We start from the raw sequence: 57,671 nt of genomic DNA on the forward strand, positions 1-57,671 counted from the left end.
ATGACTTCTTTGAACCCGTTTATGAAAGTCAGCGACCAACTGATGGAAGTTCTCATGCTGCACAAAGGCATGGGAAAAGCGGAAGCATTCGAAGAGTCTGTTCGCATGTTGGAAGCGGTGAAAATTCCTGAAGCGCGTAAGCGTATCACCATGTACCCGCATGAATTCTCAGGCGGTATGCGCCAGCGTGTCATGATTGCGATGGCGCTACTGTGCCGACCAAAACTGTTGATTGCTGATGAACCAACCACAGCCCTTGATGTGACCGTACAGGCACAGATCATGGAACTGTTGAACGAGCTGAAATCAGAATTCAATACTGCCATCATCATGATCACCCATGACCTTGGTGTGGTCGCTGGCTCTTGTGACAAAGTGCTGGTTATGTATGCGGGCCGTACCATGGAATACGGTAAAGTCGATGAGATTTTCTACAAGCCAAGCCATCCATACACAGAAGGTCTATTGAAGGCCATTCCACGTTTGGATACGGAAGGTGAAATTCTACCGACTATTCCTGGCAACCCGCCAAACCTTCTGAAACTGCCACCGGGCTGTCCGTATCAGGACCGCTGCCATCGCGTTGGTGATCGCTGTAAGAGCGAATCGCCTATCCTGACGCCTTTTGCTGATGGACGTCTGCGCGCATGTTTTTCTGATCAGGAGGCTTGGTAATGGGTGCGATGGATAAAAAACTGCTACTGGATATTGAAGACCTGAAAGTGCACTTCAATATTGCGTCCAAGTCAGTATGGCCTTGGGCAAAGCCAACGGCTCTGAAAGCTGTTGATGGCGTAGACATCAAGCTATATGAGGGTGAAACCTTAGGTGTCGTGGGCGAGTCAGGCTGTGGTAAATCCACCTTCGCCCGTGCTGTGATTGGTTTGGTGCAGGCGACGGAAGGTCAGGTTGTCTGGTTGGGTCAGGACTTGACCAAGCTGGAAGGGAACGACCTGCGTGAGAAGCGCAAAGAAATCCAGATGATTTTCCAGGACCCACTGGCATCCCTGAACCCACGTATGACTGTGGGTGACATCATCGCTGAGCCGCTGAAAACCTTCTATCCAGAACTGTCTAAGGATGAAGTGAAACAGCAGGTGCAGGCAATGATGACCCGTGTCGGCTTGCTGCCGAACGTGATTAACCGCTACCCGCACGAGTTCTCGGGCGGTCAGTGTCAGCGTATCGGTATTGCACGCGCGCTTATCCTTAAACCAAAGCTGGTGATCTGTGACGAGCCGGTTTCTGCACTGGACGTGTCGATTCAGGCGCAGGTGGTGAATTTGCTGAAAGAGCTGCAAAAAGAAATGGGCCTGAGCCTGATCTTTATCGCGCACGACCTTTCGGTAGTGAAGCATATTTCCGATCGCGTTCTGGTTATGTATCTGGGTAACGCTGTGGAACTGGCAGAAGGTAATGCGCTGTTCGATAACCCACAGCACCCGTATACTAAAGCCTTGATGTCTGCGGTTCCCGTGCCGGATCCTGTGAAAGAGCGGAACAAAGAAATTCAACTGTTGGAAGGTGAACTTCCTTCGCCGATGAACCCGCCTTCGGGTTGTGTATTCCGTACCCGTTGCCCTCAAGCGACAGATGCGTGCGCACAGACGAAACCAAGACTGTCAGGGACGGATTTGCATTCTGTTTCCTGTCTGCAGGTTCATCTTTAATACCAATCACAGTAGATACCTGATACGAAAAAGCCTTCCAAACGGAAGGCTTTTTTATTTTTATATTTCAGCGTATTAGGCTTGCGGGTACCACAATCCTTGATTGCAGAAATCAAGCAACAGTGCCAAAAGGGCAGGGTTGTTAGCGATTGCTCCCAAATCTTCGCCCGAGAAGTATTCCATATCACAGAAGACCTTCGCCGCCGCTTCACAACCTTCTGGTAGTTCAATGGTTTCGCCGTTGATGAAAACCAGTGAAGGGTTGTTTTCGTGGTAAAGCGCTTTAAGACCAGATACTTTTTCCAGATATAAACCGTCTTCCATAAACTGTTGAAGCTCATCAGATTGCCATGGTGGATCCGCTGGCATGATGTCCAGCTCGTGGCGAGACTGACTGAGTTGCTCACCCATCCATCGCGCTTTGGCATCTTCATCGTTGATCAGCTTCATCAGCATGTCGTTCAGCGCATTGTATTCCGCTGTTGGGATCATGCCGTGCTCGTCACGGGTTTGGATATTTGGATCGTAGAAGTGCTTGTCACCCAATTCATTGGTCAGCACAAAATCTGCAAAGCCGTTGAGAAGCTCTTGTTTCTTGGGCGAGCGATAACCTACTGAATAGCTGAGTGATACTTCAATAGTATTGCCTTCGTGCGGGAAGCCCGGCGGAATGTAAAGGATGTCACCTGGCTCGAGGATCTCGTCGATAATCGGGTCGAAGCCTTCAATTTGACGGAGGCCAGTATGGTGATTGGCATCTTTGTATTCGCCTTTATCCCCGACACGCCAGCGACGCTTACCCATGCCCTGACAGATAAACACATCATATTGGTCAATGTGTGGACCCACGCCGCCTTCTGGCATGGAGAGACAAACCATCACGTCATCGAACAGCCAGTTCGGGAGACCACGGAAAGGTTCGGATAACGCGCGCGGTCCCGGGTGCCAGTGGTTAGCAGCCTGAACAATCAGCTGGGAATGCGTGTCTGGGAAGCTTTCAAAGCTCTCAAATGGCCCGTGTTGAACTTCCCAGTTACCATCCAGATTGGACACAAAACGGGAATCGATTTCTTCTTCCATCGCCAGACCCGCCACTTCGTCCGGGCTGATAGGATCTTCAAAATCGATGAAACCGTTTTTAATCACAACAGGCTCTTTGTGCCAGAAGCGGGTAAGGAAATCGTTCAGATCAAAATTTAACTGATACATAGTGGGATTGCTGTTTCTTGGGATTGGGGGAGAGTATATACCCTTATATGGGTATAAACGAGGTGCATTAAAAAAGCCCGAACACTGGCGTATTCGGGCTTTCAGACTGAAATGCTAAATTACAGCGCGTCAGTCAGCTTGATTGCATCACCGATGTAGTTCGCTGGCGTCATCTCTTTCAGACGCTCTTTTTCATGCTCTGGCAGATCCAGACCATCGATGAATGCACGCATGCCTTCACCGTCTACACGTTTACCACGAGTCAGCTCTTTCAGCTTCTCGTAAGGCTTCTCAATGCCGTAGCGACGCATCACGGTTTGTACCGGTTCAGCCAGTACTTCCCAGTTCTTGTCCAGCTCAGCTTCAAGTGCTTCACGGTTCACTTCCAGCTTGCTGATACCTTTCAGGGTAGAGGTGTAAGCGATGATCGCGTAGCCTACGCCCACGCCCAGGTTACGCAGTACGGTAGAATCCGTCAGGTCACGCTGCCAGCGAGAGATTGGCAGTTTCTGTGCCAAGTGACCGAATACGGCGTTCGCCAGACCCAGGTTACCCTCTGAGTTTTCGAAGTCGATTGGGTTAACTTTGTGCGGCATGGTGGAAGAGCCGATTTCACCTGCAATGGTCTTCTGCTTGAAGTGACCCAGTGCGATGTAACCCCATACGTCGCGGTCGAAGTCGATCAGAATGGTGTTGAAGCGAGCAATCGCATCGAACAGCTCTGCGATGTAATCGTGCGGTTCGATTTGCGTGGTGTACGGGTTCCAGGTAACGCCCAGAGATTCAGTGATGAACTCTTCGCTGAACTGGTGCCAGTCAACTTCTGGGTATGCAGACAGGTGTGCGTTGTAGTTACCTACTGCACCGTTGATTTTGCCCAGAATCTCAACACTTTCGATTTGCTTGTATTGACGTTCCATACGGTACGCCACGTTGGCCATTTCTTTACCCATAGTCGATGGGGATGCTGGCTGGCCGTGGGTACGTGACAGAAGAGGAACATCACGGTATTCAACAGCCAGTGCTTTAATCGCGTCAATCACGTTGCGGATTTCTGGCAGGATTACTTGCTCACGTGCTTCTTTCAGCATCAGGGCGTGAGAGGTGTTATTGATGTCTTCTGAGGTACATGCAAAGTGAATGAACTCGTTAACCGCGTTCAGCTCTGCATTGTCCGCAACTTTTTCTTTCAGGAAATACTCAACCGCTTTTACGTCGTGGTTGGTGGTACGCTCAATCTCTTTGATGCGCTGTGCATCTTCTTCGCTGAATTCTGCAGCGATTTTGTCGAGTAGTGCGTTTGCGTCTGCGCTGAATGCCGGTACTTCCTTGATGGCATCTGTTGCAGCCAGCTTCTGCAGCCAACGGACTTCTACGATAGTACGGTACTTCAGCAGACCAAATTCACTGAAGATAGAACGTAACGCAATCGTTTTCGTCCCGTAGCGGCCATCAACCGGTGAAACAGCTGTCAATGCTGACAGTTCCATGGGCTTTCTCCTGAATTAAATATTACGAATTTCTGGCTAGGATGATTTTGGCTTGCTCGATCATTTGCTTGCGGCCAAAGATAAGATGGCGACGTTTGCCCCCTACCTGACGCCAAAGCACTGCGCCACGGATACCTGCAAGCAACAGGGCGCGTACTTTGTGTTGTACGCCGGTTTGTTGCAGTTGGGCAGGGTTACCGGTTACCTGAATACGTGGGCCCAGCGGACTGATGGTGTCGAGGTAAATACTGGCAAGGTTGCTGATCATTTGATCATCGAGCAGTTCAAAGTGTTGGACCTGACGCTGGACAGTTTCGATACGATCCGAAAGTTGCGCAAGGCTGTCACGGCGACCGGACAGCTTGCGTTCCAACGCGAGGAGGTTGATCAGATAACGGGTAAGCTCACTGCCACCTGGACTGTTATCTAATTCATTAATCAGTGTGTTCAAACCAATGGTGAGGTTTTCTTCATTGCCGAAAACCTCCAAAGTTGAAGACGGATTCGTGAGGATAATACTGTTCAAGCTGGCACTTAGAGCGTCGTAATCACAACTTCCCTTGCGTGCTATCTCCTGAACCAGTTTGACGGATTGACAGATACCTGCGAACGCGATGGTACGATCAAACAAAGTATTAGCCACAGATGAGTGCTCCTTAAATACGCTGTTCGATGATGCCGCCACCCAGGCAAACATCACCGCTATAGAATACCGCTGATTGACCAGGAGTCACCGCTGATTGCGGTTCATCAAAAATCACTTTGATCTGGTCACCATCAATGGGTTCGATGGTACATGATATGTCTTGCTGGCGGTATCGCGTTTTTACGGTGCACTTCAATGGTTCGGTAATCGTTTCACGATCTACCCAGTGTAGTTGGCCTGCCACCAAGCCTTTTGAGAACAGGCGAGGGTGGTCGTGACCTTGAGCAACAATAAGAACGTTGCGTTCAACATCTTTATCAACCACATACCAAGGCGCTTCGTTGCCGTTGCCACCTTTTTGGCCACCGATGTGAAGACCTTTGCGCTGACCCAGAGTGTGGTACATCAGGCCCTGGTGTTCACCAATTTCGTCGCCATCAACGGTTTCAATGATGCCTGGCTGCGCTGGGAGGTACTTCGACAGAAAGTCTGTGAACTTGCGCTCACCGATAAAGCAAATGCCAGTGGAATCCTTCTTCTTCGCGGTGATCAGATCTTGCTCTTCGGCAATGCGGCGAACTTCCGGCTTCTCCAAATCGCCAACCGGGAACAGGCTGCGTGAAACCTGATCGTGGCTCAGTGTATATAGGAAGTAGCTTTGGTCTTTGTTGCTATCAAGACCACGAAGCATTTGCGCTTTTTCACCTTCCTGAGTTGGAAAAGTGCGGCGCACGTAGTGACCCATTGCAATGTAGTCAGCTTCCAGCACTTCATCGGCGAACTCGAGGAAGGCTTTGAATTTGATTTCTTTGTTGCACAGGATATCTGGGTTCGGTGTACGACCTGCTTTGTATTCGGTCAGGAAGTGCTCGAACACATTGTCCCAGTACTCTGCAGCGAAGTTGATGGTGTGCAGGGTGATTCCCAGCTTGTCACACACGGCCTGCGCATCGGCCAGATCTTCCGCTGCCGAACAGTATTCGTCGTTATCATCTTCTTCCCAGTTTTTCATGAAAAGGCCTTCTACCTGATAGCCTTGTTGCTTCAGTAGGTAGGCGGACACTGAGGAGTCGACGCCGCCGGACATACCGACAATAACTTTTTTGCTGCTGTTATCTGACATGACGAAATTTCTAGCTCCAATAAAATCGGGGGCAGAGTTTAACAGAAACCTTTACGCGGTTACAGATGAGATGTGAGTCACAGTTTAATTGCGTGCAGGCGGTGGTACTTCACGCCATTCACCGGGTTGTAAGTCATCGACGGTCCAGTTGCCCATTTTGTATCTCACCAGACGCAAAGTGGGGTGACCTACTGCAGCGGTCATGCGACGAACCTGCCTATTACGGCCTTCTGTCAGTGTGATGGCTAGCCAGGTTGTCGGCACGGAAGGACGATGGCGAATAGGTGGATTGCGATCCCAATGGTAGGTTCAGCAATGACCTCCACGCCAGCAGGAAGTGTCCAGCCGTCGTTAAGCTCCACACCATCACGGAGCGCGTTCAAAGATTCTTCGGATGGTTCGCCTTCAACCTGCACCCAGTAGATTTTTGCTGACTTGGATTGTGGTTGGGTCAGGCGTGCCTGCAAAATGCCATCGTTGGTCAAAACCAGAAGTCCTTCACTATCTTTATCAAGGCGTCCAGCAGGGTAAACCTCTTTCACAGGAATGAAGTCTGCCAGGGTGGAATCGCCTGGCTCACCGGTGAACTGTGTCAGGGTGTTGAAAGGTTTATTGAATACAATGACTTTCGTCGGCCCTTTCGGACGCGCGGGTTTGTCGCTGCGTCGTCGTGAAGTGCGTCGGAAATTCGGCTTCGAAGATGGCGATTTTGCGCCTTTATTAGGGGGGGTTTTAAACGTCATTAAGTCGTGTCAATCAGGTCTAGTAACAAATGAGACCTTAGTATTATACATGGAATAATGTGATTGGCGTGTTGCGGGATTTACAGTATTCTTTTGCCCGCATGTTATACCAGATAGAACAATTAACTGACGTGCTACAAGGCGAAATGAACATGTCACTGTGCGACAGGAAATTGTTCTGTCTGGTCAGCGCAAAATAACAAATGGACGCTAGGAGAATTAAATGGAAAGTAAAGTAGTCGTACCAGCTGGTGAGAAAATTGCGGTAGAAAACGGCAAGCTGGTCGTTCCTAACAACCCAGTTATCCCTTACATCGAAGGTGATGGCATTGGTGTTGACGTTAGTCCTGCAATGCTCAAAGTTGTGGACGCGGCAGTAGAAAAAGCTTATGGCAGTGACCGTAAGATCTCCTGGATGGAAATCTACACTGGTGAGAAGTCGACGCAAATCTACGGTGAAGACCAATGGCTGCCGACTGAAACACTGGATTTTATTCGTGAATACAAAGTTGCTATTAAAGGCCCTCTGACTACCCCTGTTGGCGGTGGTATCCGTTCTTTGAACGTTGCACTGCGTCAGGAACTGGATCTGTACATCTGTGCACGTCCAGTACGTTACTTCGATGGCGTGCCAAGCCCTCTGAAACAACCTGAACTGACCGACATGGTTATCTACCGTGAAAACTCGGAAGATATCTATGCGGGTGTTGAGTTTAAAGCTGGCACTGCAGAAGCAGACAAAGTCATCAAATTCCTGAAAGAAGAAATGGGTGCAACCAAAATCCGTTTCGACGAGGAGTGTGGTATCGGTATCAAGCCAGTATCTGAAGAAGGTACTAAGCGTCTGGTTCGTGCAGCAATTCAATACACCATCGACAACGATCGCGCGTCGATGACTCTGGTGCACAAAGGTAACATCATGAAGTTTACCGAAGGTGCGTTCAAAGACTGGGGTTACGAAGTAGCGAAAGAAGAGTTCGGTGCTGAGCTGCTGGATGGCGGTCCTTGGATGACTATGAAAAACCCGAACACGGGTAAAGAGATCATCATCAAAGACGTTATCGCGGACGCATTCCTGCAGCAAATCCTGCTGCGCCCAGCGGAGTACGATGTGATTGCAACGATGAACCTGAACGGTGACTACGTATCAGATGCGCTTGCTGCGCAAGTTGGTGGTATTGGTATTGCCCCTGGTGCAAACATCGGCGACGGCATCGCACTGTTCGAAGCAACTCACGGTACTGCACCTAAGTACGCGGGTCAGGACAAAGTGAACCCAGGTTCTCTGATCCTGTCTGCAGAAATGATGCTGCGTCACATGGGTTGGACTGAAGCCGCTGACCTGATCATCAGCTCAATGGAAAAAGCGATCAGTAACAAGACTGTGACCTATGACTTTGAGCGTCTGATGGACGGCGCAACCCTGCGTAAGTGTTCTGAGTTCGCACAAGACATGATCGACCAAATGTAATTTGGCTTTCAATGCTGAAAAACCCGGCTTTGGCCGGGTTTTTTTGTTTTTACAGCGGGTTTAGGTTTTTGTCGACGGCATAGACACGTAATCCATCAGGGTCGATATCGTCGTCAACCAGCCAGGGTTCAAGGCAAGCCCGGTCTTGAGTGCAAGGGTCGGTGAGTGAACGCAGAAAAGCGGAAAGATCCTCGATATCTGTTTGCCGGTAGGAGTATGGAGATTGAAGCTTGCTCTGTCCGGTTGCTTGCTGGAAGAACATTGTCCATAGCGCTTCAAAGGTATTCGATCGTTGATCAGCTAACTGGATATTCGGCTGTGGGCCATCGTAGGTATAAAACGCACCGGAGTAAAAAGGGTCCATGTGATGCTTGATAATATCTTCCAGCGTGGTGAAGGCTCCACTGTGACCATAAGGCGATGTCATTTCAACATTGAGCAGAGAAGGGGTTCTGAAAGCATAGGCATCGCGTAATACAGAGGTTTCACGGTACCTGCCAAAATCATTGGTACCCGTTTCACCATCCCCCTTACCTCTGCCAATTTGAGGTACTGCAATGTTGTGAAACCCCTCATCTGTCATTAAATCTCCCTGGTGGCAGGACTGACAGTTGAAACCACCTTCAAAGCGGCCACCGAAGAACTTCAATGCCCCTCGTTTTTCTTGTAGGGATAAGGCGGCTTTGTCGCCTTTGATATATTGATACCATCTATTGTCGACAAAAGACTGGGAGCGCATGTATTCGCCCAGGACTTCACGAATCGTCGCGCTGTTTATCACCTCCTCTAATGGCCCATCTTGTTTGTTAAAAGTCTGCCGGAATAAGGTTGGCCATTGATTGATACTCAGTGGCTCAAGCTCTCCACGTAGCCTGGCAGCAATTAAGTCGCGGATTTCTTGATTAGTCTTATCCTGTGCGAATGAGAACCCCCTCATTTCTTCTTGTGGTGTGATAGGGAAACCTGCTTGAGCATGAGAAAGGTTGGCACCAGCATCACTGTCAGGGTTACCTATTCCTGAATCAGGCGTGCTGATAGGGCCAATTGCCCCATGCTGAAACGGCACAGGGAGAAGTGCTTCAACTCGCCCGTCATGAAATAGGTGGCGGTCCCAGAATCCCAGATTGAAAGAGGTGGGCACATTACGTGGCATAGTAGGTCCACCATCATAGTTCACAGCCGTTGAACGATGCTGTCTACCTGGCCCCAGCAAATCTGGGTTGACTGAGTCTACTCCTATAGCTATCGATAAGGCATCTGCACCCCCGAGCGTGGGATGATGACAGCTGACACAAGCTGTATCGAAGTTGCCGCTTTGGATTTTGCTAAAGAACAACAGTTTCCCAAGCTGCGCTTTTGGTGAGTTAATTGAAGGGATAGTGCGATGCTTTCCAGGGTCGCCAGTCAGTGAGTATTGGGAGATCTTATTCGTCAGGGCATTGTCTACCCATTGTTCGCTTTGAAAGTCGATAAAGGAAGCATGGGCAATAGATGAGAAGAGTAAGATAAGGGTTGGTACAGTTGAATAGATTTTTGTCTTCATAGGTCCTCCAACAAACATCATGTTGTGCTCTTACGGCACTGGAATGACGCTATCTCAATGTACTCGTATATCTGCACAGCAATGAGTTCCACAGTTGGGAATAGTTTTAATTTTTCAGGGATTTAACAGTCATGTTATCGACTCTGAGGCATGAGGGCAGTCGAACGGGTGAAACGAGGTAGTGAAAGAGTTGGAGTATTGTAATAAAGGGAAGTAGGTGAGGGTCTCAGGGTATGTTCAGCACAAATAAAAAAGAGCGAACGTAACGTTCGCTCTTTCAATTCTCGACCTTCCGGCAGCGAAAAAGTTTATAGCAACACTATTATTTTAAAGCTTCGTTCTCGACAGGAACGATTTGGCTGGCGTGGTAACCTTTCGGACCTTCCTGTACCTCGTAGTTCACAGTCTGCCCGCTTTTAGCGTGCGGTAGCCGTCCATTTGTATTGTGGAGTAGTGCGCGAAAATATCGCCATCACCTTCGTCAGGGCAAATGAACCCAAACCCTTTAGCGTTGTTAAACCATTTAACTGTACCAGTTGCCATGCGAAACATCCCTCTTGCATTCAAATTGCATAACTATGAGTAAAACCAACCCGTGCAATCACGTTACTCAGAAGTAATTGATGCAGTATGTTTTTACTTCAATTCCCACTCTAGTAGAAAGATTTAGACAGTCAAGCCTGCTTGCCCCCATATAACAACATTTTAATAAAAATGGCTATTGTTCTGACAGAAGGATGATGGGGGTATCATTTTTGTAAACTGAGTTGCATTAATGAAACGAAAGTTTATTCATTAAGAGGTTGATTGGTGGAGTTAATTTACAACTCCATCAACGATAACCCTTCTTGTGGCACAATGGGGTGGTCGTACCTACAGGAATATTGTTAGTAAAACTAGGGTGTTGCTAGTAGTAGCACTCTCTGTGAATTAATATGTTAATACACCTATTATTCGATATTTCTAAACGCAATATGAAATCCCGAAACATTCATTTAGCAAATTAAGTTTTGATACTTCGAGACACCTTGATAAAAATGAGACCAAATAATTTTGAATTTTTATGTATGGAAAAGCTGACATTGCGATTTTGCTAAACGCCAGATATTGAAGTGAAATTGAGTGACTATGATGGCGGTCTGATAGTAGATAGGGGAGTGAGCGTGATTTATGTGGTGATTTGCAGGCGAAAATCAGCGCGCCGTAGCAATGAAACGGTTGCTGGAATACAATCTGTGCATTACGTTTTAAATAGTGGTAGAGATTCTTGTGTTAAATGTCTCAATCTATGATTCTGACGTATAAATAGTTGTTTTATAAGAAACACTTGAGCTACCTTAAAGATTGTAATCCCTTATGAGTAAAAAGTACGAATGGATAGTTCCGGATTCCGATGTAAAGGAAGCGGAAGAAACCAAGGTAAAACCGCCATCATTATACAAAGTGGTATTGAATAATGATGATTACACCCCCATGGAGTTTGTAGTGGAGGTGTTGCAGCGGTTCTTTTCTATGGATATAGAGAAAGCAACACAGCTGATGCTTACGGTGCATTACGAAGGTAAAGCTGTTTGTGGCGTATTCACTGCGGAAGTTGCCGAGATGAAAGTCGCACAAGTAATGATGCATGCGAAAGAACATCAACACCCACTGTTGTGCACAATGGAGAAGGCCTAAGTCGCAAACCCGGTTTTTCTCCGGCACACCATAATGTGGTATTTGAGGGAGGTGCCTTATGCTAAACAAAGAACTCGAAGCAAGCCTTAATGGGGCATTTGCAAGAGCACGTGAAAAACGTCATGAGTTCATGACAGTTGAACATCTGCTACTGGCGCTTCTGGAAAACGTCGCGGCCCGAGAAGCTTTACTCGCCTGCCGCGCGGATCTCGATGCTCTGCGTAAAGAGCTGGAAGCATTCATTGAACAAACCACTCCACTTATCCCTGTCGACGATGATAACCGTGAAACACAGCCAACCCTGAGTTTCCAGCGTGTGCTTCAACGCGCCGTTTTCCACGTGCAGTCCTCAGGTCGTAGCGAAGTTAGTGGTGCTAACGTACTGGTCGCGATTTTCAGCGAACAGGAATCGCATGCTGCTTACCTTCTCAAGAAAAATGACATCAGCCGTCTGGATGTCGTTAATTACATTTCACACGGTACAACCAAGTCTTCCAGCAGCGATGAAGAATTACCTGGTGCAGATTTGTCGTCGGATGAAGCGGCGGTTGAAGGTGGTGGTGAAGAACGTCTCGAGAACTTTGCCACAAACCTTAACCAGCTAGCCCGTGTGGGCGGCATCGATCCACTGATTGGCCGGGACAAAGAGCTGGAGCGCACCATTCAGGTGCTATGTCGTCGCCGTAAGAATAACCCACTGCTGGTGGGTGAAGCTGGCGTCGGTAAAACGGCCATTGCCGAAGGTCTTGCATGGCGTATCGTTGAAGGTCAGGTGCCGGAAATCATTCAGGACTGCGTGATCTATTCACTGGATATTGGCTCTTTGCTTGCCGGTACCAAATACCGCGGTGATTTCGAAAAGCGCTTCAAGAGCATTTTGAAACAGCTAGAGAAAGAAGATCATGCGGTGCTTTTCATTGATGAAATCCACACCATCATCGGCGCCGGTGCAGCGTCGGGTGGTCAAGTGGATGCTGCCAACTTGATTAAACCTCTGCTATCCAGCGGTAAGCTTCGCTGTATCGGTTCAACGACTTATCAGGAATACAGCAGCATCTTCGAAAAAGAGCGTGCGTTGGCGCGTCGTTTCCAGAAGATCGATGTGGTTGAACCATCATTGGATGACACGACTAAGATCCTGATGGGCCTGAAACCTAAATACGAAGCTCACCACGAAGTTCGTTACACCAACAAAGCGATTCGTGCCGCGGTTGAGCTTTCTGCGAAATACATTAATGAGCGTCATCTGCCAGATAAAGCCATTGATGTGATTGATGAAGCGGGCGCACGTTGTCGTCTGGCGCCAGCCAGCAAGCGTAAGAAGACCGTGGGTGTGGGTGACATTGAGGCGATGATCGCCAAGATGGCGCGTATCCCAGAAAAATCGGTATCTTCTACTGACCGCGACGTGCTCCAGTCGCTTGAGCAGAAGCTTAAAATGCTGGTCTTCGGACAGGATGATGCAATCAGCGCGCTGTGCGAAGCAATCAAACTGAGCCGGGCGGGATTAGGTGCAGAGAACAAGCCAGTGGGCTCATTCCTTTTCGCAGGCCCTACTGGTGTTGGTAAGACAGAAGTGACGGTTCAACTCGCACGCGCCATGGGTATCGAACTTCAGCGCTTTGATATGTCTGAGTACATGGAGCGTCACACCGTTAGTCGTCTGATTGGTGCGCCTCCAGGTTACGTGGGCTACGATCAGGGCGGTTTGTTGACTGATGCTGTGATTAAGCATCCGCATTGTGTGGTGCTGCTGGATGAGATTGAAAAAGCTCACCCGGATGTCTTTAACCTTCTACTGCAGGTAATGGATAACGGCACACTGACTGACAATAACGGTCGCAAAGCTGACTTCCGTAATGTGATTCTGGTAATGACGACCAATGCTGGTGTTACCGAAACGGTGCGCAAGTCTATTGGTCTGATCCAACAAGACCACAGCCTTGATGCAATGTCGGAAATCAAGAAGGTATTCTCACCTGAATTCCGTAACCGTCTCGATAACATCATTTGGTTCAACCATCTTGATAAGAGCATTATTCTTCAGGTGGTGGATAAGTTCATCGTGGAACTACAGGCTCAATTGGATGCCCGTGGCGTGTCACTAGAAGTCACAGACAAAGCCAAGCTTTGGTTGTCAGAGAAAGGCTATGACAAGTCGATGGGTGCGCGTCCGATGGCGCGAGTCATGCAGGATCATGTGAAGAAGAACTTGGCCAATGAACTGCTGTTTGGTTGCTTGGTCAATGGCGGAACGGTCAAAGTTGGCGTGAAGAACGACAAACTGACGTTCAGCTTCAGCGATGAAATGGAACCTGCCTAAATTGAAACCGGACGCATAAGCGTCCGGTTTTTCAAAACGACAAAAACCCGGCAATGCCGGGTTTTTTTGTATTCGCGAGACGTGAGGATTAGCGCGCGCGGAAGATGATGCGACCTTTAGACAGGTCGTAAGGCGTCATCTCAACGGTAACTTTGTCACCGGTCAGGATACGGATGTAGTTTTTGCGCATCTTACCAGAGATGTGAGCAGTGACTACGTGGCCGTTCTCTAGTTCTACGCGAAACATGGTGTTTGGCAGGGTATCCAGAACGGTACCTTGCATTTCAATTACGTCTTCTTTTGCCATTTAATCCTCTTGGGCTACCGATCAGCCAAATTTTGACCGGCAGATAATGCCTTGATTGATTGAGTCTGTAAAGTTTAGGGGCGGAATTTTACCCCTTTGCATCCGTACTGACCAGCAAAAATCAGCTATTGGTTAAGGTTTGGGCGCTTTTATGCCGGCTGGCTTAAAGAAAACCGAGGGGTAGGCTTGCAAGGGACTGTTGTCTAAAACTGGTCGCCATCTATCCAACTGCCTGCCACATAACGCTGGTGAGGTTTGAACTTCTGTTTGTAGTTCATCGCACTGCAGGCATCGATTTGAAAACCCAAGTATAACCAGGGGATGTCGTTTGTCCGTGCCTGTTTGATTTGAGCGAGAACGCACAGTGAACCCAGAGACCATGGATGCTGCGGCTCAAAAAAGCTGTAAATGGCGCTGTAGCCATTCTCAAGAACATCCGTGACCGCAATGGCAATCAGCGTCCCATTCTCATATAGATGCAGATACTTAGAGGTCTGCCAGTCACTTTGCACAAATGAACTGAAATCCTGCTTGCTCGCGGGATACATGGAGCCATTTCTATGCCGGGCAGAGATATAGCGCTCATAGAGATCAAACCATTCTCTGTCCATCTCATCCTTAAGCTCAACGGTAAGGCGCTTCAGTTGGCTCAAATGACGTTTTTGGCTGCGGGATGGCATGAATCCAAACGTATCAACGCGAAGGGAGTGACACGCTGTACAGGCGCGACAATAGGGGCGGTATATATTGTTTCCACTGCGACGAAAACCACTTTGCACCAGAAACCCATAGCCACGGTCAGTATGAAGCTCTGGGTCAAGTACCACAGCAACAGATTCTTCCTGCTCTGCCAGATAGCTGCAGGAAGACGGTGCCATTACGCCGATACGTATTGATTGGCTAGCCATGATTGGCGTTAATCCATTGCGAACGGAAGAGAGATGCATCGGTGATCTGGTGCTTCAGTTCACTGAGCAGCAGAGTGAAATCATGCCTCTGAACAGGTTCTGCGCCTAAAGAAGCGAGGTGATCTGTCATCATCTGACAATCAATCAACTTCCCCCCGTGGTGCCGGAAATGCTCGCAGAAATACCAAAGTGCTGTTTTTGATGCGTTGGTTTTTAGCGAGAACATGGATTCACCGCAGAAGAGCGAACCGACATTGACGCCGTACAAACCCCCAATCAATTCATCTTCCTGCCATACCTCGACACTATGAGCCGAACCAAGTTGATGGAGGCGGATATAAGCTTCGCGCATTTCTGGTGTAATCCACACCTGATTTTCGCCTCGGATTAGCGCGCAATGCTGAATGACCTGTTCAAACGCCCGGTTGATGGAAACCCGATAGCCTTGTTTGCGCACATACTTTTTGAGGCTCCGGCTAGGCACAAAAGCGATGGGATCAATCACTGCCCGTTCCGCTGGCGACCACCAGAGCAACGGTTCATCTGTACCAAACCAAGGGAAAATACCTTTTGAATAAGCTACGCGTAATCGTTCTGGCGATAGATCTCCGCCAATAGCCAACAAGCCATCGGGTTCTTCCAGAGCCGATGAAACGGGCGGAAAAAAATCGGGGTTGTTGTCATCCAATGGCGGCAGATAGATCGTCATGTATTTTCTTTCACTGTTAAAAAGGGAGCAATGCTCCCTTTAGTTTATACCCAAACGACCTGAGGATGCTTGTATTCAGAGGTCATCAATGCGCTCAATTCGAGGCAAATTTCACGAGGAATAGTGGTTCTATTTCCGTGGTATTTAACGAAGAAGTGGGCGCATTGATGTCCTCCCTTCGGGCGAGTTGACTGACGCCGTGCTCTTTGTTGTTCCTTTTTGATGGAGATGACTACACCTGCAAAGGAACGCCGCGACCACAACGCCAGTCAACCTCGCTGAGTTCAGCATCTTCAGGTTGTTTGGGTATGAGGTTTTACTGAATTCGTTGAAGCAGTTGGCTGTATCGACCGCCTGCTTCTTTCAGGGTTTGGTGAGAGCCCTGCTCGATAATTCGCCCTTCATCCATTAAACACACCTTGTCCATTTCGGTCAGTCCCACCAGACGGTGTGTAATAAACAAAACGGTTTTGTCTTTGGCATGGTCGAGCAGCAAAGACAGAATTTGTCGCTCTGTTTTCACATCCAAACCTTCCGTAGGCTCATCCAGCAGCAGGATAGGCGCGTCTCGCAGCAGGGCTCTTGCAATGCCAAGGCGACGCCTCTCACCACCGGATAGCTGGCGTCCGCCATCTCCCAGCCAAGTGTCTAAGCCCGGACCTTCCAGCAAAGCAGATAGGCCAACTTGTTCGATGACGGATGTTAGCTCTTCATCCGACGCGTTAGGCTTCGCCATGGAGAGGTTATGACGCACTGCGCCATTGAACACGTCAACCCGCTGGCTGACGACAGCAATTGAGCTTCTCAATACTGACTCACGCCAGGTATCCAACGCGACGCCATCAATACAGACACTGCCTGACGATGGATCCCACGCGCGGGTGATCAACTGTAGCAGGGTAGATTTTCCGCAACCAGTTCGGCCCAATAGTGCCACTTTTTCTCCGGCTTTCACGGACAGTGAAATACCATTCACCGCGGGTTGCTCGGCTCCATGGTATGAGAAGGTCACATCACTGAAAGTGATATCTCCTTTGGCTGTGTTGTTGTGGCCCATCGGATCAAACGGCGTTTCCGGCTCTGCTTCAATGATTTCGTTTAGACGCTTCGCTGATGTCATTGTCTGGCTCAGGTACTGGAATGCTCCGGCTACAGGCATCATCAATTCGAAGCTTGCCATCGTGGCAAATGCAACCATAGCGACATAAGGATTAGGCAGTTCGCCACCAATGCCATCAGCTGCCAACCAAAGCATAAACACCAGCGTCAGGCCATTGGCTGCCAGCAATACGCCATTTGCCAGGCCTGTGATACGCGCCATTTGTCTTTGTGATGACAAAAGACGTTGCTCTGCTTCTACTGCTGCGTCGCGATAACGATCAGCGGCGCCGAAGATTTGCAGTTCGGCATGACCCTGTAGCCAGTCGAGCAAAGATATACGCAGCTGCGACTTGGATTGAGTGATTTCAATGCCATGTGATCTACCAAGGTGGTAGAACACCACAGGTAGTACCAACATTAGTGACAGCAAGATGGCACCAAGCGTGAGACCGATAACTGGATCAAACCAATACAGGAAACCACTAATACTCAGAATACCCAGCACGCCGACAATCAGCGGGCTGACCAGACGAAGATAAACATGATCCATCGCATCCACATCCGCCACCAGACGGTTAAGGATATCGGCGTCGCGCAGGTTTCCGACTCTACCTGGGATAAGTGGCGTCAGTTTCTCAAAGAAGAAGATGCGAAGGTCTGCCAGCAGTTTGAAGGTAGCGTTGTGACTGACAACGCGCTCGCCCCAACGGCCAGCCGTTCTTGCGATAGAGAAACCGCGCACGCCGGCAGCGGGTAGCATGTAATTGAAGTTTGCTGTCGCCAGCAGGCCCGCTACTGCAGAAGCAGCAATGAACCAACCTGACAGGGTAAGCAAACCAATTGCAGCAGCCAGTGTCGCGAAAGACAACAGCATGCCAAGCGACAAGCCGAACCAGTGCTTTTTGTATAGTTTCAGGAAAGGAATCAAATCACGCATCGAGATCGCTCCTGTCGACAGCCTGGATCATCTCGGCGAAGACCCCTTCATGTTTCAGTTGTTCGAAGGTGCCTTGTTGCACCAGTTTACCCAGTTGCATCACCAAAATGTTGTCACAACCGCCTAGTTGGTCGATGCGGTGGCTCACCAACAAAGAGGTGGTGTCTTTGGTGGCATGGTCGAGGCTTTCCATGACTAAGCGTTCGCTGGACGCATCAAGGCTTGCAGTTGGTTCATCAAGCACCCAGAAGCGGCCTTCCTGAAGCAAAGCTCTGGCAACCGCGATGCGTTGTGCCTGTCCGACAGATAACCCCGATGCACGATCACCGACCGAGTGTTCCAGACCCTTCTCGAGTCGCTGGATAAACTCGTCAGCATAAGCTGCTTTGGTCACGCGCTGAATTTGCTCTTTGGTTGCCATAGGAGCGGCGAGACACACATTGTCTTTCACAGAGCCGTGGAATAACTGTGGGTTCTGGCCTACCCAGCTAACCTGCTTGCGCCAGTATGCCAAATCAGCATTTTTCAGCTCCATACCATTCACAGACAGGCTTCCACGATATGGAAGAAAGCCGAGAATCGCGTTAATCAGGCTGGTTTTACCTGCGCCACTTTGGCCAACGAGCGCGACCTTTTGTCCTTCCCGAATTTCAAAGCTGATAGGGCCGACGAGAACAGCACCATCAGGGCTAAGAACTTCGAGATCGGTAGCCTTGATACTAATCGCTTCGTCAGACACTTTTGCGCTGCCCGATGACTGATGTTCCGGTGTGGATTCAAGGAAGTTGACGATGGATTCCGCAGCACCAATCGCTTGCGCTTTTGCGTGATAGAAAGTACCCAAATCGCGCAGAGGTTGGTAAAACTCAGGTGCCAGTACCAGAACAAAAATACCGATGAAAAGGGTAATGCCCATACCGTAATGGCCGAAGTTTAGTTCTCCAATGTAACTGAAACCGAAATACACCGCAGTGACCGCAATAGATAGCGCGGTGAAAAACTCCAGCACGGCGGAGGAGAGGAATGCCAGTCGCAGCACTTCCATGGTGCGTTTGCGGAAGTCTTCTGAAGCGACGCGAAGGTGATTGCTTTCGGCCTCTGCCTGATCGAACAGGCGAATGGTAGACAGGCCACGGAGGCGATCGTAGAAGTGACCGGAAAGTCGCTGTAACGCTTTAAAATTGCGTCGGTTGGCATCAGCTGCACCCATTCCCACCAATGCCATGAAAAATGGAACGAGCGGTGCTGTCACCAGAAATATCAGACCCGCCGCCCAGTTCAAGGGGAATACGGCAATAAGAATGATAAAGGGAATCAGAACAGCAATGGCCATTTGTGGCAGGTAGCGGGCAAAGAAGTCCTGCATTTCCTCTACCTGTTCGAGTATCAAGCTTGCCCATGTGCCTGCTGGTCTGTCCTGAATCGTGGCAGGACCCAGTTCATGGAGCTTATCGAGGATCAGTTTGCGGATATGAAGACGTACGGCTTCGCCGGCTCGGTAGCCGGCTTGCTCTTTACCCCAACTGCAGAGGGCACGAATACACACAACGATACCGAGTGCGACAAAAGAGAGCCAAAGTTCGGATTTGTCGGCTTTCTCAATGATTAAGTCGTGGAGAATGTTAGCGAGCAAGGCTGCCTGGGCAACAAGGAAAAGACCGGACAAGAACGCCAGTCCGATGGCTGCCATCAGCCAGTTTTTGCCAAGCTTGCTTTGCCCTTTGAGCCACTGGGCGAGCGAGCGCTGTTTCTTTTTATCCATAGTATTTCGTTGGTATTTTTATGTGACCGATACGATTGAACCTAAAGGAGAGATCCCTGCGGTTTACATCGGTCTTTGGAAGGCTGAAATGGCAAAATGATAGGCCCGTATAGTTCGGGCCTAACAGGGATGGATTACTGGTCTTTTGCTTGTGCGTCCAGGAAACGCTCAGCGTCCAGTGCCGCCATACAGCCAGTACCGGCAGAAGTGATTGCCTGACGGTAGATGTGGTCCATTACGTCACCGGCTGCGAACACGCCTTCTACGCTGGTTTGTGTCGCGTTGCCTTCAAGGCCTGACTGCACTTTGATGTAGCCGTTGTGCATTTCAAGCTGGCCTTCGAAAATACCCGTGTTAGGCTTGTGGCCGATAGCAACGAACAGGCCCATCACATCCAGCTCTTCAGTATTGTCAGACTGCGTGTCTTTAATACGAACGCCAGTCACACCCATGTCGTCGCCCAGTACTTCATCCAGAACACGGTCAGTGTGCAGAACGATGTTACCGTTCTCGACTTTATCCATCAGGCGGTTAACCAGAATTTTCTCCGCACGGAAACTGTCACGACGGTGGATCAAGTGAACTTCTGAAGCGATATTAGACAGGTAAAGTGCTTCTTCAACAGCCGTGTTACCGCCGCCAATGACTGCCACTTTTTGGTTACGGTAGAAGAAACCGTCACAGGTCGCACAAGCTGATACGCCGCGGCCTTTGAAGTTTTCTTCTGACTCCATGCCCAGATACTGAGCAGATGCACCCGTTGCGATAATCAGTGCATCACAGGTGTATTCACCATTGTCGCCTTTCAGGCGGAAAGGGCGCTGGGTCAGATCCGTTTCGTTGATGTGATCGAAGATGATTTCAGTATCAAATTTCTCAGCGTGCTCTTTCATGCGCTCCATCAGTGCTGGGCCAGTTAGACCTTCAGCGTCACCCGGCCAGTTCTCAACCTCTGTCGTGGTCGTTAGCTGACCGCCCTGTTGCAGACCAGTAACCATCACTGGGTTCAGGTTAGCGCGTGCCGCGTAAACTGCAGCGGTGTAACCAGCAGGGCCAGAACCTAAGATAAGAAGGCTTGCATGCTTTACGTTGCTCATTATTTCTCCGGGTGGATTTAGTGTTATGCAATGGAACCGATTGTAGGGAAATTGTAGAGCTAAAGAAAGGGCACCATGCGGTGCCCTTTATCGAAAAATGTTATCTGTTATTACGCTTGAGTTAGGCCAGAGTCGCCTTTGCGTCAACGTATTCCAGATCAAATGCTTCCGCCACTTCACGGATGGTGACTTTGCCGTCGATGACATTCAGGCCATTCAACAGGTTCTGATCAGAAAGCAGCGCGTCACGGTAACCGAGATTTGCCAGCTTCAAGATATAAGGGAGCGTGGCGTTGTTCAGTGCAAATGTAGAAGTGCGGGCCACTGCGCCTGGCATGTTTGCGACACAGTAGTGAACCACGTCGTCGACAATATATGTTGGGTCGGCATGTGTTGTTGCTTTTGAGGTTTCGAAACAGCCACCTTGGTCGATAGCAACATCGACGACTGCTGCACCTGGTTTCATTCGTTTGATGTGGTCAGCATTTACCAATTTTGGTGCTGCTGCACCAGGGATAAGCACTGCTCCGATGACCAAATCTGCGGCGAGAACGTGTTTTTCAAGAATTTCTTCTGTTGAATATAAAACTTTTGCGCGTCCCTGAAATTCTTCGTCCAAAGCACGAAGTGTGTCGATGTTGCGGTCTAAAATTGTGACATCTGCCCGCATTCCAACAGCCATTCGAGCTGCATTTGAGCCGACCACGCCGCCGCCTAACACCACGATTTTAGCGGGTTCAACGCCTGGAACACCACCTAGCAGCATACCGGCGCCGCCACGCGATTTTTCCAACGCCTGAGCACCTGCCTGAATAGACATTCGTCCTGCGACCTCTGACATCGGCGCCAAAAGTGGCAATCTACCCTTAGAATCTGTTACGGTTTCATAGGCTATACAGACAGCTTTGCTCTTGATAAGGTCTTGTGTCTGTGGAAAATCTGGTGCAAGGTGCAAATAGGTAAACAATATTTGCCCTTCGCGAAGCATGGCACGTTCAACTGCCTGTGGCTCTTTAACTTTGACAATCATTTCAGCAGCTGCGAAGACATCTTCTGCAGTTGGAAGAATAGAAGCACCAGCCTTGATGTAGTCATCATCGCTAAAGCCGATACCCGCACCCGCCTGGGACTGGACGTGAACAGTGTGGCCATGGGATATCAGCTCGCGAACGCTGGCAGGGACCATACCGACACGGTACTCGTGGTTTTTGATTTCTTTAGGTACACCAATGATCATCCTGAAACCTCGCTTCTTTGTAGAGTTATTGGCTGTTGTTTTGTAGTATTGTTGTATTTAGAGCTAGTATAGTTCGCCAATAGCCGGATTTGATGCTAAATATATAAAATATGTTAGAAAAAATGGCATTTAACATTGCAAGGAAGTAAAAAGGTGGAATAAAAAATGGTTGAAGCCAAAAAGAAACCCTCCAAGGAATTGGACCGTATTGACAGAAATATTCTTAATGAACTTCAGAAGGATGGACGTGTTTCTAACGTTGAACTTTCTAAGCGAGTAGGACTGTCGCCAACCCCATGTCTTGAGCGTGTTCGTCGTCTTGAACGACAAGGGTATATCTCTGGATATACCGCGTTATTGAACCCTCAATTTCTCGATGCGTCGCTTCTGGTATTTGTAGAAATTACCCTGAACCGTGGTGCTCCTGATGTGTTCGAACAGTTTAACAAGGCCGTTCAACAACTCGAAGATATTCAGGAATGTCATCTTGTTTCCGGTGATTTTGACTATCTGTTGAAAACGCGCGTATCGGATATGTCTGCATACCGTAAGCTGTTGGGTGAAACCCTGCTGCGCCTTCCTGGTGTTAATGACACCCGAACCTACGTGGTAATGGAAGAAGTGAAACAGACCAATCATCTGGTGATCAAAACGCGTTAACATGCTCACAGCCCTCGGACAAACAGGGCTGAGATTAGTGTTATATTCTACAAACCGAGTAGCTTGCTGCTCGGTTTGTTTTTTGTTTGGTGTACACTTTTGCAAAAGCATGGGTATTAACCCAGTATTTGCCCGTTATTGAAGCGTTTTTCGTCAAATGGGCATAGGCAATCATAATGAATAATAAAGCCGCTCTGATCAGCCATAGTGCTGATGGGGTATGAAACGATTTCAGGGCTTAAAGTTAGAAAGATAGGTGATAATGGAGTTCTTCTTGCGTCAGGAGCAGAAACAGACAGACACCTCGCGTCGATTAAACGGAAAACAACGTTTGAAAGAGAGCGCACTGATTATCGCGCTGCTGTCTGCTGTCTTCATCCTCGTATCTCTGCTCAGTTACGATTCATCCGACCCATCCTGGTCCCAAACTGCTTGGGATGGCCCAGTACAAAATGCTGCTGGCAACGCAGGTGCCTGGGTGGCTGATACCCTGTTTTTTACATTGGGTACCTTGGCTTATCCGCTTCCTTTTCTTTTGCTTCTCGGTGGCTGGGTTTTCTTCCGCCGCCGTGGCGAATCTGAGCCACTAAATTACACTATATTAGCGACCCGAATCCTTGGTGTTGTTCTATTGCTATTAACCAGTTGCGGGTTGGCTGACCTGAACTTTGATGACTTCTGGTTCTTTTCATCCGGTGGTGTCGTCGGCGATGTACTGACAGAGCTTTCAATGCCCTTGTTCAACCTCTTGGGTACCACACTGGTCTTTATGTTCGTCTGGGCGGCTGGCTTTACGCTGTTTACGGGTATTTCTTGGCTGACGATTGTCGATACGTTAGGTGAAAAAACGCTGTCGGGTATCACTTGGATCGTGAACCGTACCCGTGGTGACAAGCCACAAATGATTGGCTCAACCGTTGATACCTCTGAGCTAACAGATGACATCGATGAATCGGATCCACTGTTCGCCAAGCCGGTTGCAAAAACGCGTAAGTTGGCAGATGTCTCGGTGCTTAACAAAGCGCAGCGCGTTGATGACGATGAAAAAGATACGCCAGTTTCCGTTCCGCCAGTGATCCATGCTGCAATCGCTGCCGCTGGTGAGCGTAAAGAGCCGATGATGACGTTAGAGCCAGAGTTGGATGAGCCAGTTATCTCGCCGGAGCCAAAACCTGTTTTTAACAGTTTCGATCAAGAGACGGAAGTTGATGATGACATCAACGCTCTTGATGATCCCGAATTGGACCGCGCCAACTCAGTCGCGATTGAAGAACCTGTTTCAGAGAGGGTTTCAGAAGAAACATCAGCAGATACCAACGATGTGCCTTGGGATGACGATGTGAACTTTGGCTCAACGGAGTCTGTCGTGATTGAAGAGGCACGAGAAGACATCGTTATCGGTAACACTGACGGGTTGTCAGAACTTGACCGCGCGCAGGCAGAATCGGTGATTCCTGACGAAGAAGATCCTTTCCTCGAAACCATTCGTGAAGCGCAGAAAAATGCCGCTGGTGCAGTGCATCCGTTCCTTGTCAAAGATGAACCGAACCTGCCGAAGCCGAAAGAGCCCCTGCCAACCATTGATCTTCTTGACCCTCCGCGCAACACAGCAACCCGCGCATCTGATGAAGAGCTGCAGTATCAGGCCCGCTTGATTGAAACACGCCTTGAAGAATACAAAATCAAAGTCACTGTGAAGGGGATTTTCCCTGGCCCGGTTATCACGCGCTTTGAACTTGAGCTGGCACCGGGTGTGAAAGTCAGCCGTATTATGAGCCTGTCAAAAGACATTGCCCGTTCGCTTTCAACCAGCGCTGTTCGTGTTGTTGATGTCATTCCGGGTAAACCTTATATCGGCCTTGAATTACCAAATACCAGCCGCGAAACCGTGTTCATGTCTGAAGTGGTAGCGAGTGAACGCTTCCAGTCTTCGAAATCACCGCTTTCAGTGGTTTTGGGTAAAGACATCGCCGGTGAAGCGATTGTGACGGATCTTGCCAAAGCGCCGCACATGCTGGTGGCAGGTACAACAGGCTCTGGTAAATCTGTCGGTGTGAACGTGATGATCGTCAGTATGCTCTACAAAGCAGGGCCAGAAGATGTTCGTTTCATCATGATTGACCCGAAAATGTTGGAACTTTCGGTCTACGAAGGTATCCCACATTTGTTGACCGAAGTGGTCACTGACATGAAAGACGCCGCCAATGCGCTTCGCTGGAGCGTGGCGGAGATGGAACGTCGTTACAAACTCATGTCTGCATTGGGTGTTCGAAATATTGCTGGCTACAACGACAAAATCCGCGAAGCGGCAGAAGCTGATCACCCGATCCCTGACCCGCTATGGAAGCCGGGCGACAGCATGGATGAAACTGCACCTGTGTTGGAGAAACTGCCTTACATCGTGGTGATCGTCGACGAATTTGCAGACCTGATGATGGTCGTGGGTAAGAAGGTAGAAGAGCTGATTGCACGTCTTGCCCAGAAAGCACGTGCTGCGGGTATTCACCTTGTGCTGGCTACCCAGCGTCCATCGGTGGACGTGATTACAGGTTTGATTAAAGCAAACATTCCGACACGTATGGCGTTTACGGTATCAACCAAAACAGACTCTCGAACCATTCTGGATCAGGGTGGGGCGGAATCCCTTTTGGGTATGGGTGACATGCTGTTTATGCCCAATGGTTCAAACCATCCGGCGCGCGTGCATGGTGCTTTCGTAAATGATGATGAAGTTCATCGCGTGGTCAGCAACTGGAAGGCGCGTGGCAAGCCGCAGTACATTTCAGAAATCACCAGCGGTGATCAGGGTAGCGATGGTTTGTTGCCGGGTGAAGCTCCAGAGGGCGGGGACGGCGAAGAGCTGGATCAGTTGTTTGACCAAGTGGTTGAGTTTGTGACCGAATCTCGTCGCGCATCAGTCTCAGGAGTACAGCGCCGCTTTAAAATCGGTTATAACCGTGCCGCGCGAATTGTTGAACAGTTGGAAGCTCAGGGCATTGTCAGCCCGCCAGGCCATAACTCGAATCGTGAGGTGTTGGCACCGCCACCACCGCCAAGAGATTGATTGGAATAAGAATGAAAAAAATGTTGTTCTCTTTGCTGCTGGTAGCACCTGCAGTGTTTGCAAATCCGCAGCAAGAGCTGAATTCTCGCTTGTCAAAGCTCAACAGCTTCACGGCGAATTTTGAACAGACCGTCACCAGCCCGGAAGGGGATGTGATTAGTGAAGGTGAAGGCAGCCTGGCCATGAAGCGTCCAAACCTGTTCAATTGGGAAACGGTGACGCCAGATGAAAATTACCTAATTTCAGATGGTGAAACATTGTGGTACTACAGCCCTTTCATTGAACAAGTCACTGCTATGCGGTTGGATGATGCCACTTCACAGACGCCTTTTGTTTTGCTGACCCGCAATAACCCGAGCGACTGGGCAAACTACGACGTGGAGCAGGATGGCGATACTTTCACTTTGTCTCCAAAAGAAGCCTCAAATTTGGGTGAGTTTGTTGTTAGTGTGAAACCTGATGGCAAAATTACCGAATTTGCCGTGGTGGAGCAGGACGGACAGCAAAGCCGCTTTGCACTTGATGACGTGAAGAATGTCACTCCAAAAGCGTCACTGTTCAGCTTTACTGTTCCGGAAGGTGTTGAGCTGGATGACCAGCGACAGTAATCAGAGAAAGCTAATTTGAGTAACCTCAGTCTGGATTTTGCGGACGACTTTCGCCCCTTGGCCGCGCGTATGCGGCCAACTAACCTCGCCGAATATATAGGCCAAAAACACCTCCTCGATGAAGGCAAACCTCTGCGCCGTGCTCTCGAAAGCGGCCAACTGCATTCAATGATTCTTTGGGGGCCACCTGGTACAGGTAAAACCACGCTGGCAGAAGTCGCCGCAGGTTATGCCAACGCAGAAATTGAACGGGTATCTGCAGTCACATCCGGTGTAAAAGACATTCGCCTTGCGATCGATAAAGCCAAAGAAAACCAATTGGTCGGCAGACGGACGATTCTGTTTGTTGACGAGGTGCATCGCTTCAACAAAAGCCAGCAGGATGCCTTTCTGCCGCATATTGAAGATGGCACCATCACCTTTATCGGTGCAACGACCGAAAACCCGTCATTCGAGCTGAACAACGCACTGCTCTCAAGAGCGCGAGTATACAAGCTCAAGTCTCTTGATACTGACGATGTGTTGGAAGTGATCGATCAAGCATTGTCTGACAACGAGCGTGGGCTGGGTGCTGAAAAACTGGAATTCGCCGAGGGTGTGAAAGCGCAATTGGCTGACTTTACCTCTGGTGATGCACGAATGACGCTGAACTATCTGGAACTCTTGTCTGACATGGCAGAACCAGGCGCCAGTGGTAAGAAGTTGATCACCTTGCCCTTGCTCGCCGAAGTAGCCGGAGAGAAGATTGCACGCTTTGATAACAAGGGTGATCTTTGGTACGACCTAATTTCCGCCTTTCACAAGTCGGTCCGCGGTTCTGACCCAGATGCTGCCTTGTACTGGTACGCCAGAATCATCACCGCGGGTGGTGATCCGCTCTATGTTGCCCGTCGTCTGCTCGCCATCGCCTCGGAAGACATTGGCAATGCGGATCCGCGTGCAATGGAAATAGCCATTAACGCCTGGGATTGTTTTACCCGGGTCGGACCGGCAGAAGGCGAACGTGCCATTGCGCAGGCAACGGTTTACATGGCATGTGCAGCAAAAAGTAATTCAGTTTATGTCGCATGGAAAGCGGCATTACGTGATGCCAAAATGCACCCTGATTATGAAGTGCCAAACCACCTTCGCAATGCGCCAACGACTCTGATGAAAGAAATGGGGTATGGCGATGGGTATCGATATGCCCATGATGAACCAAATGCGTATGCTGCGGGTGAGAGCTATTTCCCAGAAGAAATGAAAGGCACGCGTTACTATCAGCCAGTGAATCGGGGGATGGAAATCAAAATTGCAGAAAAGCTGGCGTTTCTTGAGCAGTTGAATGCAAATAGCCCTCGAAAACGCTAGGAAATAAAGGTCAATTTGGGTATTGTTTTACCCAATAAATGTGGTGGTTAAAGTCACCCATCTCAGGAAGAAAAATCCTTTCAATTTGACGTTGCCATAATAGTGCGTGGCAGCGTCAACTTCTTTTAAGGCACTGTTTAACGATTCACAGGATTAACATGCTGGATTCAAAACTACTTCGTACCGAGCTGGACGCAACAGCTGAAAAACTGGCACGTCGTGGCTTCAAGCTTGACGTTGACACTCTCCGCAATCTGGAAGAAAAGCGCAAATCGCTGCAAGTACGCACCGAGGAGCTGCAAGCTGAGCGTAATGCACGATCCAAGTCCATTGGTCAGGCGAAGGCGAAAGGTGAAGATATCCAGCCACTGCTGGCAGCGGTAGAAAACCTGGGCGACGAGCTGAACAAAGCAAAAGCAGAACTGGCAGAGCTTCAGGACCAACTGAACGATATCACGATGGGTGTGCCAAACATCGCTGATGATGCAGTGCCAGTAGGTAAAGATGAATCTGAAAACGTAGAAATCTCTGTTTGGGGTGAGCCGAAAACTTACGATTTTGAAGTGAAAGACCACGTTGATCTGGGCGAGCTGACTGGCGGTCTGGATTTTGCGAGCGCAGTGAAACTGTCTGGCTCTCGCTTCATCGTAATGAAAGGCCAAATGGCGCGCCTACACCGTGCAATTGCCCAGTTTATGCTGGATCTTCACACCACTGAGCACGGGTATACGGAAATGTACGTGCCATATTTGGTCAACGCTGACAGCCTGTTTGGTACTGGTCAACTTCCTAAATTCGGTGAAGATCTGTTCCACACTCAACCTGCGACCGAAGAAGGCGTAGGCATGTCTCTTATCCCAACCGCTGAAGTGCCGCTGACCAACATGGTTCGTGACACCATCGTGGAAGAAGCAGATCTGCCAATCCGAATGACAGCGCACACGCCGTGTTTCCGTTCAGAAGCAGGCTCATACGGTCGCGATACCCGTGGTCTTATCCGTATGCACCAGTTCGATAAAGTCGAGTTGGTACAAATCGTGAAGCCAGAAGATTCAATGGCGGCACTGGAAGAATTGACTGGTCACGCTGAGAAAGTTCTGCAACTGCTGAATCTACCTTACCGTAAGGTGATTCTGTGTACCGGTGATATGGGCTTTGGCTCTGCGAAGACATACGACCTGGAAGTGTGGGTACCTGCACAAGGTACTTACCGTGAAATTTCATCTTGTTCAAACATGGGTGATTTCCAGGCACGTCGTATGCAAGCTCGCTTCCGCCGTAAGGCTGAGAAGAAGCCAGAATTACTGCATACTCTGAACGGTTCAGGTCTGGCTGTTGGCCGTACCATGGTAGCTATTCTTGAAAACTACCAGTTGGAAGACGGTCGAATCGAAGTGCCAGAAGTTCTGCGCCCTTACATGGGTGGTCTGACACACATCGGTTAATACAACCTAATCAGAAAAAACCGGCCCAGTGGCCGGTTTTTTATTTAATACAAAGAGTAAGGCTTACTGTATTGTCTGATTAACTTGACGTGGAGTTGTAAAAAGTAGCCAATAACAAAAATATTAATACAGGAAGTTATACAAAAACTATTTGTATTAGTTAGATGCAACAGCTTTTTAAATCAGCAAGTTAAAGGTCAAGCTCATTATTTGAGGATATTAGTTCTCAACCTTCTCATTTCCTTCCATTTTAATCGTCTACTATTACTTATTAGAAATCGTCGCAACTAATAAAGGGTAGTGTCGTATGCGAGTCAACAATCCCGTAACGGATAAAGAAATAAAATTCCCCGCTGACTACAATTTGCTCTCGACAACCGATCCGCGCGGTATCGTTAAGTACGCGAGTAAGGATTTTTGCGAGGTGGCGGGCTATACGCTAGATGAAATCGTCGGGCAGCCTCATAATCTGGTCCGTCACCCAAGCATGCCACCGGCTGCATTCCAGAATATGTGGGACTTTATTAAAGCTGGCAACAACTGGATGGGCTTGGTAAAAAACCGCACCAAAGACGGCGATTACTACTGGGTGAACGCGTTCGCCTCTCCTATCAAACAAAACGGTCAGATTGTCGAGTTTCAGTCTGTTCGAACCACGCCAGACCGCAAAGCGGTAGAGCGTGCTGAAAAAGTGTATCCACAGTTGCTTGCTGGAAAAACACCTTCGGCGCTCAAAATGCCGCGCACTCGCATGTGGCAACGAGCAGCAATGTGGTTTATCCCTGGCGCAATATTGGCGGGTGCTGCTGGTTTCTTTGCTGGGTTTGCTGCAGCTGTCGCGGTGCAGTTTGTTTTCTCGATATTAGCAATGTTTATGCTGACACGCCGCTTAGAAAACGTGACTAAGTTGGCGAAAGAAGCCTATGACAACCCATTGATGGAGTATCTCTACAATGGTGCGATCGATGATGTTTCTGAAATTGAATTAGCACTCAAGATGCGTGCAGCTGAAATAAACGCCGTTGTTGGTCGAATTCTCGATGGAAGCGATCAAGTATTGAATGCAGCGGCCAATGCTAAGGCAAATGGTGAAAGAACCGCCAGTAACCTTGAAAATCAAAATGCAGAAACCGAGCAGATTGCCGCTGCAATTAATGAAATGTCGGCGACAGCAAACGATATGTCTGGCAACACACAAAGTGCTTCGGATGCAGCGACTGAAGCTCAGGATGCCACCCTTACTGGTATGGAAACAGTTGGCCAGACTGTTGATGCTATTCAGAACCTTGCCAAGCAGCTTAGTGACGCGTCAAGTGTGATATCCGAGCTGGAAGAACACGGCAAGCGCATTGGTTCTGTGTCTGATGTTATCCAGGGTATTGCTGAGCAAACCAACCTTCTGGCACTCAACGCCGCCATTGAGGCTGCACGTGCCGGTGAGCAAGGCCGTGGTTTCGCCGTGGTGGCGGATGAAGTACGTGCGCTCGCACAACGTACACAAGAATCCACATCTGAAATCCAGGATGTTATCTCCCTTATTCAAAACGGAACTCAGCAAGCGGTTGATGCAATGGCACGAGGCACAACCCTATCTGGTGAGTGTGTGACCAGTGCAGAAAAAGCGGGTGATGCGCTTCGCCGTTCACAGGAATTGGTGTCTGATATCAATGATCGTAACCATCAGGTAGCCACCGCGGTTGAAGAGCAGGCGGCGGTATCTAACGAGATGAACGGCAATATTCAGTCCGTTTCTGAACTCTCACATCAGTCTCTGAATATTGCGAAAGAGACAGTTCAGGAAGCTCAAGGATTGGTTGACGCCTTGTCTGCCCAGAAACAACTTGTAGGTCAGTTCCGACGAGTCGGCTAGCAATACCAGATACAAAAAGGTCAGCCACTGGGCTGACCTTTTTATTTGTTTATATTCTGAAGGGTACTCATCCTGTTTTTAAAGGAAGCGCTTTGATGTCTTCTGAAGTTGCAGCGACTGACTCATTATCTGCAGTACGGACAATCAACTCTCGGTCAAAAAGGTGAAGAAGAATAACGCTTAAGTCCTGACTGATTTTAATCAGTGAGGAAGCTGGAATCTCTTCTTCTGTAGAGCGGATAACGGAATCAAAGCGATTATCTACGCGGTCAAAAGCCAAGGTGGCATCTCCGCTCGACATCAATGAAAGTTGATGCATCCGCTTTTGTAAGATCCGGCTTTGCAAATTCACGGACTGCCACGCAGCTGTTTTACCTTCCATCAAACGCATCACGGCTTGCTCGTAACGAAGCTGCGCTTCTTTAGTATCAATCCAGGTCTGCCAGAACGCTTGATATTCTTCATAGGTCGCATCGAGTGTTCCTTCCGCCAGATAAGAGCGTGTCACTTCATCAATGATGTAAATGAGATGATCTGAGGCTCTATGGTGTATCGCGTACCAGCCTGCTTTAGATTGATTCGGGAGTGACGACAACACCTGTTCCATCCGAGACTTCAATACTCGGAACAAAGGACGTTGAGGGTTACTGCACTCTACAAGCAACTGTTCACAGAACTCCTCAATCTCTTTGCGAGCCTTGCTGGCTTGTGGAGATTGAGGGCAGCGAATGTAGCGGGTGTTGTGGTCATGCAGCATCCAAAGCAATGAACGAAGATCGCTGATTTGCGACCGGTAGTGGTCGCGTCGGGATTTCTGTGAGCTCGACAGACCTTTCGTCATGCGAACTAACCAGTTTGGAGTGATGATAGATAACAGTGCCATAACTTGTTCCTCTTTCCTGAGTGCCTGAACAAGTAGTGCAGTGTGTGTGCCAATTAATAAAGCATTCAAAAACAATGAGTTATGTTTTTATGCCGAATTTTCTGACCAGCAATGGCGCAGAATCTAACCAACTTGGTGCAAAAATGTGATGAAGGTCGCCAAAGTATTCTCGTGGATGCACAAAAAAAGGAGCCCGAGGGCTCCTTTTCAATTCGATGCCGCGATTACATCACACGCATACCTGCTTGTGCACCCTCATGCGGTTCAAGCAGCCACAGATCTTTGCCGCCTGGGCCAGCAGCCAGAATCATGCCTTCTGACATACCGAACTTCATCTTACGCGGTTTCAGGTTAGCCACCACGACAGTGTATTTGCCAACCAGATCTTCTGGGTTGTACGCAGATTTGATACCAGAGAACACCTGACGGGTCTCACCACCAATATCTAGCTGGAATTTCAGCAGTTTGTCAGCTTTCGGCACAGATTCGCAAGAAATGATCTTTGCGATACGCAGGTCCACTTTCGCAAAGTCACCGAACTCGATTTCATCTGCAATAGGCTCTTCTTCCAAAGGACCTTTTGCTTTTTCAGCCACTGCTTTCTCGGCTGCTGCATCTTCTTTAGATGCTTCAACCATCTCTTCAACTTTCTTCGGATCAATGCGGCTGAACAGTGCTTTGAACGCTTCAACTTTATGAGCAGTCAGCGGCGTTGCAATACCATCCCAGCTCAAAGTCTCGTTCAAGAACGCTTCTGAACGCTCTGCCAGTTTTGGCATCACTGGCTTCAGGTAAGTCATCAGTACACGGAACAGGTTGATACCCATGGTACAGATTGCTTGAAGCTCAGCATCTTTGCCTTCTTCTTTGGCGACGACCCAAGGTGCTTTCTCGTCAACGTATTGGTTTGCTTTGTCAGCCAGCGCCATGATTTCACGGATGGCACGGCTGAACTCGCGGTTTTCGAACAGCTCACCAATACGGCTAGCTGCAGAAGTAAACTCTTCATAAAGCGCTGGCTCTGCGCATTCTGCAGACAGCATGCCGTCGAAGCGTTTCGCAATGAAACCTGCGTTACGAGATGCAAGGTTAACCACTTTGTTGACGATGTCAGAGTTAACACGCTGAACGAAATCTTCCAGATTCAGGTCAAGGTCATCGATGCGGTTATTCAGTTTGGCTGCGTAGTAGTAGCGCAGACACTCTGGATCCAGGTGTTTCAGGTAAGTGCTCGCCTTAATGAAAGTGCCTTTCGACTTCGACATTTTCGCGCCATTAACGGTCACATAGCCGTGAACGAACACGTTGTTTGGCTTGCGGAAGCCAGCGCCTTCCAGCATGGCTGGCCAGAACAGGCTGTGGAAGTAAACGATATCTTTACCAATGAAGTGGTAAAGCTCTGCGTCGCTGTCTTTGTTCCAGTACTCGTCGAAATCGACATTGCCATTCTTATTACAGAAGTTCTTAAATGAACCCATGTATCCGATTGGCGCGTCCAGCCATACGTAGAAGTATTTGCCTGGTTCACCTGGGATTTCGAAACCGAAGTAAGGTGCGTCACGAGAAATGTCCCACTGCTGCAGGCCAGACTCGAACCACTCGTTCATTTTGTTCGCCATTTCTTCCTGCAGCGCACCAGACTTGGTCCATGCTTTCAGCATGTCTCCGAACTGTGGCAGGTCAAAGAAGAAGTGAACAGAATCTTTGAGTACTGGGGTTGCGCCACTCACTGCTGATTTAGGGTTAATCAATTCAGTTGGGCTGTAGGTTTCACCACAGTTATCGCAGTTGTCACCATACTGATCTTCAGACTTACATTTCGGGCAGGTGCCTTTAACGAAACGGTCTGGAAGGAACATTTCTTTCTCAGGGTCAAACAGCTGAGAAATCGTACGGCTATTGATATAGCCCTTGTTCTTCAGTTGGGTGTAAATGTATGACGCCAGTTCGCGGTTTTCTTCGCTGTGCGTGCTGTGGTAGTTGTCAAAGCTGATGTCAAAGCCCGCGAAGTCTGTTTCGTGTTCTTTCTGCATTTCAGCGATCATGGCTTCAGGCTCAATACCCAATTGCTGAGCTTTCAGCATGATTGGCGTACCGTGTGCGTCGTCTGCACAGATAAAGTTTACAGTGTTGCCACGCAGGCGCTGATAACGCACCCATACGTCTGCCTGAATATGCTCGAGCATATGACCCAAATGGATAGAGCCATTCGCGTAAGGCAGGGCACAGGTAACCAGAATTTTACGTTGGTTTGCAGCCATAATTTAGATAGTTCGCTTTTGACAATTGAATCGAATGAATGGCGCAAATCTTACCTGATCAGGCCCAGAAAACATAGTTTGAAGCGCTTGAGAGACAGAGAAAATGGTCATTAGCAACAGTATTGAATAACCCTTCTGCCTAAAGGGTGTGAAATCGTAAAAAATTCATTAGGCTAGAAGCATCATTACTGAAGAGTGCATGTCTTATGTTTTTCGGCCGCAATAAGAATTCACAACCTGACTTGGATACCGTGAAAACGTTCCTTAATCAATTTACCCATGCTTCGCTTGGTGAAGACTGGGCCGATAAACAAGGCATGGTGACTCAATCAAAAAACGGTGAGTTAAAAGTCTCGTTCCCCTTTGCTGCATCTTCTTTAATTGAGGCGTTAGAAGGCTGGATTGAAACGCAGAAATCAGCGGGTGAGGATGTCCCTACGCTAGTCATCGAGCAGAAAGTTGCACCACTCAAAGCGGGCGAAAAACCGCTTATCAAAGGGGTAAAGAATGTCATTGTCGTGAGTTCTGCAAAAGGCGGCGTAGGTAAATCGACAACATCAGTGAACCTTGCGCTAGCCCTTCGCGCTCAAGGGGCCAAAGTCGGTATCCTTGATGCAGACATCTATGGTCCCTCACTGCCAATTATGCTGGGTACCAAGGGAAAACAGCCGACGACGTTGGACGGAAAAACCATGGAGCCAGTTGAAGCGCATGGTCTTTTCAGCAATTCCATTGGTTATTTAGTGCCGGATGAGAATGCGATGGTGTGGCGCGGCCCAATGGCATCAAAAGCCTTTGCACAGCTCGTTAACGAAACACATTGGCCGGATGTAGATTATCTGGTGGTGGATATGCCACCGGGCACCGGTGATATCCAGTTGAGTCTCGCGCAGCAATTTCCCGTTACGGCAGCCGTCGTGGTCACCACACCTCAGGATCTTGCTTTAGCGGATGCTATTAAAGGTGTAGCCATGTTTGAGAAGGTCGCGGTTCCGGTCCTCGGAGTGGTAGAGAACATGAGCTACCATATCTGCAGTCAATGTGGTCACCATGAGCCGATCTTTGGTCAAGGCGGCGCGGTGAAAATGGCCAGTGACTATGGCTTGTCGCTGTTAGCTCAAGTACCCCTTCACATCAGTATTCGAGAAGATATTGACGCTGGCGCACCTACTGTCGCCAGCAAGCCGGAAAGTGAACATGCCGGAGTGTATCTCGCGCTGGCAGAGAAAGTCGCGAGTCAGCTGTTCTGGCATGGAGAGCGTGTGGCAGATCAAATATCCATCACCACAGTGAGTGAATAGCAAGTACATTACTGACAAGTTTCATATTGAGAGCGAGAATTGGTGCGCAATTCGTGTGCACAGTGATGAAACAATATGCATCTTGCTTTTATTTGAGATCTTAATCACACATTTAGATGGCATGAGGGAGTTCAACTCCCTATAATCAGGCGGTTTATTTATCGCCAACTCTCCGGGTATTCATTTATGAGTGACAACAACCAATGTGTCATTATCGGTATTGCAGGCGCATCTGCATCCGGTAAAAGTCTGATCGCTAGTACTATTTATCAAGAACTAAAAGAAAAAGTTGGCGATCATCAGATCGGTGTTATCACGGAAGACCGCTATTATCGCGACCAAGGTCACCTCAGCATGGAAGAGCGTGTCAAAACCAACTACGACCATCCCCAAGCCTTGGACCATGATCTGCTGTGCAAGCACCTTCAAGACCTGATGGAAGGTAAAGCGGTTGAAGTCCCTCAATACAGTTACGCAGAACACACCCGAATGGAAGAGACCACCCCATTGACGCCTAAGAAGGTGATCATTCTGGAAGGTATTCTTCTGCTGACTGACCCACGCCTTCGTGACCTGATGCATGCGAGCATCTTTATGGATACCCCACTGGACATCTGTCTGCTTCGCCGTGTGAAACGTGATGTGGCTGAGCGTGGCCGCACTATGGAATCTGTGCTTCAACAATACCAGCAAACTGTCCGCCCGATGTTCATGCAATTTATCGAGCCATCAAAACAATATGCGGACATTATCGTTCCGCGCGGTGGTAAGAACCGAATAGCGATTGATGTGCTCAAAGCACACATCGCCAAATTGCTGAAAGCATAAAAGAAAAGCCGGTTTAGACCGGCTTTTTTTATACCTGAAGTTGGTTAAAAATAAACAAAGGCCATTATTCGAAGGAACGCGCGATGAGATTGAGTGACAGACACATCAAAGAATATCTCGATGATGGCAAGATCGTCATTGAACCTAGACCTTCTGACGACGCTATCTCTGGTGTCACAGCAGATGTGACCTTGGACAACAAGTTTCGTGTCTTTAGTGAGCATGGCGCGCCGTTTATTGATTTATCCGGTCCAAGGGAAGAAGTCTCCGCACAGCTTGAAAAGGTGATGAGCGATGAAATCGAAATCGCGGAAGGCGAGGCATTCTTTCTTCATCCGGGGCAATTAGCACTGGCGGTGACCCATGAAGTCGTGACTTTGCCAGACGATATCGTAGGCTGGTTGGACGGACGCTCTTCCCTTGCGAGGCTTGGATTGATGGTGCACGTCACTGCTCATCGCATAGACCCCGGTTGGCAAGGCAAGATTGTGCTGGAGTTTTACAACAGCGGACGGCTGCCTCTGGCACTTCGACCTGGTATGCCAATTGGTGCGCTAAGCTTTGAAACCATGACCAGCCCAGCGGAGCGCCCTTATCATAAGCGGCAGAATGCTAAGTATAAAAATCAACAGGGTGCGGTGGCATCACGGATTGATGAGGACCAGAAATGACTGAAATTGCTGAACTTAGAGCAGAAATTTTTGTCCATTTTGGTTAACCTCAACCGCATCTCAAAAGGAAATGTGCATCATCATGAAAAAGCTTCTCTACATTCTACTCGGACTGGTGCTGTTGGTGGTCGTGGCCATTGGTGCCATCGTTGCATTCATCAACCCCAATGATTTCAAACCGCTGATCACTGACGAAGTGAAAAAAGCGACAGGACGTGAGCTGGTTATCGATGGCGATATCAGTTGGCGTTTCTGGCCTAGCTTGGGCCTGTCCGTTGAGCAACTGGCGTTCAAAAACCCCGAGGGCTTTGCCGAGCCTGACATGCTGAAACTGAACAAGGCGGAGATGTCAGTAGCGGTCATGCCGCTACTGTCAGATACGTTGGATATCGGCCTTGTCAGCTTGCATGGCACTCACGTATTTATTCAGACGCTGCCAAATGGGGTGAGCAATCTCGATGGTCTGAGCGGTGAGCAAAGTGCAGAGACAGCCCCGTCGGAAAGCAATACTCAGTCGGCCTCTGAGCCTGCACCCGCTGGTGAACCAGCAAAAGCGTGGACGATTTCTATCGGCGGTTTGGAGTTGCTGGATGCCAGCGCCACCGTGCGGGATGACAAAACGCATACCAGCAGTGAAATCAGCTCGCTGAACCTGACTATCGGCAAACTTGAAACCGGTATTTGGGTGCCAATCGAATTTGATGTGGTGGGCAAACAGAACGCTTTGGCTTTCTCCGCCAAGGGTGACGCTGAAGCTATGATTGACAAAGAGATCATGAAATCTCAGCTTCGCACTCTCACACTGGAAGCCAGCGCCAATGATGCGGCGACAAAACTGGAAAGCTTCACGCTGAAAGCAGATCGCCTCGGCCTTGCGATTCCTATGGTGTTTGATTTTGCGGCCAAGGGTAATGCCAGCGACATGTCGTTTGATGCCCAAGGTAAGACAACAGTGCAAGTCGACGAAGCGATTTCTCTGATCACCGCAAAAGCGCTGGAACTGAATACGACAGTCGCAGGCAAGTCATTGCCTCGTCCTGAAATGAAAATCAGTATGGGCGGTGACGTGGCCTTCGATAACAAGGCGCAGAAACTGTCTCTGGAAAATCTGAAAGCGGCAGTCGACGAACTGAATTTTGATGGTAAAGCGTCAGTTGCACTGGCAGATATTCCAGCCATTCGATTTGACGTTCACAGCCCGAAAATCAACCTGGATACTTTTCCTGGTGGTAAAGCGGCAGCTGCAGAAGATAAGCCAGCAGCATCGGGTGATTCGCAAGGCGGCTCTGCTGAAAAGCCAGCGGAGAAGAAACCGCTTAGTGATGTTGAACCTGACCTCTCTGCTCTGAAAGGGTTGGATATCGCAGGTAAAATCGTTATTGATGACTTCGTTGCGAGCAACGTGGAAGTGACTGATGTGATTGCCAACTTTGCCGTTAACCGTGGCAAGGTTGATGTCAAACAGTTCGATGCCAAGTTATACGGTGGGACAATCAAGGTAGAAGGCAAGCTCGATGCGACCACTTCTCCTGCCCGTTATCAGGTGAAAAAAGACATCAAGAACGTCAATGTGCTCCCACTTCTTCAGGCGGCAGCAAATCAGGATATGTTGGTGGGTAAAGGCAGCATTGACGCAAACGTCAGTGGTGTTGGCCTGTCTGAAAAGCGCTTGCGTACAGGCATTACCGGCACGGTAGCGATTAACTTTGCAGACGGTGCCATCAACGGTATCAACATACCTGAAATGATCCGTGAAGCGAAAGCAACGCTGAAAGGCCAGCGTGCAGAGTATGTAGAAGAAACCCGTAAGACAGACTTCAGTGCACTGACGGCGACTTTCAACCTCGGCAAAGGTATCGCTTCTACCCGTAATATGAAGATGGAAGCGCCAGCGCTGCGCGTTCGTAGCGAAGGTCAAACCAATCTGGTGAAAGAAGACCTCGACTTTGAAGTGTTTGTCTCTGTGGTAGGCACCAGTAAAGGTCAGGGTGGCAAAGATATCGATGAGCTCAAAGATGTCACGATTCCTGTGAAGATTGGCGGTACGTGGACAGCGCCTAGCTATAACCTCGATGTGAAAGCATTGCTGACCTCTAACAAAGTGCTGGAAGAAAAAGCGCGCAAAGAAGCGGAGCGCGGTTTGAAAAAGCTGTTGGGTGATAAAGCAGAGGACGATAAAGTGAAGGATGCGGCCAACAAGCTACTTCAAGGCTTGTTCAACTAACGCTGTATCGATAAAGCTCACAAATGAAGAAAGCCGCGTAATGCGGCTTTCTTTTGTAAAGGTCAACAGCCTCTAGGGGCTGTTGACCTTTGGTGATGATTTTTGCAGCAGTTTGTGGGGATTTTATGCAAGGCAGAGGCTTCGATGTGTAGCTGGCCTACATGAGAAGCTGATAACGCAGCAGAAATTCCCCACAAACGCTGCCCAAAGGGTTCTGCTCTAAGCGTTTTATGCTTTGTTGAGGTGTATTTGCTTAGACCACTAGGCGGCATACACCTCGCCGCGCCTAAAACGCTTATAGCGAGAACAAAATTTAACCACCAAAGATCAACAGCCCCTAAGCACGAAGCTTTTTCTGACTCTTCTCGCGCTGAAGCATATCTTGCAAAGCGCAGAGCAAATCGACGGCAGACAAAATACCGACCAGTGTCTCTGTTTTGTCCAGAACTGGCAGGGCACCGACGTTGTGATCGAGTAGTTTCTGGTTCGCTTTGGAAAGGGTTTCGTAGGTGTGACAGGAAATCACATCTGTCACCATGACATCACCCACATTGAGGTCATCTGAAAGCAGATAAGGGTGTTCGATGTCAGGCGCTTCATCGGCCCAGTTGGGGCGACGAAGTTGTCGGTCACTGATGATCCCCACCAATTCGCCGTTTTCTACGACAGGAAGGTGGCGAATGTCTTTGTCCCTCATGAGGAAATACGCTTCACGCACTCCCATGTCGGGGCTGATGGTCACCAGTTTACGTGTCATGTAATCGGAAACTTTTCCTGGCATCGTGTAGACCTCTCCTCATTGTTTGGATTGACTCCTTTAAACCTACAAAAAGTAAGGACGTAATGTTGGGAGGCACCGCCCAGAAATCCAGTAGGAACAACAATGAGCACGGCGTCAGTCAACTCGCCCGAAGGGAGGCCCTCAATGCGCCCACTTCTTCGTTAAACTCCACGGAAATAGAATGACTATTCCTCGCGGAATTTGCCTCGAATTGAGCGCATTGATGACCTCTGAATTCAATTATCTTCAGGTCGTTTGGGTATATTTGATTTACCCAGTCAGAATGTGCGCTAGAATCAGCCACCTGAACAAGAAAAAGAAATGCCTTCAGCTTTAAAGGAAAACGAACGTTCATGGACTCTATTTCTCAGGCAGCCCTTGGCGCTGCAGTCGCCGGTTTAGTCGCCGGTAAACGTTGCTCTCCAAAAGTGCTACTTGCCGGTGCTGCGCTCGGCACAGTGCCCGATCTGGACGTGGTACTGGATTATGGCGACCCGATTTCCAATATGATTAAACACCGTGGGTTTAGTCATTCCCTGTTTGTTCTGTTCCCGTTTGCTGCCGTATTGGCGGTTTTCTGGAAGCGACTTTTTGCCAAGGAATGGCCGCTATGGCAACTCTGGGCGCTGTTTACTGCAGTGTTGGTGACGCATCCGATTCTTGATTCTTTCACGACTTATGGCACCCAACTATTCTGGCCATTAGATACACCACCTGTGGCTATCTCCAGCATCTTTATCATTGACCCGCTGTACACCATTCCATTGCTCATTCCTGTGTTGGCCGCATTTATCTGGCGTAGCCGTGCTGCCAAACTCTGTGGCGTGGGGCTGGCGATTTCTACGCTGTATCTCGCCTGGTCGCTTGTAGCGATTGGCGTGGTGAAAGACCGGGTGGAAGAAAACGTCGCAGGTACGCACCTTGAAGGACAGCCGGTGTTTATTGGCCCCACACCTTTCAACACCGTGCTTTGGCGCGTGGTGGTGTTGGATGGCGATAAATACTGGGAAGGCCTGACATCTTTGCTGGATGAAGATCCAACCATCGATTGGATGCCAATGGTACGAGGCGATTGGGCATTCCCGAGCAAGCCAGAACTACTCGCAGACTTTGAGAACTTCACCCGTGGCTTTGTGCGTTACGAACATGATGGTGGTGCGTTGACTGCGACGGATTTGCGCCTTGGTATGGCCATGTATCACCCGTTTAGCTTTGTGGTGGCAGAGCAGGGTGAGAATCAGGTTTGGCAATTGGTGCCGCCAGTACAGTTGGATCCAGGCCCAGTGTTGCCGCGACAAATCCCTGCACTGTGGATGCGTCTTCTCGGCTGGCAAAGCATTGATGCCATGCTATGTAATGAGCATGATTGCTTCCGTGATGAATTGTCATCCAACTAACAGTAAGCCCAGCAATGCTGGGCTTTCTTCTACCTAGTGTCACGGAAAGGACTAATTACCAATCGATGCCTTTGCGTACCTTGATGCCAGAATCAAAAGCATGCTTCACATTGCGAACTTCAGAGACAGTATCTGCCATCTCAGTCAGTGCACGGTGAGCTGCGCGGCCAGTGATGATCACTGACTGCTCGCTTGGACGGTTTTCCAGCGCTTCTACCACTTCGTCCAACTCGATGTAGCCGTAGGTGACCATGTAGGTCATTTCGTCCAGTAGCACGACGTCGTAGCTTGGGTCTGCCAACATGCGTTTACATTCCTGCCAAACCTCCTGCGCTGCTTGGGTGTCAGCGGCTTTATCTTGTGTGTCCCAGGTAAAGCCGGTCGCCATAACGTGGAATTCAACACCGCATTTTTCCAGCAGATTGCGCTCGCCACATTCCCAAGTGCCCTTGATGAATTGGGCCACACCGCACTTCTGGCCGTGACCGGTCGCGCGAGTGATCATGCCGAACCCTGAAGTTGATTTCCCTTTGCCGTTTCCGGTAATCACCAACAGCAAACCTTTCTCAATCTGTGCAGCGGCAACGCGCTCATCGACTTGTTCTTTGACTTTTTGTTGTCGGGCTTTGTAGCGCTCATCGCTCATTAGATTTTCTTCCTTTCAAAATTATTTGGCTGAAGCAGTATGGTTGGCCAGCAATCGTGGATCACAACATACCAAAACCCACTTGTATTGGAAGAGTGTAAACCTGAGTAAATCGCTCTGGTATTGGCGTTCGTACAGAAATTGGTCAACTACAATCAGTCAGAATATACCCAAACAATCTTAAGATGCAGGATTCAGCGAGCATCTTCAGGTCGTTTGGGTATGAAACCACGAGGGATAAAAGATGAAAAAGTTAGGATGGCTGTTGGTGGCCCTGCCTTTTAGTTTAATGGCAGGGGAAGTGGTCGATTACAGTTCTAATGGTATGGCCTTAGAGGGTTACTACGCGCCTGCTGATGGCGACGTTAAAGGCTCAGTGATTTTAATCCATGACTGGGATGGACTGACTGGCTATGAGCAGAAGCGCGCCGATATGCTGTCTTCGATGGGTTACAACGCCTTTGCGGTCGACCTATATGGCAAAGGCAACCGTCCTGTTGATAGCAATGCCAAGAAAGCGGAAACAGGAAAGCTTTATAAAGATCGGGAGAAAATGCGAACCCTGATTCTGGCGGGTTTAGATAAAGCCCGGGAAATGGGTGCAGAAGATGTGGTGGTTGCAGGTTATTGCTTTGGCGGCGCAGCAACGCTAGAGCTTGCTCGTTCTGGCAAAGGCAGTGGTATCAATGGTTATGCCACTTTCCACGGTGGACTGGCGACACCAAGCGACCAGAGCTATGCCAAAGACACGGCACCGATTTTCATCTCCCACGGCGGTGCAGACAGTGCAATTCCAATGAGTGATGTGGCGGATCTCTCTGAAGACCTGGAAGCAGCGGGTATACCGTATCTGATTGAAGTTTATTCAGGTGCACCTCACGCTTTTACAGTGTTTGAGTCTCCTCGTTATCGTGAAGTAGCGGATAAGCGCTCTTGGGCGACCTTCACTGGCTTCCTAGAAGAAAATCTGTAGGGCCTCTCAAACAGCTGTTTCGGTGACTTTGCCCTCCGTTCCTTGATTCGATACAGTGTTCGTAATGAATGGGGAACGGAGTGCCAATGTCTAATAACAAACCGAAAATTCTCGTTGTCTGTATGGGTAACATTTGTCGTTCGCCTACCGGAGAAGCAATACTCCGTGCCAAAGCCAAGGCGCGCGGTTTGGATGTTGAAATCGATTCGGCAGGCACCATCGGTTATCACTCAGGCGCTAAGCCTGATGAAAGAGCAAGGAAAGCCGGAGAAGCCAGAGGCTATGATTTCACGGGCATATACTCGCGTCAGGTTGAAGATGATGACTTTGAAAAGTTCGACATGATTCTGGCTTCTGACAAAGCGAACCTTGCTGACCTGCTGGACCGTTGCCCAGATCATCTTCGTGACAGAGTTTCTTTGTTTTTGAGCCATGGCAACTCATCGTTGGCTGAAATCCCAGACCCATACTATGGCGGTTCAAAAGGCTTTGAGCTGGTGTTGGATCTTATCGAAGAAGCCAGCGACAGTGTGCTGGATGAAGTGATGGCGAAATAAACCTCTGAGTCTTGCTGAAGCCCGCTGACAGCGGGCTTTTTCGTCTTTAACGGAACAATGTTCGCAGCAACAAGCAAATTCCTACCTTAGTGCTTGTTTAAATTTGATCGCTCTTATAAATTTAAGATCTATAGCTGATAGCTTTTTGTGAGGTAAGGGATTGAAACTTCAGCAGCTTAAATATCTAAAAGCGATAAAGGACAACAATTTAAACGTGTCCGCGGCCTCCCAGTCGCTTTTTACAACCCAGCCAGGCGTCAGTAAACAAGTCGGATTGCTGGAAAAAGAACTGGGCGTGAGGATTTTTGAACGTCGTGGTAAAAACCTCAGCGGTATTACTCCGATCGGTGAACGAATCCTTGAGCAGGTCGAGCGCATGCTGGCGCTGGAGCAAAAAATTAAAGCGCTGGCGAACGAGCATCTGGATCCGAGTGTAGGTACGCTGAATATCTATACCACGCATACCATTGCACGTTACTTGCTGCCAAACAGCGTGTCTTACTTCACTAAAAAGTATCCGAACATCAACTTCCACTTGCATCCGACACTGCCGTTGCAAACGAAGGGGGTGATCAGTAAGGGGCATTCTGACTTTTCCATCGTGGCCCACGATATTGGTGCAGACAACGATTTAATCCAGCTGCCTGCGTACCTCTGGACGATGGGATTGGTGGTGCCGGAAGATCATCCGCTGGCGGATGTCCGCAAGCCAACGCTCAAGCAATTGTCTGAATATCCGATTCTGAGTTACGAGCCGGGTTCAACTGGCCGTCAGGTTCAGGATGAAGCCTTCAGACGCGCGGGTATCAATCCGAACTACTTTATGACGGTGATGGATGCTGACGTGATTAAGCGTTATGTCCAGCTTGGTTTTGGTATCGGCATTATCTCTACCTTGGCAGCACGCGACATTGAAAACACGGGTCTGACTTATATCAACCTCGATCACTTGTTTGAGCCGTGTAACGCTTGGATTTGCTTTTCGAAAGACATCTTGCTGCAAAATTACATGTACGACTTCCTGATGTCGTTCTCGCCTCATCTGACCAAAACACTGATGGAAAGTGTGTTGATGCAAAACAGCAGCGAGAAAGTCGACAAGCTGTTTGAAGGTCTGGAACTCCCCGTTTACTAACCTGAAAGAAGAGTGAAGAACGCCAGCGAATATGCTGGCGTTTTTACGTTCAATTGTTGGAGGTCTCCCCACTTTCCGGCGGTGGTGTCCGAATGACTCTGCCCTGATTGTTGTTGAGCTCAGGATGATCCACCAACAGGTGCTTGCGGATCGCGGGAGGTTCAGGTTCATTTTCCGGATGGTTCTGATGGAAGATGGGGGTTTTCGGCCGATAGACATGATGCGGCCTACCATCTTCCAGCACACTGTCGGGAATACGTTTGCCAATGATGATTTCTATCGCTGTCATGGCATCATCCGTAGGGAGCGTCACGGTTTCCGATTCTTCAATCACCACTTCCTCGGCAGCGTACAGTGCAAGTGGTGAAATCGCGATAACCGTACCGATCAAAAGGAACGTCGCCAGTTTCTTCATTGTTTGGACTTCAATGTCTGACATATTTCCTCCTAAGCGGGCGTGCCGTCATTTCTGTCGCGTGCAGCAACGAATCCATAGAAGATGTAGCCGAACATGGTGAGGATCGAGCCCCAGAACACGGCAGATTGACCACAGGCATACACGCCGTAAATACTGTAAATCACGGCGAAAGTCCCGATCGTAGCTGCCGTTTTATACTCTTTCTGGCTGACATTCTGCTTGCGGAGAATGACTTCGAGACCGGTCAGCGACAGTATGTATGGAACCATATTGATGAATACCGCGAGGTTAAGCAGTACATTGAACTGCTTGACCAGATTTGGCGAAATCGTCATCACAGCCAGCAACAATTCGAGCCCCAACATAATCAACATGCCTTTGATGGGCGCATTGTTTTTATTCACTTCACCAAACACTTTCGGGAACAGGCGAATGTCTGCTGCGGCTTTCGATACCTGCGCATTGGTAAACTGCCAACCAAGTAAGGAACCGATACAGGCAATCACGGCCAGTGCGGTGATAATACTGCCCACAGTTTCGTTAAACATGTAGGTATAAACCAACCCGAAAGGCGCATCGGATTTGGCCAGTTCGGCGTTCGGGATAATGCCCTGAATCACTGACGTTGATGTGATGTAAACGATGGCGGTGAAGCTGGTGGCGAGCATACAGGCCAAAGGAACGTTCTTTTCGGGGTTTTCTACGGCCCCTGAATTGGCCCCGGCTGACTCAATCCCTAAAAAAGCCCATAGCGTTAATGCGATGCCTGATGAGACCGCGGTGATGGTCGTGTCCTGATGGGGATTCCACGCTTCGGCGAAAACATCAGGCTTGAACCAGAACCAGCCGGCAACGGATAAGCCAACCACTGGAATGATGATGCCCCAGACCGTAATAGCAGAGATTTGACCGGTGATTTTCGGCCCCCAGAAATTGGCAACCATGGTGACAACCAAAATGGCGACCACAGCAATAAAAGTGTGTATCGGAGTGGTTTTAATCCAAGGGAAGAAGGGCACCAAATAACCAGCCGCTGACACAGCAATCGCCACCGCACTGATCACCAGACAGACATAATAGGTATATGAAGCAATAAAGAAGGATGACTTTCCGTGCGCTTCGTTGGCATAAGCAGACATGCCGCCGTCTTTGTTGCAGTACATGCCACACTTGGCAAACGCATAGGCAATACACATTGCGCCCAGTGCCGTCACAACCCATGAAAGCAGCGAAATTGCCCCGGTTTGAGCCAAGCTTGCTGGCAGCATGATGATGCCAGAGCCCATCATGTTTACAGTCACTATGGTGGTTAATCCCACCAGTCCCATTTTATTTTGTTCTGACGCCATACTGATTCTCCACTGCATTATTTGGGCAAGAAATGCAGGTATTCAGCCTTGCTGCATACACGTTCGATTGACGATCTCCCGCCGCTGCATCGAAACAAGTGAAAAGGCTTTGCCTGTCGAATTGAAAGTAGAAGTGGAGTAGTGAGGTGTTTGGTTCTTTTACAAGACAAAAGCACAGTTCGTCCTAATGAAACTAATTACCCACATTTCTGTAAGCCAATAAAAATAGGGGATTGATGATGCGCCCTATCGGCAATGCATCAATTTTCACTTTGGTTTTTTCTTCAAATTTGTCTTTTTTGCGACTTTGTCTGCCAGAGGGCTCTTCTATGGTGAATGGGACTCAAACAAAACACTTCTCCTCATTCAGTGTCGGAGCTGGCTATGAAAACCTACGGAAAGAAATTTAATGTTCTGATTTTGGAAGAAGCCCATAAAGAAGGTGTAGTGGGTAATGCGATTGAAAGGCTGATTGCAGAGCTGGAAAGCAGCGGCGCAAGAGTCATGGTGGCGACAAGCTTTGATGATTGTTATTCGGTGATTTTTTCGAATACTGCGCTTGATTGTCTGATGCTTACATCAGCCATGAGCGGGTCCCAAAGCGAAGAAAATGAGCGCTTTTATGTGCTGATAGAAAAGCTCAACCGTCGTCAGCAAAATGTCCCTGTGTTCCTGCTGGCTGAGCGTAAGAAAATCACCCTTCACGTCACCCGAGAGATGATGGAAAAAGTCGATGAGTTCGCCTGGATTCTGGAAGACACGCCAGACTTCATAGCAGGCCGAGCCGTCGCCGCAATGAACCGCTACCGTAAGCAGCTGCTACCTCCACTGATGTCCGCATTGATGAAATATGACGATATTCATGAGTATTCATGGGCAGCACCAGGTCACCAAGGAGGCGTTGGCTTTACCAAGACCCCAGCAGGACAACGCTTTTACAATTACTACGGTGAGGGACTGTTCCGCACCGACATGGGGATCGAGCGTGGGAGCTTAGGTTCATTGCTCGACCACACGGGCTATTTTGGTGACAGTGAGCGTTATGCGGCCAAGGTCTTTGGCGCTGACCAATCTTACTCGCTGGTGACGGGTACATCAGGCTCCAACCGCACCATTATGTCCGCCTGTATGAACGAGAATGATCTGGTGATTTGCGACCGCAACTGTCACAAGTCGATTGAGCAGGGACTGATGCTTTCCGGTGCACGGCCCGTTTACCTGCTGCCAACACGCAACCGCTACGGCATTATCGGCCCCATCTATCCTGACCAGCTCTCCAAGCAGGTGCTCGATCAGCGGGCGAAAGATTACTCACTCACCAAAGATTACGCGGACCAACGCGCGGTGTATGCTGTGCTGACAAACTGTACCTACGACGGTCTTTGTTATAACGCTGAAAGGGCACAGGACATTCTGGCCGAGAGCAGCGACCGTATTCATTTCGATGAAGCTTGGTACGGTTATGCACGCTTTAACCCTATCTACGAAAAACACTATGCGATGCGCGGCGAGCCAACCGAAGACCCGGACGCGCCAACCGTGTTTGCGACTCACTCTACCCACAAACTGCTGAATGCCTTGTCCCAAGCATCTTGGCTACATGTGAGAAACGGTAAAGGCGCCATCAGCTTTGAGCGCTTCAATCAGGCGTACATGATGCACGCGACCACTTCTCCGTTGTATGCGATCTGTGCATCGAATGATATAGCCGTATCGCAGATGGCCGGTAACCGAGGTCATTCGCTGACGCTGGAAGTGATTCGCGAAGCGGTGGATTTCCGTCAGGCGATGGGGCGGCTGAATCGTGAATACACAGAAAATGGTGACTGGTTCTTCACGCCGTGGAATGCGGACACTGTCAAAGACCCAGAAACCGGGGAAACTTACGCCTTCGAAGATGCGCCTGCAGACTTGCTATGCGAGAGTCAGGATGCCTGGGTGATGCACCCTGGCGACAACTGGCACGGCTTCAAAGATATGCCTGCAGACTGGTGTATGCTCGATCCAATCAAGGTCAGTATTCTCGCGCCGGGCATGGGCGATGATGGCAAACTGCTTGATAAAGGTGTGCCAGCCGCACTGGTTACACTCTACCTCGGACGCTTCGGTATCGTGCCGACCCGTACCACAGATTTTCAGGTGATGTTCCTCTTCTCAATGGGTATCACCAAAGGTAAGTGGGCAACGCTGGTCAATACGCTGATGGGTTTCAAACGTCACTACGACAACAACACGCCACTGGTGGATTCGCTGCCTGATTTGGCGTCAGATTTCCCTGATGTCTATGGCGAGATGGGGCTTAAGGATTTGGGCGACAAGATTTTCAGTTATCTGAAACAGCACAATCCGGGTGAAGTATTGAATGCGGCTTACGAAACGCTACCAGAAGCCGTGATGACGCCACGCGCCGCCTATCAGGCTATCGTCGCTGATAACGTGGAAATGGTGCCTTCGCATCAACTCGTTGGGCGTGTTGCTGCCAATGCGGTTATCCCATATCCACCGGGCATTCCGATGTTAATGTCCGGAGAGAGCTTCGGTGACGAGAACAGTCCGCAAATCAAATATCTCAAGAGCCTTGAAGTGTGGGATGAAGAATTCCCAGGCTTTGAAAAAGAAACCGAAGGGACAGAGATGCATGATGGTATCTATCATGTGATGTGCGTGAAATCGGTTTAAACGCCAAAGAAAAAGGGGAAGCTAATGGCTTCCCCTTACTTGTTTTGTTCTACCAGGTTTACTTAACGACGGTGAATTGCCCCATCATTCCCATATCCTCGTGCTCCAGAATATGGCAGTGGTACATGTATGGCCATTGCTCGGGAGCCTCATATTCGAACTTCAGCAGAATTTCGGCCTCACCATTTGGATAGATGGTGTCTTTCCAACCTTGGTCTTCTGGCGCTGGCGGGTTTCCGTTCATCGACAAAATCAGAAAGGACGTGCCGTGCATGTGAAATGGATGCCTACCTGAATTGATTGTCCACTTTTCCAGCTGTCCTAACTTGGATTCATGGTTAATGACATTCATGTCCATCTGTTGACCATTAATGGACATATCATCCAGCTCAAAAATACGCTCTACCTGAACGTCTTTTTCAAGGTAAGGGGTAATGGTATTGAGTTGTTTGGGTAACGCAGATGCTAGCGCCTCGAGCGAGCTATCAACCCGGAGTTCAAGAACAGATTGGCTTTCTGAGAAAGGAACGAGCGCAGCGTTGAATCCGCTATAATTCATGGGTAACAGCCTTGCCAGCACCCTCTGGTTTTCGACGGCTGACATATCAACGACGATGTCATTCCGTTCTCCAGGTGCCATTTTCAAAGATGTTAATTCTACCGGGGAGGCCAGCAAGCCGCCTTCTGTCGCTATTTTATAGAAAGGTTGGTCGCCTTCCAGATAGAACTCATACGAGCGGGCATTGGAGCCGTTGAGTAAACGTAATCTGACAAAAGATTGAGGTACCATCGTGTAGGGATTGATGGTGCCATTGACCACAAGCGTGCCTTCTCTCAAATCCTCCGGCATGTCGTTAGCCGGGTATGGCGTCATCTTTCCATCAACAAAGTTTCTGTCCTGAATGACCAAAGGTATGTCATCAACGCCGTAGGTGTTTGGGAGCCCCAAAGACAGTGAATGCTCATCCTCAATAAGATAAAAACCCGCCAGTCCAGAATGAACCTGCTTGGCAGTGGAGCCTTTAAGGTGTGGGTGATACCAGTTAGTGGAGGCCTGTTGCACGACAGGAATGGTTACGTTCCATGTATCTCCGGGTAGGATTTTGTTTTGAGGACCGCCGTCAATCTTTCCTACAACGTGTAAGCCATGACCGTGAATATTCGTTGGTTCATCAAGATGGTTGGTAAACGCAATGGCTGTACTTTCGCCTTTGTACATTTTTATTGTTGGACCCAGATAGCCACCATTGTAGCCACTGGTTTTACTCTTAACCCCGGGATAAAACTCGTGCTCACCTTCTTTGATATCGATGACTATCAGGCCATTTTGAGTTCGGCTGTCAATGAGTGTCGGAATACTCAAGGGTGTTACTGCTGCTGTAGTTGGTGGAGAAGCGCGCAGAGCAGTGCTGGCAACAATAGCAGCAAAAATAAGTGCGGAGACCATTAGCATGACTAAGGCTACGCGTCGGCTGGCAAAACCTTTCTGGCGCTTATATGCACCTTTTATTTGTCTGAAACAGGTCATCCTTTTTCCCTAAATAACTTAAATATGTTTTGGTGGCGGATTATTTAATATCAGACTGTGTTCGTCCATTTAGAGCCTAGCTCAAAAGTGATACAAACAAGAAAAAGACTACGTGTTGTCCAGATTCCACCGTCTTTAAGTATAAGAAGTTGTAGAGAATAGAAAAAAGGCCAGAGCAAAAAGCGTCTGGCCTTTGGTTTTTATGGGGGAAGTTAAGCTTAGTGGCAGGCGATATGGATAAAAATCTGCGCACCGACCAACAGAAAGTCGTCATCCACATAGTAAGGGTTTGAGTGCAGGTAATTACAAATGCCTGCCTCTTTGTTACCACTACCTAGGAAGAACATCGCGCCTTTGCGATCTTCTGCTGCATTCACCATCAGGCTGAAATCTTCAGAACCTGTCATTGGATTGCCATTTGGATCCAGACGGTCAGCAGGCACGATAGCGCGCGCTGCATCTACCACGCGCTGGTAAGCCTCTGGGTGGTTGATGACTGCTGGGTAGCCTTCGCAAACCATCGTGGTTTTGAAGCCACGGATTTCACTTTCTTTTACGAAAGTTTCAAAGCTGTCTTTCAGGATCTGATCAGTTTCAGCGTCCATAGCGCGGATGGTGCCGCGAGCCTGTGCATAGTCAGGCACAGCGTTAGGAATGCTGCCGCCGTTGAACATACCACAACCGAATACTGCAGGGCTGAACGGGTTAGTGCGCTTGGCAACCACGTAGTCCATGTCCATGATAATACGGCTGGCTTCGCGAATCGCATCCAGACCTTTCTGCGGGGTTGAACCGTGAGCAGAAACGCCATGAACGTCCAAAGTCCACGCAGAGCCATAAGAAGACATGATGCCGTTGTTGATTTTCACGAAGCCGTATTCCAGAGCCGCGTCATTGTGCAGTGCATACACTTCCGCGATGCCTTCCATACAACCCAGCTCAACCATTTTGCTTGCGCCCGGTACACGCATGTCTTCTTCCGCCATTTGGAAGATAAAGCGTACGTTGTGTTTCAGCTCGGTCTGGTTTTCGGCAAGGTATTTCGCCGTGGTCAGGATGATCGCCATATGGGTATCGTGACCACAGTTGTGTGAGCGGCCTTCATGCGTCGAACGGTATTCGTTGTCCGTCATGTCGTCCATTTCCAGTGCGTCCATGTCCGCACGGAAGCCAACACGTTTCCACTCAGGGTTCACGGTCAGATCAGCGATGAAGCCAGTGAAACCTTCGTAAGTGGTCAGGCTGTAACCCATCTCAGTCATCAGCGCCTGGCAGTAAGCCGTGGTTTTGAACTCTTCACCGGAGATCTCAGGGATCTGGTGCAGGTCACGACGTGTGTTGATGCTGAACTCATGCAGGCCAAGCAGCTTGCTGTCCAGATTGAAGTTTGAGTACTTAGCCGACATTTAGATAATCCCTTTCATTTGGAACCCGATTTGTGCAATCACAGACGCTCCGAAGAAACAGCTGGTCGCCACAATCAGGAAGATAACGATAACTTTCCAAGACATCTTTTTCAGCTCTTCCATCTGTCCGCCAACAGACAGACCTGCAAATGCCAGTAGCGGCACACACACAGACAGGAACTGGATCTTACCCACTGATTCCAGGAAGTAAGTGCGAACCGGGGTCTCAGGCAGACAAATCAGAATACCGATAATGGTCGCGTAGGCGAACGTTGGAAGTGAAGAAGGAATGAACTTCTTCGCAACCAGAGAGAGGAACACAATCACAGACATAGCAATGAAGCTGTGTACCATCTCAGTCGGCGCAGTGCCGTTGGTCAGAAATTGGGTAAAGCCAGCCAGTACAATCGCAAGCGAGACCAGCTTCATGTCATTCATAATCACTTTCATGGCTTATTTACCTTTATTGCAAATTTTGTACATCAGCTCAGCCAATGGCAGGCCAAGGAAAGTCAGCGACAGTGCGCCCAGAACAGATGAAAGCAGGTTAGATGCCGCAGCAATACTCAGCACTTGTTGTGCAAGCGCTGGCTCAAGGCCTGATACCAATGCACCTGATGCTGCGCTCAGCATTGAGCCAGAACCTACGCCTGAACCTGCAGCCAGTGCCAGTGGGTGAAGACCCGTCAGCGGAGCGATACTGCCCAGTACAGAGAACCACAGGGTGCCGATAACAGAACCACACAGGTAGATAGCCAGTACACCAACGTACTCTGGGCTGCCTGTGCCGAATTTGCCTTGGATAACCGCGATAGAAGGCTCACGGCTGATCGATGAACATGCGCCGATCGCTTTGCGGTCGAACTTGAATTTCACCGCCAAAGGAATGGCAATCAGGATTGGAAGCAGGTTGCCCAGCTCTTGGAACAGCAGTGGAACACCAGCATCGATGATCATGTCCAGGTTAGGGATAATCATGCCCGCGTATTGGGTACCCAGCACCAGCAGACAGTAACCCACCATCTTGCCGCAGAAACCTTCTTCTTTCTCAGTGAAGACTTTGCCCCACGCTTTGATCTTGGACTTGGTCCAGTTTACTGACAGTGCCATACCGAACATCACGGCAAACAGCATTGGCAGGATAGAAATAGTGGCAAATCCCAGATCAATCTTCTTGGTACCGATAACAAACTGGGATAGGAAAATCAGTGCGGATACCGCGATGACACTGGTCATGATGACGCGTGCCTGACCGCTTTTGTTTTCTTCTGTGCTCATAGTTATTCAACAGTAAAAGTGGAAATCGCCGCTGATTATAGGGACGGATGAAAAGCGAAACGTGAACAAGATCAACGGTCGGTATCGGGATCTAGATGAAAACTAAATATGATATTCCCTTACGGAATTAGTGGTTATAGGCCGGTAAAATGCGCTTAGGTTTGGTGTTGTAACTGTTGGTTTTCAGTGTCATTCGGTAACCGGATTAACTGTTCATGACAGCTTAGGTAACAAGGTCGGCAAGCCGCAGATAAAAGAAAACCCGGCGCGGGAGCCGGGTTTGATTTCGTCAATATTGATTACAACAAAGGCGCGCAGTTACAGTTGCCGTTTGAGGCACTTTGCTTGCTATCTTTCTGAGGCTGATACCATTCCTCAAGGCCATCTTGCAGTTGCTTAGCGGCTTGAGCAGGGCTCATTTGGCCTGTCATCACACCTACGCTGGTTTCCCAAATCTCAAGCTCGAAGTTTGGCTCTCCACGAGACAGAACCTGTGCCGAGTTACGGATGGTCGAATCACACTGGTCGCGCCAGGAAATCATTTCCTGAGCGATTGGGTCTTTCACATCAAAGAAGTGGTTCGACAGTGAGAAGAAGCCAGAGATTTCGTTGGTTAGAAGCTCTGCGAACTCTGCGGTGGTCATCCATTTCAGGAAGGTCTCTGCCGCTTCTGGGTTTTAGACTTGGAGTAGATGCCCATACCAAGGTCTGTGTGGTCGCTGAAATAACAAGCATCACCACGTTTTTCAACCGGTGGTGGGAACACACCCATGTTGACTTTTCCACGGAAGGTGCCGATATCCCAAGAACCTGCCGGGTAAACCGCCGCTTTGCCGTCAGCAAACATTTTGATCGCGTCGTTATAGCCGCGCTGATCAAAGTCATCGCCCATGTAGCTTGCCCACTTACCGAGTTCGCGGAAGGTGTCACGGTAAGGTTTGCTGTCAACGCGCTCTTTACCTGTCAGCAGGCCGTCACGGCCATCTTCACCTTTCCAGTAGGTTGGACCAATGTTCTGGAAGCCCATGGTCGCTGCTTCCCATTTGTCCTTGGTGCCCATTGCCAGTGGCAGGTAACCCGCACGCTTGGCTTTTTCCAGCGCCCAGTAGAAATCAGCTTTAGTCACTGGTTCATTCACGCCGACTTCTTTAAAGATGTCTTTGTTGTAAAAGAAACCATGAATAACAGATGCCATTGGCAAACAGAACGTCTGTGCGCCAGAGTCCGTCTGCCAAGGTGCCAGAGCGAAACTCGGGAAGTTCTCCATGCCTTCCATTTCGGTCACTTCTTTCAACAGACCGCGCTCGAAAAGGCCCAGCGAGCCATCAAAAGGGCGGCAGGCAATCAGGTCACCTGCGGATTCGCTTTTAAAGCGCGCTTCCATGTCACCGTTCCACTTGGAGGCATCCAGATCTGGTGGTGAGCGGTATTCCACTTTGATGTTTGGGTAGTGTTTGTTGAACGCTGGGATGATTTTCTCGTTCCACACTGCGTCATCACTACGCCATGAATCAATCACCAGCGTGGTTTGTGCATTCGCCAGCGTAGAAGCGGCAAAGGTCAGTGCTGCGATAGGCAGCAGGGCTAATTTCTTCATTCTCTGCTCCTTAAACGCGGAAGTTTGCAATCAGGTTTTGCTGGTCTTGTGCCAGGTCCGCCAGTGCTTCACTGCTCGAAGCTGATGCGCGTGCATCTTTCTCTGCTTCGTAGGCCACGTGTGCGATACCGTTGATGTGTTCTGCGACATCATGGCTCACCTTGATCTGCTCTTCGGTGGCTTGAGCAACATGCACTGCCATCTCATGGATAGACTTCATGCGTGACACGATGTCTTGCAGGGTTTCGTCCGTCAGGCGCGTCTGGGTCAGACACTCTTCCATTTGCTTCTGACTGCTGCTCATGGTTTCCGCCATGCGTGACGCATTACCTTGCAGGTTGTTGATCATCAGCTGGATTTCTTCCGTCGACTGCTGGGTGCGAGTTGCTAGGGCGCGCACTTCGTCTGCGACAACGGCAAAGCCACGGCCATGAGAGCCTGCACGCGCTGCTTCAATCGCTGCGTTGAGTGCCAGCAGGTTGGTTTGCTCTGCGATGTCCTGAATCACGTGCAGGATTGAGCCGATGTTGTTGGAGTACTGGTTCAACTGTTGAGTATTGTTCACGGCTTCTTCAATGTTGCCAGAGAGCTGTTCAGTCAGCTGACGGCTGCGGGAAACCTGCGAACGACCACTGTTCGCCGCATCGTTCGTGCTTTCTACTTCCGATACGGTCAGCTCGGTAGAGCGGGAGATTTCCTTGGCGCTCACTTCCATCTCAGAAATAGCCGCGGCAACCTGATCGGTACGTGATTTCTGGTCTTCCACGCGTGACATGGCACTTTCGCTAACATTCGCTGCGCGGCTTGCTTCATCCAGCAGGTGCTGTGCGCCGTCGCCGAATTTTGCCAGCGTTTGTGACATGGTGTTCGCCAGTTCATCTATTGAACGGCTCAGCTCACCGAACTCATCCTGCGCGTTGTAATTTGCACGGGTGCGCATGTCGCCGTCGGTCATTTTGTCCAGCACGTTTCGGATCAGTGCCAGTGGTTTTTGAATACTACGCGTGGTGCTGACACCAACCCAAAGGCTGACAGCAGCGGCAATGGAGGTCATCAGGAACACATAGAAAAACGCTTCGCTCACCGCGGATTCTGCGTCTTCACGGCTGCTGGTCGCCAGTTGCTGTGCATACTGAGCGTAGCCTTCAAGCTGACCTTGAATATCATCCATCAAACGGTTTGTGCGTTGGTTCTCTTGCTGGAGACGCGCGTTGATTTGTTGTTGTTGGCTCAAGACATCAATCAGACCCTTGTCTCCCAATGTTAGGGATTCAACTTTTTTCAGATTGCGTGAGTAACGGGCTTTAACATCATCTTCTACGTTAATCAGCTCAAGGCGTTTGAACGCGATTTCGATGTCTTTTGCCATGGTGGCACGCAGCTTATGAAGGTTGGTGTCTTGATCAGCTCGGCGCAGCATTTTCAGGTCACGGGCAATACCACTGGTAATGAGTTCTGCGCGGTTGTGCAGTGAGCGCTTCACAGAAGCTTTTTGCAAAAGAAGGTTAGCAGCCCACTGGTAGGTATCTTCTAAACGCAGGAATTTAAGATCCAACGCTTCTCGCTCAGCGATCAGTTGGTTGGATTGCTTCTGCAGTTCAATCAGTACTTTTGCTTGCTCAAAGTAACCATTAGACGCCTGAGTGATCGCGTTCAGTTGCTGACGCTCAGCGTCCGTTGGGCGGCCCTGTTGAGCAGTATTGAGCGTGTCGAAGAAGTGGCGTTTTTGCTCTTCGAACGTTTGGTCAATCTGACTCGCTTCAGATGGGTCGTTATGAAAAGTTCTGACCAATAGATTGGTGCGCATCAGCTGAGTGATCAGGTTTCCGGATGCAACAACCATAGGGGTGGATTGGTCGGTGATTTGTTCAACTTTGCCCTGTAGGGTCTTGGCGTTGAACAGGCTAACGCTGCTAAGTAATGCCATTAATACGAACATTAAGACAAAACCCGCAACTGTTCTCTGTACGACGGACAACTTCATTGTTCTCTCACTCTACGACAGTCTGGCGATGGGGATTCAAACACTGCGCGGCTTAGCTCGGCAGCCTAAGTCACAACGGCTTCTAAATTTACGCCTCTAAATAAAGACTTGGGAGAAGCCAAAAAAGGCCGAGGATTGTGACATCAAACATTCTTATCGGCACACCGTACGTTGTTCTTTAATAAAAAAATGCTATCTGACGCACAAATAATTCGCAGATTAAAATAAATACTGAACAAATGTATCGAAAGTGATTCTTGTGTGTATGGATTATTACCTATTCAGTCTGGAGGAGTATGGGATTGCGGTGACGAGTGACAGGCACAAAAAAGCTCCATAAAGGAGCTTTTGCGCACAAGAGAAGAGAGGCTACCACTTTTTCTTGGGAGCAAACAGCTCGTCCAACTCGTCGCCTTCTTTTTCTTTTGGTTGCTGGGCAGCAGTGGATTTATTCAGGTCGGAATTGACATCTTCCAGCATGGCGGAGAGGCTTTCTTTCGCTGATTGACAGTATGGGTCATTCTTAGCGCTCACCACATCCAACGCCTTTTTCAGCAATTGTTGGGCAGTACCCATCTGGCCTTTGATCTTCGCATCGTTTACACGTTTCAACACATTCTCGATGTTGATCTTCATTTGCATCTGCTCGAGGCGCGAGTTCTCTGCCACGAACGCTTGTGTTTGCATGCGACCTTTGGTGTGCTCAGCTTTGATGACTGCGCGCAGACGTTTGACCAATTTCAGCATTGAAATCGCTTCTCGATCGCTATCTGGTACGCGGAAAGAGGTAGACTCTTTGTTTTGATAAGCCTGTTTGATTTGGTT

The 57,671-nt window shown here is 49.2% G+C and carries 44 protein-coding genes and 3 pseudogenes (1 of these 47 running past the window's edge); 20 read left to right on the plus strand and 27 right to left on the minus strand.

Features of this window, described 5'->3' with window-relative positions; all coding sequences use genetic code 11:
• On the plus strand, window positions 1-675 hold a 675-nt coding region (locus G5S52_RS08620), incomplete at its 5' end, for an oligopeptide/dipeptide ABC transporter ATP-binding protein (protein ID WP_165012800.1).
• Window positions 675-1,670, plus strand: coding sequence for a murein tripeptide/oligopeptide ABC transporter ATP binding protein OppF (gene oppF, locus G5S52_RS08625; protein WP_165012802.1), 996 nt, complete (start codon window positions 675-677; stop codon window positions 1,668-1,670). The genes G5S52_RS08620 and oppF, both read left to right, overlap by 1 nt.
• Before the next feature lie 75 nt (window positions 1,671-1,745).
• Here oppF and G5S52_RS08630 read toward each other — a convergent pair whose 3' ends face one another.
• The 5 genes and pseudogenes from G5S52_RS08630 to G5S52_RS08650 form a co-directional block, all read right to left on the minus strand.
• Entirely contained in the window at window positions 1,746-2,879 is a 1,134-nt protein-coding gene (locus G5S52_RS08630) for a ribosomal protein uL16 3-hydroxylase (protein ID WP_046305228.1), read from the minus strand.
• Window positions 2,880-2,998: 119 nt separating this feature from the next.
• Window positions 2,999-4,369, minus strand: a complete 1,371-nt coding sequence (gene purB / locus G5S52_RS08635) for an adenylosuccinate lyase (RefSeq protein ID WP_165012804.1) — start codon at window positions 4,367-4,369, stop codon at window positions 2,999-3,001.
• 22 nt (window positions 4,370-4,391) lie between these two features.
• Entirely contained in the window at window positions 4,392-5,012 is a 621-nt protein-coding gene (gene hflD, locus G5S52_RS08640; RefSeq protein ID WP_002539144.1) for a high frequency lysogenization protein HflD, read from the minus strand.
• Between the two features lie 13 nt (window positions 5,013-5,025).
• Window positions 5,026-6,138: a tRNA 2-thiouridine(34) synthase MnmA gene (mnmA, locus tag G5S52_RS08645; RefSeq protein ID WP_165012806.1), complete on the minus strand. Its 1,113-nt coding sequence runs from the start codon at window positions 6,136-6,138 to the stop codon at window positions 5,026-5,028.
• An 84-nt stretch (window positions 6,139-6,222) separates the two neighbouring features.
• Window positions 6,223-6,881 (minus strand): annotated as a pseudogene (locus tag G5S52_RS08650) (pseudouridine synthase).
• A 223-nt stretch (window positions 6,882-7,104) separates the two neighbouring features.
• Between G5S52_RS08650 and icd the strand changes: the two are divergent.
• Complete coding sequence (icd, locus tag G5S52_RS08655; protein ID WP_165012808.1) at window positions 7,105-8,352, plus strand: NADP-dependent isocitrate dehydrogenase; 1,248 nt, start codon at window positions 7,105-7,107, stop codon at window positions 8,350-8,352.
• 49 nt (window positions 8,353-8,401) lie between these two features.
• Here icd and G5S52_RS08660 read toward each other — a convergent pair whose 3' ends face one another.
• Window positions 8,402-9,895 carry a cytochrome-c peroxidase gene (locus G5S52_RS08660; RefSeq protein ID WP_165012810.1) on the minus strand — a complete coding sequence of 498 codons (1,494 nt, stop codon included), beginning with the start codon at window positions 9,893-9,895 and terminating at the stop codon, window positions 8,402-8,404.
• A 322-nt stretch (window positions 9,896-10,217) separates the two neighbouring features.
• Window positions 10,218-10,438 (minus strand): annotated as a pseudogene (gene cspD, locus G5S52_RS08665) (cold shock domain-containing protein CspD).
• 813 nt (window positions 10,439-11,251) lie between these two features.
• Between cspD and clpS the strand changes: the two are divergent.
• Window positions 11,252-11,572, plus strand: coding sequence for an ATP-dependent Clp protease adapter ClpS (clpS, locus tag G5S52_RS08670; RefSeq protein ID WP_002539153.1), 321 nt, complete (start codon window positions 11,252-11,254; stop codon window positions 11,570-11,572).
• 58 nt (window positions 11,573-11,630) lie between these two features.
• Window positions 11,631-13,895 carry an ATP-dependent Clp protease ATP-binding subunit ClpA gene (gene clpA / locus G5S52_RS08675; protein ID WP_165012812.1) on the plus strand — a complete coding sequence of 755 codons (2,265 nt, stop codon included), beginning with the start codon at window positions 11,631-11,633 and terminating at the stop codon, window positions 13,893-13,895.
• A gap of 88 nt (window positions 13,896-13,983) precedes the next feature.
• Here clpA and infA read toward each other — a convergent pair whose 3' ends face one another.
• From infA to ald, 7 genes are all read right to left on the minus strand, one after another.
• Entirely contained in the window at window positions 13,984-14,202 is a 219-nt protein-coding gene (infA, locus tag G5S52_RS08680) for a translation initiation factor IF-1 (protein WP_002539157.1), read from the minus strand.
• A gap of 203 nt (window positions 14,203-14,405) precedes the next feature.
• On the minus strand, window positions 14,406-15,110 hold the full coding sequence (locus G5S52_RS08685) for an arginyltransferase (protein ID WP_165012814.1): 705 nt from the start codon (window positions 15,108-15,110) through the stop codon (window positions 14,406-14,408).
• A complete protein-coding gene (gene aat, locus G5S52_RS08690) occupies window positions 15,103-15,819 on the minus strand; it encodes a leucyl/phenylalanyl-tRNA--protein transferase (RefSeq protein WP_165012817.1) in 717 nt (238 codons plus the stop codon). Before aat ends, G5S52_RS08685 begins: the two co-directional genes overlap by 8 nt.
• A 316-nt stretch (window positions 15,820-16,135) precedes the next feature.
• Window positions 16,136-17,857, minus strand: a complete 1,722-nt coding sequence (gene cydC, locus G5S52_RS08695) for a heme ABC transporter ATP-binding protein/permease CydC (protein WP_165012818.1) — start codon at window positions 17,855-17,857, stop codon at window positions 16,136-16,138.
• On the minus strand, window positions 17,850-19,619 hold the full coding sequence (cydD, locus tag G5S52_RS08700) for a heme ABC transporter permease/ATP-binding protein CydD (RefSeq protein ID WP_165012820.1): 1,770 nt from the start codon (window positions 19,617-19,619) through the stop codon (window positions 17,850-17,852). Before cydD ends, cydC begins: the two co-directional genes overlap by 8 nt.
• Before the next feature lie 134 nt (window positions 19,620-19,753).
• Entirely contained in the window at window positions 19,754-20,716 is a 963-nt protein-coding gene (trxB, locus tag G5S52_RS08705; RefSeq protein ID WP_165012822.1) for a thioredoxin-disulfide reductase, read from the minus strand.
• Between the two features lie 121 nt (window positions 20,717-20,837).
• On the minus strand, window positions 20,838-21,953 hold the full coding sequence (ald, locus tag G5S52_RS08710) for an alanine dehydrogenase (RefSeq protein WP_165012824.1): 1,116 nt from the start codon (window positions 21,951-21,953) through the stop codon (window positions 20,838-20,840).
• A 165-nt stretch (window positions 21,954-22,118) separates the two neighbouring features.
• Between ald and lrp the strand changes: the two genes are divergently transcribed.
• The 6 genes from lrp to G5S52_RS08740 all read left to right on the plus strand — a co-directional run bounded on the left by lrp (window position 22,119) and on the right by G5S52_RS08740 (window position 30,950).
• Complete coding sequence (gene lrp / locus G5S52_RS08715) at window positions 22,119-22,613, plus strand: leucine-responsive transcriptional regulator Lrp (RefSeq protein ID WP_040528471.1); 495 nt, start codon at window positions 22,119-22,121, stop codon at window positions 22,611-22,613.
• Window positions 22,614-22,875: 262 nt separating this feature from the next.
• Window positions 22,876-25,677: a DNA translocase FtsK gene (locus G5S52_RS08720; RefSeq protein WP_165012826.1), complete on the plus strand. Its 2,802-nt coding sequence runs from the start codon at window positions 22,876-22,878 to the stop codon at window positions 25,675-25,677.
• 11 nt (window positions 25,678-25,688) lie between these two features.
• On the plus strand, window positions 25,689-26,285 hold the full coding sequence (lolA, locus tag G5S52_RS08725) for an outer membrane lipoprotein periplasmic chaperone LolA (RefSeq protein WP_002539169.1): 597 nt from the start codon (window positions 25,689-25,691) through the stop codon (window positions 26,283-26,285).
• A gap of 15 nt (window positions 26,286-26,300) precedes the next feature.
• Window positions 26,301-27,635 (plus strand): replication-associated recombination protein A, encoded by a 1,335-nt coding sequence (locus G5S52_RS08730; RefSeq protein WP_165012828.1) that lies wholly within the window; start codon window positions 26,301-26,303, stop codon window positions 27,633-27,635.
• A gap of 158 nt (window positions 27,636-27,793) precedes the next feature.
• A complete protein-coding gene (serS, locus tag G5S52_RS08735) occupies window positions 27,794-29,080 on the plus strand; it encodes a serine--tRNA ligase (protein WP_046305252.1) in 1,287 nt (428 codons plus the stop codon).
• A gap of 307 nt (window positions 29,081-29,387) precedes the next feature.
• Complete coding sequence (locus G5S52_RS08740; protein WP_165012830.1) at window positions 29,388-30,950, plus strand: methyl-accepting chemotaxis protein; 1,563 nt, start codon at window positions 29,388-29,390, stop codon at window positions 30,948-30,950.
• Window positions 30,951-31,017: 67 nt separating this feature from the next.
• Here G5S52_RS08740 and G5S52_RS08745 read toward each other — a convergent pair whose 3' ends face one another.
• Together G5S52_RS08745 and metG are read right to left on the minus strand one after the other, a co-directional pair.
• Window positions 31,018-31,833: a hypothetical protein gene (locus tag G5S52_RS08745; RefSeq protein ID WP_165012832.1), complete on the minus strand. Its 816-nt coding sequence runs from the start codon at window positions 31,831-31,833 to the stop codon at window positions 31,018-31,020.
• Window positions 31,834-32,057: 224 nt separating this feature from the next.
• Window positions 32,058-34,094, minus strand: a complete 2,037-nt coding sequence (gene metG, locus G5S52_RS08750; RefSeq protein ID WP_165012843.1) for a methionine--tRNA ligase — start codon at window positions 34,092-34,094, stop codon at window positions 32,058-32,060.
• Window positions 34,095-34,300: 206 nt separating this feature from the next.
• Between metG and apbC the strand changes: the two genes are divergently transcribed.
• The 4 genes from apbC (at window position 34,301) to G5S52_RS08770 (ending at window position 39,118) form a co-directional block, all read left to right on the plus strand.
• Window positions 34,301-35,395, plus strand: a complete 1,095-nt coding sequence (gene apbC / locus G5S52_RS08755) for an iron-sulfur cluster carrier protein ApbC (RefSeq protein WP_165012846.1) — start codon at window positions 34,301-34,303, stop codon at window positions 35,393-35,395.
• A gap of 186 nt (window positions 35,396-35,581) precedes the next feature.
• Window positions 35,582-36,223 carry a uridine kinase gene (gene udk / locus G5S52_RS08760; RefSeq protein WP_165012848.1) on the plus strand — a complete coding sequence of 214 codons (642 nt, stop codon included), beginning with the start codon at window positions 35,582-35,584 and terminating at the stop codon, window positions 36,221-36,223.
• A gap of 83 nt (window positions 36,224-36,306) precedes the next feature.
• On the plus strand, window positions 36,307-36,894 hold the full coding sequence (gene dcd / locus G5S52_RS08765) for a dCTP deaminase (RefSeq protein WP_002539182.1): 588 nt from the start codon (window positions 36,307-36,309) through the stop codon (window positions 36,892-36,894).
• Window positions 36,895-36,976: 82 nt separating this feature from the next.
• Complete coding sequence (locus G5S52_RS08770; RefSeq protein WP_165012850.1) at window positions 36,977-39,118, plus strand: AsmA family protein; 2,142 nt, start codon at window positions 36,977-36,979, stop codon at window positions 39,116-39,118.
• A gap of 337 nt (window positions 39,119-39,455) precedes the next feature.
• Here the strand turns inward: G5S52_RS08770 and G5S52_RS08775 are convergent, their stop codons facing one another.
• Window positions 39,456-39,899 (minus strand): CBS domain-containing protein, encoded by a 444-nt coding sequence (locus G5S52_RS08775; RefSeq protein ID WP_165012852.1) that lies wholly within the window; start codon window positions 39,897-39,899, stop codon window positions 39,456-39,458.
• Window positions 39,900-40,252: 353 nt separating this feature from the next.
• Here G5S52_RS08775 and G5S52_RS08780 point away from each other — a divergent pair, with 353 nt between their 5' ends.
• Entirely contained in the window at window positions 40,253-41,296 is a 1,044-nt protein-coding gene (locus G5S52_RS08780; protein WP_165012854.1) for a metal-dependent hydrolase, read from the plus strand.
• Between the two features lie 55 nt (window positions 41,297-41,351).
• Here the strand turns inward: G5S52_RS08780 and cobO are convergent, their stop codons facing one another.
• On the minus strand, window positions 41,352-41,942 hold the full coding sequence (cobO, locus tag G5S52_RS08785) for a cob(I)yrinic acid a,c-diamide adenosyltransferase (RefSeq protein ID WP_165012855.1): 591 nt from the start codon (window positions 41,940-41,942) through the stop codon (window positions 41,352-41,354).
• A gap of 244 nt (window positions 41,943-42,186) precedes the next feature.
• Here cobO and G5S52_RS08790 point away from each other — a divergent pair, with 244 nt between their 5' ends.
• The 3 genes from G5S52_RS08790 to G5S52_RS08800 all read left to right on the plus strand — a co-directional run bounded on the left by G5S52_RS08790 (window position 42,187) and on the right by G5S52_RS08800 (window position 44,607).
• Entirely contained in the window at window positions 42,187-42,915 is a 729-nt protein-coding gene (locus G5S52_RS08790) for a dienelactone hydrolase family protein (protein WP_165012857.1), read from the plus strand.
• Window positions 42,916-43,001: 86 nt separating this feature from the next.
• Window positions 43,002-43,472 (plus strand): low molecular weight protein-tyrosine-phosphatase, encoded by a 471-nt coding sequence (locus tag G5S52_RS08795; protein WP_002539190.1) that lies wholly within the window; start codon window positions 43,002-43,004, stop codon window positions 43,470-43,472.
• A 160-nt stretch (window positions 43,473-43,632) separates the two neighbouring features.
• On the plus strand, window positions 43,633-44,607 hold the full coding sequence (locus G5S52_RS08800; RefSeq protein ID WP_046302957.1) for a LysR substrate-binding domain-containing protein: 975 nt from the start codon (window positions 43,633-43,635) through the stop codon (window positions 44,605-44,607).
• 49 nt (window positions 44,608-44,656) lie between these two features.
• On the opposite strand, the gene G5S52_RS08805 is transcribed toward G5S52_RS08800, so the two are convergent.
• Window positions 44,657-45,046 (minus strand): hypothetical protein, encoded by a 390-nt coding sequence (locus G5S52_RS08805; protein WP_165012859.1) that lies wholly within the window; start codon window positions 45,044-45,046, stop codon window positions 44,657-44,659.
• Window positions 45,047-45,054: 8 nt separating this feature from the next.
• On the minus strand, window positions 45,055-46,374 hold the full coding sequence (potE, locus tag G5S52_RS08810) for a putrescine-ornithine antiporter (protein WP_046302959.1): 1,320 nt from the start codon (window positions 46,372-46,374) through the stop codon (window positions 45,055-45,057).
• A gap of 384 nt (window positions 46,375-46,758) precedes the next feature.
• Here potE and adiA point away from each other — a divergent pair, with 384 nt between their 5' ends.
• Window positions 46,759-49,053 (plus strand): arginine decarboxylase, encoded by a 2,295-nt coding sequence (adiA, locus tag G5S52_RS08815; RefSeq protein WP_165012861.1) that lies wholly within the window; start codon window positions 46,759-46,761, stop codon window positions 49,051-49,053.
• A 58-nt stretch (window positions 49,054-49,111) separates the two neighbouring features.
• Here adiA and G5S52_RS08820 read toward each other — a convergent pair whose 3' ends face one another.
• From G5S52_RS08820 to G5S52_RS08850, 7 genes and pseudogenes are all read right to left on the minus strand, one after another.
• The gene (locus tag G5S52_RS08820; RefSeq protein ID WP_165012863.1) at window positions 49,112-50,581 is read right to left on the minus strand and encodes a multicopper oxidase domain-containing protein; all 1,470 of its coding nucleotides are present in this window, start codon (window positions 50,579-50,581) and stop codon (window positions 49,112-49,114) included.
• A gap of 218 nt (window positions 50,582-50,799) precedes the next feature.
• Window positions 50,800-51,987, minus strand: coding sequence for a M20 metallopeptidase family protein (locus G5S52_RS08825; RefSeq protein ID WP_165012865.1), 1,188 nt, complete (start codon window positions 51,985-51,987; stop codon window positions 50,800-50,802).
• Window positions 51,988-52,437, minus strand: coding sequence for a hypothetical protein (locus tag G5S52_RS08830; protein WP_046302963.1), 450 nt, complete (start codon window positions 52,435-52,437; stop codon window positions 51,988-51,990).
• Window positions 52,438-52,440: 3 nt separating this feature from the next.
• Window positions 52,441-53,265, minus strand: coding sequence for a DUF3100 domain-containing protein (locus tag G5S52_RS08835; RefSeq protein WP_002539200.1), 825 nt, complete (start codon window positions 53,263-53,265; stop codon window positions 52,441-52,443).
• Window positions 53,266-53,564: 299 nt separating this feature from the next.
• Window positions 53,565-54,862: pseudogene (locus G5S52_RS08840) on the minus strand (ABC transporter substrate-binding protein).
• 10 nt (window positions 54,863-54,872) lie between these two features.
• Window positions 54,873-56,846, minus strand: coding sequence for a methyl-accepting chemotaxis protein (locus G5S52_RS08845; protein WP_165012867.1), 1,974 nt, complete (start codon window positions 56,844-56,846; stop codon window positions 54,873-54,875).
• Between the two features lie 369 nt (window positions 56,847-57,215).
• Window positions 57,216-57,671 carry the 3' portion of a DNA repair protein gene (locus G5S52_RS08850; protein ID WP_165012868.1) on the minus strand. 300 nt of this gene lie beyond the right edge of the window, so the window shows 456 of its 756 coding nt (coding positions 301-756); its start codon lies off the right edge, out of view; its stop codon occupies window positions 57,216-57,218.

Source organism: Grimontia sedimenti, from assembly GCF_011045095.1.
Classification (GTDB): Bacteria; Pseudomonadota; Gammaproteobacteria; order Enterobacterales; family Vibrionaceae; genus Enterovibrio; species Enterovibrio sedimenti.

Coding starts and splice junctions, on each gene's coding strand:
- oppF (WP_165012802.1), top strand. CDS start 675: ATGGGTGCGATGGATAAAAAACTGCTACTGGATATTGAAGACCTGAAA.
- G5S52_RS08630 (WP_046305228.1), bottom strand. CDS start 2,879: ATGTATCAGTTAAATTTTGATCTGAACGATTTCCTTACCCGCTTCTGG.
- purB (WP_165012804.1), bottom strand. CDS start 4,369: ATGGAACTGTCAGCATTGACAGCTGTTTCACCGGTTGATGGCCGCTAC.
- mnmA (WP_165012806.1), bottom strand. CDS start 6,138: ATGTCAGATAACAGCAGCAAAAAAGTTATTGTCGGTATGTCCGGCGGC.
- icd (WP_165012808.1), top strand. CDS start 7,105: ATGGAAAGTAAAGTAGTCGTACCAGCTGGTGAGAAAATTGCGGTAGAA.
- G5S52_RS08660 (WP_165012810.1), bottom strand. CDS start 9,895: ATGAAGACAAAAATCTATTCAACTGTACCAACCCTTATCTTACTCTTC.
- clpS (WP_002539153.1), top strand. CDS start 11,252: ATGAGTAAAAAGTACGAATGGATAGTTCCGGATTCCGATGTAAAGGAA.
- clpA (WP_165012812.1), top strand. CDS start 11,631: ATGCTAAACAAAGAACTCGAAGCAAGCCTTAATGGGGCATTTGCAAGA.
- infA (WP_002539157.1), bottom strand. CDS start 14,202: ATGGCAAAAGAAGACGTAATTGAAATGCAAGGTACCGTTCTGGATACC.
- G5S52_RS08685 (WP_165012814.1), bottom strand. CDS start 15,110: ATGGCTAGCCAATCAATACGTATCGGCGTAATGGCACCGTCTTCCTGC.
- aat (WP_165012817.1), bottom strand. CDS start 15,819: ATGACGATCTATCTGCCGCCATTGGATGACAACAACCCCGATTTTTTT.
- cydC (WP_165012818.1), bottom strand. CDS start 17,857: ATGCGTGATTTGATTCCTTTCCTGAAACTATACAAAAAGCACTGGTTC.
- cydD (WP_165012820.1), bottom strand. CDS start 19,619: ATGGATAAAAAGAAACAGCGCTCGCTCGCCCAGTGGCTCAAAGGGCAA.
- trxB (WP_165012822.1), bottom strand. CDS start 20,716: ATGAGCAACGTAAAGCATGCAAGCCTTCTTATCTTAGGTTCTGGCCCT.
- ald (WP_165012824.1), bottom strand. CDS start 21,953: ATGATCATTGGTGTACCTAAAGAAATCAAAAACCACGAGTACCGTGTC.
- lrp (WP_040528471.1), top strand. CDS start 22,119: ATGGTTGAAGCCAAAAAGAAACCCTCCAAGGAATTGGACCGTATTGAC.
- G5S52_RS08720 (WP_165012826.1), top strand. CDS start 22,876: ATGGAGTTCTTCTTGCGTCAGGAGCAGAAACAGACAGACACCTCGCGT.
- lolA (WP_002539169.1), top strand. CDS start 25,689: ATGAAAAAAATGTTGTTCTCTTTGCTGCTGGTAGCACCTGCAGTGTTT.
- serS (WP_046305252.1), top strand. CDS start 27,794: ATGCTGGATTCAAAACTACTTCGTACCGAGCTGGACGCAACAGCTGAA.
- G5S52_RS08740 (WP_165012830.1), top strand. CDS start 29,388: ATGCGAGTCAACAATCCCGTAACGGATAAAGAAATAAAATTCCCCGCT.
- G5S52_RS08745 (WP_165012832.1), bottom strand. CDS start 31,833: ATGGCACTGTTATCTATCATCACTCCAAACTGGTTAGTTCGCATGACG.
- metG (WP_165012843.1), bottom strand. CDS start 34,094: ATGGCTGCAAACCAACGTAAAATTCTGGTTACCTGTGCCCTGCCTTAC.
- apbC (WP_165012846.1), top strand. CDS start 34,301: ATGTTTTTCGGCCGCAATAAGAATTCACAACCTGACTTGGATACCGTG.
- udk (WP_165012848.1), top strand. CDS start 35,582: ATGAGTGACAACAACCAATGTGTCATTATCGGTATTGCAGGCGCATCT.
- dcd (WP_002539182.1), top strand. CDS start 36,307: ATGAGATTGAGTGACAGACACATCAAAGAATATCTCGATGATGGCAAG.
- G5S52_RS08770 (WP_165012850.1), top strand. CDS start 36,977: ATGAAAAAGCTTCTCTACATTCTACTCGGACTGGTGCTGTTGGTGGTC.
- G5S52_RS08775 (WP_165012852.1), bottom strand. CDS start 39,899: ATGCCAGGAAAAGTTTCCGATTACATGACACGTAAACTGGTGACCATC.
- G5S52_RS08780 (WP_165012854.1), top strand. CDS start 40,253: ATGGACTCTATTTCTCAGGCAGCCCTTGGCGCTGCAGTCGCCGGTTTA.
- cobO (WP_165012855.1), bottom strand. CDS start 41,942: ATGAGCGATGAGCGCTACAAAGCCCGACAACAAAAAGTCAAAGAACAA.
- G5S52_RS08790 (WP_165012857.1), top strand. CDS start 42,187: ATGAAAAAGTTAGGATGGCTGTTGGTGGCCCTGCCTTTTAGTTTAATG.
- G5S52_RS08795 (WP_002539190.1), top strand. CDS start 43,002: ATGTCTAATAACAAACCGAAAATTCTCGTTGTCTGTATGGGTAACATT.
- G5S52_RS08805 (WP_165012859.1), bottom strand. CDS start 45,046: ATGTCAGACATTGAAGTCCAAACAATGAAGAAACTGGCGACGTTCCTT.
- potE (WP_046302959.1), bottom strand. CDS start 46,374: ATGGCGTCAGAACAAAATAAAATGGGACTGGTGGGATTAACCACCATA.
- adiA (WP_165012861.1), top strand. CDS start 46,759: ATGAAAACCTACGGAAAGAAATTTAATGTTCTGATTTTGGAAGAAGCC.
- G5S52_RS08820 (WP_165012863.1), bottom strand. CDS start 50,581: ATGACCTGTTTCAGACAAATAAAAGGTGCATATAAGCGCCAGAAAGGT.
- G5S52_RS08825 (WP_165012865.1), bottom strand. CDS start 51,987: ATGTCGGCTAAGTACTCAAACTTCAATCTGGACAGCAAGCTGCTTGGC.
- G5S52_RS08830 (WP_046302963.1), bottom strand. CDS start 52,437: ATGAAAGTGATTATGAATGACATGAAGCTGGTCTCGCTTGCGATTGTA.
- G5S52_RS08835 (WP_002539200.1), bottom strand. CDS start 53,265: ATGAGCACAGAAGAAAACAAAAGCGGTCAGGCACGCGTCATCATGACC.
- G5S52_RS08845 (WP_165012867.1), bottom strand. CDS start 56,846: ATGAAGTTGTCCGTCGTACAGAGAACAGTTGCGGGTTTTGTCTTAATG.